Raw genomic sequence first — 56,432 nt, 5'->3', positions numbered from 1 at the left:
AACAGGAGCGTGGCGGTATGAATGCATTGGTTGTGGATGACGATGTTTACGTCGTCGCGGCTTTGGAGAAGAAAATCGAATGGACGTCGCTAGGGATCGAGAAGGTGTATACGGCCAACAACGTCGCCCAGGCTCGTGATATCCTGCAGCAGAACCCGGTGCAAATCCTGATATCCGACATTGAAATGCCTCAGGGAAGCGGACTCGATCTGCTGGCCTGGATCCGGGAAGAGAACTACCCCGTTCAAGCCATCTTCCTGACCAATTACGCCGACTTCAACTATGCGCAGAAAGCGATCGAGCTGCAGAGCTTCGAATATTTCCTTAAGCCCATCGAGTTCGATAAACTGATGCTGATCCTCCGTAAGGCGATCGCCCGGGCCCAGGAACAGCAGTATCGGGAGAAGGCGATTCAGGAAGGGGTGCTATGGCAGAAGAACCAGGCGAATCTCGTGGAGTATTTCTGGCGCAAACTCGTGAGTGCGAGCGCAACCGCGCCCGTTAAGCCGGCGGCGGTGGCTCAGGCTGTGGAAGATCAGCAGCTCGCCTACCTTTCGACCGACCTTATCCAACCGGTACTGATTCATATGTTCCCCTATAATGGCAGCCTAGGCCGGGAGGAGAAGGGGTTGTTCGATTTTGCCTTGGGTAATGTGTTGGGGGAACTGCTGCAACATCCGTGGTTTGCCGTCGAGACGCTCCTGGAGGTGAAGGAGTATCATTGGATCGCTATCCTCAAGTGGAACGCCCCGCCGGAGCCCGAAGTGCTCGCAGAGTTATGCTCCGAAGGGATTCGCAGAGCGAACGGGTATTTGAATTGTGATGCCTGTTGCTGCGTGGGCCTCTCCGGCCGCTTGGAGGACATCGGCCAAGTGATGCACCAGCTGCTGGCGATGAATGACAATTTAACCAAAACCCGCAACCGAACTTACTGGGCGGAGAGCGATTACCCGCAAAAGCAACCGGTATACCTCCCTCCGGACTTGAATCGCTTGGAAGAGCTGCTTCATCAGAATGATCCGGCTTCATTTCTAGCCGAGACGTCCCGGTACCTTCGCAGCCTCTTGGACCGCAATACACTGGACTCCTCTTGTCTCGCCTTGTTTCGGCTCGATATCGTACAGCTCGTATACGCCTTCCTGAAGGTCAAAGGTATCGAAGCGCACAAATTGTATGCCGCGCGGGCCAACGAGGAGCTATCAGCCGGATCCCTTCATTCGATCGAGGACATGCAGGAGTACGTGACCTATCTGGTCAACACCGCCGTGGCCTATCGAGACTTCGCGGCAGAACCGAAATCGGTTGCCGAGGAGATCAAACAGTATATTCACGCCCATTACGGGGATGATCTGACCCGGAACGGCCTAGCGGAGGTCGTCTATCTTAACCCGGATTATCTGGCTCGCTTGTTCAAGAAAGAGACGGGGATCTCGCTTGGCAGTTACGTCATCCAGGTCCGCATCTCCGTAGCCAAGCAATTGCTTGAGACGTCCAAACTTTCCGTTTACGCCGTGGCGAACCAAGTCGGCTACGCCAACTACTCCTACTTCTCCAAGCTGTTCAAGCAAGAAGTTGGGGTGACGCCCAACGAGTACAAGAAGAACCCGCGGAGTTCGGCGCTCCGGTTGGCAGAGCGGGCTTGAGGAGAGCATGAATAAAGGTCCTTTCCGATTTTATAATGGCGGATAGGACCTTTCTGCTTATGCTTATCTTTTTCTATTTTTGCACCTTAAACGTAAATTTCCACTCCGCAGTATTCCCGGAATACCTGCCTCGATTTTCTGTAACATCTACCTTTAATGATTTATCGATAGCCTTTGTCACGGAAGAAACCTTAATGGAAGCGTTTGATGAACCGCTATCAGGGACTTTATCCTGCTCCTCGGCGTACGCTTTAAGCTTTATGCTCTCCGATGATTTTAAGCTCAGACTGAGTGTCGATCCTTCCTCAATTTCTTCGCCATTCACATATGCAGCGGTATACCACTCGTTGCCGACATGGTTGTTCTCCACCAATTCAATACTAACGAGGGTCACCTTGAGCTTAATCGTTTTAGTCGCTGCCGATACGGGCTGGACCAAGCAAGCAAATATGATTGACAGCATCAGTGTAAACTTAAGTGCTTTTTTCATTGAGAGTGCCTCCCTCAAATCATGATCATGCGTTGCTTCCGCATCGTTTGGTATCGCCTCCATTTTACTCCTGAAATCCTACAAACAGCAAGAAGACCACCGTTACGCGGTGATCTTCTTGTTTAAGAACTTATTTTCCAACCAACTGCAAGAACTTCTCCAAAGCCCCCGTATCCGTAATGCTGTGGTTGCAGCTCTGGTTCTCTAGACAGACATAATGTCCGTACATGGAGAAGTTATCTGGTGAAGCATTGGCGGATTTGGTTTTCACCGAGAAAAAAGCAAGCTCCTGATGTCGATTGCAGAACAGGCAATACCCTTTCTTGTTTGTCGGGGTAATTCGGCCTTCGATACCGAGGAACCGACCTTCGTGCGGATAGACAAGGAATAGCTTGTTCGTCGCGATATCCACCCAACTCAGATATGTCACGTAACGAAAGTCGATGGAGGCGAGATCCGGTACTTTCAACTTTTTATTTTTAGGGAATAGCTTCTCAATCTGCTTCACCGTAATCGGTGGAAAAGGCTCCATATAGGCCTCGAACGCGCCAAGATACCTTTGGAAATCTTGATCCGTCTCGAGGGAAGCCAGTTGCCCAAGCATCTGCTTCTGATCCTCCGTCAGGATGGGAAAAGCCTCCGCGATTTTCGTAGCGGTACTAAATCTGACGGTCTCCAGAACGCTCCGATCCGAGACGGTACGCAGAGTTTTCTGAAGAAATTCCGCTTGTTTCTTAATCACGTTATACTGGTGGTTTCTAATAAATGGTGTACTCATCGCTTTCAGCCCCTTATTTGTGATGAACTAGACAAATCCAATAAGGTGCAAAGCCTGTTATTAGAAACGATAAAGTTAAGTTTGGGCGATCGAATTCATCTTCTCGCACCCCACGCAAAGTATCGCCCTAGATCAGGCTTTGCATGAGGAATTCCTAGCAAATGAGCAATTGCGAATTGCCATCTGTATAACCCCCAATCCATTTCATAGCCAAAAGTATAACAGCAAGCTCGGGAGGGTGCAATTCCATACGAGGAATCCTGCTAAATCCCTGCCGTGTTCTGCAAAACGATTCTCCAGCCATCCGGGTCGCATAGGGTTACACCCTGGTGCTTCCAATAGGGATTTTCGGGTTCGACTTCGGGGTAACCCATGGAGCTTAATCGCGCGACGATTTCATCTCTGGCGGTTCCATCCGGGATGTAGAAAACCAACAAGTTATCTCTGGAAGGGGGCAACACGGGCAGGGCATCGACATGCTGCGTAAACTCCAAGTGATAGTCGACACCCGGTAGTCCAAACATCACCCCATCATAGCCCTCATGCTTTGCAAATGAACCTACGATTTCCAGGCCAAGCCCTTTCGTGTAGAACTCGATGATCTTATCCAGTTGATGCGTCGGCCGAGCCACGCGAAATTGAACCGCCGGCATTTGCTCTGACCACGGTTGGTTCATAGGAATCCTCCTCTACCATTTTTGAATATAACCCGCTTGCTTTAAAATCATATAACTGTTTGAGTTCAAGTTATGGATCGGCTCATCAAGAGAAAAGTATCTTAAATCGAGACCCTCATCATCGTTGATGGTCGGTGTGCCCTGGACACGAACCGCCTCGTATACGGCTATGGCGTTATATACTTCATCCCCATGTGGGTACTTGTAGTAGAAATCCTCGCCGGACAAATTCGTGATGAAGTTCAATTCTTCCGCCTGAAGTCCTGCCTCCTCAAAAAGCTCTCGCCGTGCGGTTTCCTCAAAGGTCTCTCCGAGTTCCATCGAACCGCCAAGCGTTCCCCAGTCCAGGCTATCCGTCCGCTTCTGCAGCAGTATCTGTCCTTCCGAATTTCTGACGATGATGCTTACGCCGACCATAATGATTGGCCTGGTACCAACTAACTTCCGAAGCTCCATGATGTATCCCATGATATCATCCTCACTTCCCCTTGAAATATGGTATTATGGACAAAAAAACAAGATGATCGGAGGCACAGGATGAATAACGAAAATTGCGATTTGACTCATCCAAATGGAGTGAAGGAAAAGAAGTTGGAAGTGATTGACGGTTGGACGATCAAATATCATGCAAACGGTAAAACCATTTGGTCAAAAGGAAAAATGGTTGGTGACCTACCTGACGGGTATTGGGAATGGTATCGTGCCGATGGAACAATAAAACGGTCGGGATATTTTGAGATGGGCGAGCCTGTCGGAGAATGGATCACCTATGACAGCAAAGGCAAAAAGCACAAATCTACCAACCGTAATAAAGGCTAAGGCTCATTTATATTGTCTTTCTCATTGCCGTGTTTAAAATTCCTCGTAATTTTGGCCATTACTAATTGGGTTTCTTTATGATCCTTACCTTCAATCGAATTTAAGAATTTCTGACTTGCCTTACCGGAGAGTATCGTAACTCGCCTCCCCTTCCAATATATAAACACTTTATGATCCTTCGTTAACTGATAAGTGAAAACTTCCTCACTCAGTCTATTTCGCTTGTCGATGTTACCTATATAAATCCCTCCAAAACTTATAACTGGCTTTCGAGGTTATTTTCAATCCACCACGGGTCTCTTAAATACAACGATGACTTCTCTAGATGTCCCTTGACCATAACTTGTATCGAAACAGGACACCACTTCCCATCCGTATTGCCCAAATTGATTTAAATTCACGCTCAAACTCCGTCTCATCTACTTTCCCGCCCATAAATCCTCCGGTTTTCACCTTGATGGTTTTATACTCCCATTTGTTCATTGGGTAACCTCCTAATCTGAAATAGAACATGTTCACTTAAAGGACTATCTTTCTCGACTCTTGGGTGGTGGAATCTTTTCACATAATCCATCCCGATTTTTGTCATGACGTTCCTTGAAGGAGTATTGATAACCGCCGTGAAACTATAAATCTCTTGAAAACCCAAATGGGTAAATCCATACTGCAAACAGGCCGCGGCCCCTTCCGATGCATACCCCTTGCCCCAAGCTTCTTGTTTCAGTCGCCAACCGATTTCGATGCATGGCGTGAAGTCCGCCTCAAATGTGACTTTGCGAAATCCGATAAACCCTATAAACTCCTGGGTCTCCTTGACTTCGACAGCATAGAGTCCAAAACCGTATGCTTGAAATTCAGATAAAATGGATTGATAAAGCTCATTTGTTTCTTCAGACGATAAGGTTTTCGGAAAATACCTCATCACCTGTTCATCCGCATTAAGTTGACGAAAGGGGGCCAAGTCGCTCTCTTTCCAATCCCTCAATTGCAGTCGGGTCGTTTCTATGTATATCATTTTATACCCCCATTTTCGGTTACTAGCCAAGTCTTAGCCTCTTCTGGATCCTACAATAGCCAGTCTCTCTATATACAAGCTCATTCTACTTAGGTTATTGATAAATTCACTTATGACCCGGTCTGTAATAGATGTCTTATACCAATCCACCCAAATCTTTAAGTAGTAAGGAAACATTGACCCTCCCGGAGATTTTATGCTGATCATTATCGCACACCTCCCGTGATTCGTTATTTCATCCGTTTCATCATGGGATGATCTTCTTTAAGCTGCAGTAAGTCCCACAGGTTACCATATAGATCCTTAAATACTGCTACAATTCCGTATTCTTGCTCTTTCGGTTCTCTAACAAATTCAATCCCTTTTGAGATCATATCTTGATAATCTCTCCAGAAATCATCTGTATTCAGAAATAGAAAAACCCTTCCTCCGGCCTGATTCCCAATAAACGATTCTTGCTCCGGTGTCGAAGCCTTCGCGAGCAATATGGTCGTACCTACTGAGCCCGGCGGACTAACAACAACCCAGCGTTTGTCTTGTTCGGGCTGATAAGTATCCTCTACTAAGGTGAAATGCAATTTCTTCGTATAAAAATCTATAGCCTCATCATAATCCTTAACAATAAGTGCGATATGGACGATGGATTGAATCATGATCTTTATCCCTCAATTCAATTATTGATTATTGGAAATGCTCAATTGATTGATATCACTTTCCCGATTCATTGTATAGAAGTAAGGGCCACACATCTCCTCGTGCGTATGGACATAGGTCCAGGTATAATCTACATCGAAAATATAGATATCTTGTTCACGATCGAAATCCGAAGACTCTAGCCCATTCGCGTTTTTGCAGCGTAAGATCTCCGGCGAGTTTTGATACATGACGTACACTTCACTTTTTTCTATCGAATCAAAAGCTCTTCGGGCCTCCTCCATCTTCAAACAGTTCTGCTGCTCATAACTGAACATGTGCCACTTAAACTGACTATAATAAACAGCCTCTTTGATCTCGGCGCTAATATTTTGGGCAAAAGTGTTATCCCATCGTTCAACGATCTCTTGAGTTTCATCATAAATCTCGGTAATGCATACTCCCTTTGAAAGAAGGTGATGAACCAGCATATGGGCCTCCCTTGGAAATACGTAACTCCTTCTATGTATCAAACGCCATAGAATCCAAGTATAATTTTGAAGTTATTATTACTTTTGGTCTGAACCTTTACACCTTCTCTAAGATCAAGAATCAAAACTCTTCTTCTGATCCATAGTCTGAAATAAACTGATTTCAATTTGAACGGTCTTACGATTCCTTTAATTTCGGTCTCGGTTCCATCTTCGTGCTCTATCTCCGTTCTAATAAGCCACGTGTTACCGATCCCAATCTCAATATACTTTTTCAACGAGCCCTTGGTCCGAATTTGTTCTCGAATCACTTCTTCACGAAATCCAGTGGAACTATGCATCTTCAAATGTACTTTCAAAGTAAGGACCTTTAGTGCCGCGTATATAGTTCATAATAAGCTTTCTCATTGGTTCGGGAAGTAAATTGTGGCGATCCATCTCATCCACGGGGATCCAATAAAATACTAAGTAACTCTCTTTCGATTCGGGATTCGTTCTAGGATCTACATTTTCTAATTGAGTAACAAACACATGATTTATTTCTTGATGATACACGCCTTCGTCTTCGTAGCCAGCTTCGACTGCCCCTAGATAAGAGCCCACCTCACTAGTTAATCCAAGTTCTTCATTGATTTCTCTGTACAACGAACATCTAATACTCTCATGAAACTCAACATGTCCTCCAGGCAAAAATGTATTATCCATCCCTCTGCAATGAGCAACTAAGAGATGCTGATCCGTTAGGATCACTCCTCTAGCCAACACGTGATATTTCAAGGTTACTTTTTCCTGTATCACACTGAACCCTCCTAGTCCATTTGCGGCCTAATTATTGATGGACTTATCTATGACTGATTTCTCCTCATTCTTTCTTCAAGTCTCTTTATTTCATCGTTAGCCTCTTTTATCAAAACCTTCAGAGCTACTCCTGCAACTAACGAAGAAATCGAAACCCCAAAGCAAACGATCATCCAGACGGTTCCTCTCAGATCATTGGTGAAGTTATACGAGAGAACTTCCGTGAACTGGCTACTTGCGAAGAAGATGAGAGATAGAATGAGAAACAGCACAAATAGGGTAAGTAGGAAATTGGACAGCTTGTTTGTTTTCTCGAAAAATAACATCATCTTAGCTCCTCTTATTCCATTCGCTTTAATCAACTCATCCAACGATAGCGTGAGATCATTAGGGTTGCCAAACCTCCCATACGTTACCGTCGGGATCCGCGAACGTTACATTGGGTCCACTTGTCATACGCTCTCCCAAAATATTCACTCCGTTTTCTTTGAAGCGTTCTCGCAACACTTCGATCCGTGGAGTAATGAAACATGCTATCGCATGCGGCTTACCACTGTCCAATGTCCATGAGAAGCGTAAACGGCCGCCTTCTTCGTCCGATTGGTGTAAGAACAGAGCGGGCACAACTTGTCTTAAGCCAGGTGAAGGTAAGTTACCGTTCCGATCCGGCATATTCATCACAGCCATCGTCATCCCGGGTTCAACTCGATTGCTGTCTGCAGGTTGGTATCCCAAATTCTTTTGGTACCATTGAATGGACTCGTAAACATCATTCACCGGTACATAGATACAAGTGATCCCCGTAATGTCTTCATGTTTTTCCTGTTGCTTAATCTCCTTATTTTCTTCCATATTCGCTTCCTCCCTCATCATTCTCCTCTGTTAGGCTCCTTCAAGCCTACTAACAATTCCTATTTACTACACAAAATGCCCCAACCCAAGATAGCTCTTATCTTAGGTTAGGGCGTTTGTCGTCAGAGCTTCTTCCATGATTATACATCTGTTCACCAATACCAGCTACATTCATTTGACTATAAACTGAGCATACGATATGCTAGCGATAGTCTAATTAGACTATAAGAGTAACATAAAGGAGTTAGGCAGAGATGAAGTCATTTTTAATGTTGGGCCAGTCGAACATGGCGGGCCGTGGATTTTTGCATGAAGTCGATCCGATCTATAATGAAAAAATAAAAATGCTGCGCAACGGACAGTGGCAGATGATGACAGAGCCGATCAACTACGACCGTCCCGTTTCTGGAGTAAGTCCGGCAGCGTCATTTGCCGATGCCTGGTCGAAAGCTCATCCCGATGAGGAAATTGGGTTGATTCCTTGTGCGGAAGGAGGCAGCTCCTTGAATGACTGGCATCCGGAAGGCATCCTGTTTCAGCATGCTTTGTCCGAAGCCCGCTTCGCCCAGCGTTCCAGCCAAATCTGTGGAATCCTTTGGCACCAGGGGGAAAGCGACAGTTATGGTTCGCTGCATGAAACGTATAACGAGAAATTCGCCTTGATCATCGAAACCCTGAGAAACGAACTGAACTTGAAAGATGAGGTACCGCTGATGATTGGCGGGCTTGGTGATTTCCTGGGAAAAACCGGTTTTGGACAGCACGCGACAGAATATCGGCAGGTTAACGCGCAATTGCAGCGCTACGCCAAGGAACACCCGAATTGTTATTTTGTCACGGCGGCAGATTTGACCGCGAATGCAGATGGCATTCATATCGACGCGGTTTCGCAACGTAAATTCGGCTACCGTTATTTCGAGGCGTTCTCGAATGGGTGTCATGTTCTGGAACCCCTCCCTGGAGAAGAACAGTCGCTGAAGGCGAAGCGCAACTATTCGAAAACCGAACAGATTTACCTCCATAGCATGGATTTGGCCTTGGGTAAAATCACGTACGCGGAGTTCGAGGCACGGATGGCGAAGGTGATGCAGAATTGATCCCCTTACTCATTCTTGGCTTACTTCTCCAAAATCCCGGTGCCCACGGATACGAACTATTGGCCTTCATGGAACAACGCCATTACAAGTACATTGTCAACTTCACGAAAGGCTCGTTTTATTACAATTTGCAGCAATTAGAAGAGAAGGGGTGGATTAAACAGATTCAACAGGAGCCTTCAACCCGCGGACGCGAAACTCGGAACTTCAAAATTACCGAGTCCGGAAAGGCTGAATTCGAAAAATTGATGGTCAAATACGGCACCCAATCGGAGTATGTGAACCTGCAATTTTATGGAGCGCTGCTTTTTGCCGATGAATACGACAAGAACAAGCTGTTGGAGCTGATTCAATCGCAAATCGATCAGACGAAAACCCGAATTGCTCTCCTTGACGAGTACCTATCCAACACGCAGGAAGTTCCAGATCAAATTGATTACTATCGCCGAATGAATGAAAATTCCCGTTCCCATCACTTGGTCAATTTAGCGTGGTTTGAACAATTAAAAGCTGAAATTGAAGGAACCCCAGGGGCATAGATGCCATTGATCCGAACCTGAATATCGTCCGTTAACAAAACATCTTTGTTGAATTTGGTCATTCATATATCTCCATCTTCAATTCTTTGCTTATACCTCATCAAGAAAGGTAAAACAAGAATTAGGATTAGTAGATAAATTAGTACATGTCCGTATATCGGCCCTTTGTAGACATAAAAGGCCGGGAACATAGCTGCCGCAATAGTTACCGATACACGTAGTCTTGATCCTAAGGTCACATCATAGATCTGGTCACATCGATCACATTGAATGGGTTTATATCCGTGGAAACAAGATCTCAGCACCTGTTTAAAGGTAAATTTACGTTTGCATCGATTACAACTTTGCACCTTTATATCCCCTTAATAGAATATTAGCAAATCAAACGATCACCCTACTCTATTGGTCTACACCGATTCATAGAAGCTGCAATAAGCTATATCAACCTTCAATCAAAGGAGTGATATAGTTGGCAAACAGTGATGTACGTCTTGCACTATGGTCAGGTACCAATTTTTCTGGTCGTCGGATTCTCTTCAGACGCGGTGGGGTCGCCGTCCGCGATCTTGGAGCGTTTCGGTTTAACAACGCGCTATCAAGCTTTCGGCTCAGAAATGTTGTGCAAAGCTCCCAAGTCACACTGGTCTTGTTCTCGGGAACGAACTTCCAAGGTTCCTTCCGCGTATTCCGGGGCAGTCGAAATGTATCTAACTTGGGCAATTTCAACTTCAACAACGCCACATCTTCGTTCATTTTAGTTGGCCGCAATCTTACGAACTCGGAGATCTCTCAAATCCAAAGCACTGGAAGACCACCTAGAGACATTCTTATTATAAGACAATAGTTAGTCGTAAACCCCCAGCCTTAGATAGCTATTATTTAGGGCTGGGCATTCATGTCTGAAAGATGGCTTGCACTTCAATTTCAACGAGCAAGTCGGGATCAATTAAGGCTTTAACCTCAACCATTGTGGCAACCGGCCGAATATCTTTGAAATACTCTCCATGGGCTTTTCCGATCTCCTCCCACTTCGAAATATCCGTTACAAACATTCGAGTCCTCACCACGTTTTCCATCCCTGCTCCAAGCTTTATTAATGCTTCTTCAATTGTTTTTAAAGCTTGTTTCGTTTGTAGATATGCATCGCCTTTACCAATGATTCGGTTGTCCTTCATTGCCGTCGTCCCGGCTACTTCTATGACATTACCGATTCTTATTGCTCTACAATAACCCACTACGGGCTCCCATGGAGAGCCGGTGGATACGCTTATTCTTTCTGTCATGAGTTCCTCTCCCTTCAAAAAACACCCCAACCCTAGATAGCACTTATCTTGGGCTGGGGCGTTTGTGGACTGATCTTCTTCCATGATTATACATCTAAAAACCCATCGGTGATAGGTGCCGTTAGAATATTCTCGCCGATATTATCGCGGATTCTAGTGATTACTTATCCGTAGTTTATCTAGCAACTTATTACTAATGATTTCGAATCCTATAATGGTGAATATGATGAGTAGTAGTAAAATAATCTTGATCCTTAACTCACCATTATGAATCATAAAGATGTTTACACCAAAATAGATGGTAACAGGTATCGTGACGAACGGCTCTACCGTCCTCTTTACTGGTCTTCTAAACGTCCTTATGACTAAGCCGAAAAAAGCCGCAATATAAATAAGAAAATTCAGATGGACTCCGCCATAATGCATACATCCTAAGATGATTCCATATTCGAATAGGATTAAAATTGATTTTGAAAATCTATATTTGATTAGTGTGGCCTTCGGGAAGGCTTGGTTAGCTTCCATTTCTCCAGCCCTTTCCATATAGCGAATCCATCATTTGTCCCATTCTTTGAATATCACTCCCAATCGATCTGCTGCTGTGTCTACAAAAGTACTCACAATCTCATCGGTGAAATAATGGGGATTAATTTTAGGCTCTTTAAGTGGATCTTGAAAAAACGAAAATGTCCGATCTCTCCATAACAAGATCTCATTTGAGGATAATAAATCACTAAAATCAAAAGACCTAGCGGCTTTCAACAGTTCCCATACTTCGGTTCTCACGCCTTATGATTATATAGATGAAAGTCCGCTTGATCCGTTTCTCTGCAATATAGCGTTCTGATTTCCTCATTCGTTCAACCTAATTTCGTATTTTTCTCTACATTTTGTAACGACCATCCATTTGTTGAAACCTGATCTACTCATGGGCTTCGGGGCTCGTTGAACTTTCCCAACTTCGCACATCGTTTTCCAAGAACCCTAAGTCCCTTGGGCGGGCCGGAACGTGGTTAGGATCGCACTTTACAATCGGTTTTCAACCTATACTTCTCAACTGTTTTTTTAGCAGCATAATCTGTCCAATATGATAGGCATTATGAATACATAAATTTGATACGACTCCCCACCAAGGAGCATAAAAATAGGAAGGGATTTCTTTAGTTAGTTTCAGATCATCGCTCTCCTCAAGCGCTCTATTCCAACTATGAAAGACGGTTTCAAGTCTCTGTAGGGTATTCTTCCACTCAACATCATTTATTGCATCTCGATTCAAGTAAAAAGTATCCTCATTGTTGATTGAGCTATCTAATTCAACATGTTCGTCGTTATATCTCTCAAGCCACTTCTCATTCCAATAAATGAGATGATTCACGATCGACCAAATGGATTGTTCACTTTCATTCTCCCCTGCAGCTTGCGTAGCATCTAAGTCGATTAAGATTTCGTGAAGCGGAATAAACCAGCTCTTATCGTTATAACAAGCATTTAATTGGTCGATGAGAATAGATTTATAACTCATCCGAGTACCTCACTTTTCCTGTATTCCCGAAACGACCCAGCCCTAGATTGCTCTTATCTTAGGCTAGGAGCCAAACAGTTTCCAATGCCCTTCGGAGACAACTTCGACCGCTCCGTCGACCACTTTGATGGCGGTCTCGTCATCAATCGCATACGCCGGCCCCTTCATCCCGGCTGCCCATCTCTCTGCTGCAGCCATCGTGTTATCAGGCAGCATCTCGTGGTCCAGGTGCGGAAAGATTGAAAAATCGACCAGTCTCAGCGTGTCATCGCCACCACCGGGTGGAATCCAGCCAACGAAATATTCACCAATGTTCGGTGCCATCACCATGCTCCCGGCACTCAGCCCCACATAAACTGCACGCAGCGACGGCAATAGGTCTGCCAACCCGGATTGCCGCATCCAGTAACAGAGATACAAGGGGTCACCGCCATTCACTAGTAGAACGTCAGTCTCCTGGACCATAGGAACCCAACGCTCTTTATCGATGCTAGGCAACGCGGTGAGCTCAAGCACGCCCATTGACTTCCAGCCCAGTTCGCACATTGGTGTGGTAGATTGTCCGCTGAAGAACTGCCATGCTTTCTCTGCACCTCCGGGTATGGCGTACAACCCAGTAGTAATGCAGAGGGCGCTAGATTCAGAAATCGGTTTGCCCAACAAGTTAATCAACGTATCGTGTATACGCTTGTTTTTAATACCTGCAGATGTGAGCAGAAATTTCATAACTTCATCTCCTTGTCACCGTGTGCGTCTGACGTCAAATCATTGTCTTAACTGGAATTGTATCCCATATCCCGTTTTGTTGCACTATCTAATTCACCTTATCAGAATAAAATAGTATTGCTTCACGAACTCTCACGGCTTTAAACGATCAACGGCCGCGACCGCGAAGCTTTTAGGTCATGAAGGGTTTTAATATTCATTATTATCGATAAAATGCAATTGAGCGCAGCAAGTCCCATCCAAATCAATATGGAATGTGACATCCACACCCCTATCACGAAATAATCATGGTTTATTAGATAAGGCCAGATCATGACCAATACCAAAAGCATAAATTTTAAGATTAGTGCGATACTGCATGTTGTTTTTATTCTGAACCTTGTCTTTTCATCATGAAGATCTAGCTTGATTCCTCTAGAGAGTTTAATGACTTGAAGACATAAGATAACGACTGCGATTATGGCTAAGAATGAAAATACCAAATCAATTAATAAATACTCGTCATCATACATAAATTTTCTCATCGGATTTCCATTCATATTTTCATATATATTATTAGCAATAAGCGAGGGTGCCGTTGAATTCAGATTTGCCAAAACAAATATGGCCTGCTGCTTATCTAAATCTATAATAACCTTTGAGGAATAATTCGGATTAGCTCCAATATGACTAACAACTCTATTTTTCGTATCAACGCTCCATCCGAATGAATAGTATTGATTTTCATCTATGTATCCAGCAGTTTTGATGTCGACTTGATGAGATTGTTGTATCGCATTCAATAGATGATTTGGGATATCGCCGATCCCCATTTGGGCATTCAACCAGCGTTCCAAATCTTTTGAATTCGTGACCAAATATCCTGCAGCGATATTCCCATAATATCTAGGAGCATCATATTCTAAGCTTCTTCCAAAAAACACGCGATATCCTTTGGTAAGTTGATCAGATTCCTTTTCCTGCCCTGTTGAATAATAACTATCCGTCATCCCTAAAGGAACCAATATGCTTTCAGTGATGTAATCCTGATAACGTTTGCCTGTAACTTTTTCAATAATCATCGCTAAAATATCATAATTCACGGTAGCATAATGATAGGCTGTCCCAGGATATGTAACTAATGCAATGTCTGAAATAGTATGTATGGTCTTTTCAAGCAAATCCCCTGTAGTGCCTTCTGGAATTAACCGAATACTCCACGGCGGAATTCCACTGGTATGGGCGAGCAACTGAGAAATCGTAATATTCACTTTCTCCCCTTTAAGGGTTGGTTCAAACCAAGGAATATAATCTGTAATAGGGTCGGAGAAAGAGAGATAGCCCTCATTTTCTAATAAAATAATGGCCAAAGCCGTAAATGCCTTTGTCGTTGATCCCAATTCAAATAATGACTCTTCAGTTACCCTCTTCTTATGATTAACATCTGCATAGCCGAAATTTTGAAATTCGGTCTTGCCCCGCTCTGATACGACCATAGCCACTCCTGGAGTCGCTGATTTGGCCATTATGGTTTCCACCATATGATCCGGATTGTCATAGTTTCCTGTCCTTACCAAACTCCCGAGTTCATCCCAACACACGATAGTAGTAATGATTGCGATAAGTAGGATGACATATCCCGTTGATCTGCCTGTTTTACTTCGTATTTTCTTCATTGTAGTCTCCCTCGTCTGGGCTTCTTCCACGCCCCCACACTGCCTTAAGGGGTCCGAACCCCTTTCTATCGAGTATTCTTAAGAATTCTTGATCCAATATCTTCTTATTACAATGCCATCTTCTTCAATGTAGTCGACATCCGCTCTTCCCCCGTTCTTAAGAATGGTTCGTTCTGATGCGATATTCCAGGCATCACAAACAACTAAAACATCCTCTATCCCAAGTTTCTTCGCTTCAACTAGTGAAAGCCTCAATAAAACCGTGGCATATCCTTTACCTCGTTCTGATGGCCGAATTCCATATCCGATATGGCCACCCGCGTTAAACAAAAACTCAGACAACTCGTGTCTTATATTTACAGCACCCAACACCCGACTTTTATCATCAATCAACCAAAACGTTGAGTCTGAAACCCATCCCTCCGGTAACCCGTCGCCCTTCTCATGATCCTCCAGAAATTCAAGCATTGCCTCAAAACTACTGGGATCTCTACTTATGACCCAAGGTACCATCTCTTCGCCAGACTCTTTCCATTCTTGATAAAAAGACAGGTACTCATCCTTAAGATTTTGATGGGGTTTTACAAGTTTTAAATCACTCATGTCGTTTTTCCTTTTGGAAATTTATTTTAGGCGCCTATTGGTTTACATGGGCATCAGGGGCTTTATCCATGACTAGATTAAGTACGATTTTATGCTCTAAGAAAGCTTTTAGTCCACACAGCACTATCGTAAATCCTCCCATTGAGTCAATACATTGGTTCAAAACCTCATCAGCATTTCCTGCGAATCCGTAGTTTTCAATAGAAACCAATGTCTCATCATTATTTCTTGGGGTAAAGTGCCATTCGATATGAGTTCCATCCAACGATTCCACATGAATACGTTTGTTTTTCTCGATATCTATCACGTGGATTTCATCTGAGACCCCATACATTTCCCATTCCCAAAGTATTCGCTTTCCAATTTCTAACCGATCACTACTTTTAGTGAACCAAAATTTCGTTGTGATCTCTGGGTTAATAAAGGCTTCAAATACCTCATCGACTGGTTTTCGAATAAGCATTTCAGTTCTTACAATTGGTTCTTGGTTTATGGATGCCATGTGATTCTTCCTTTCTCGTAGTTTGTTCGGGCCTTTTTATTTAGTTTTTCCAAGATCTTTATAACGTACTTGTATTTGCAAAACGACCCAGCCTTAGATAGCTCTATCCTAGGCTGGGTCATTTGTTGTCTAAGCTTCTTCCATGATTATACATCTGAACAACCAATGGGGCGAATGCGGCAGCACGATGTGTGAATATGGTGATCTAGGATGTATCCGCCTTCTTCGAATAACTCACTTCGACTCATTTATTATTTCTTCTATTTGTCTAATATGTCTTTGTTCATGCAGGTACAGCGATCTTACCCAATCAATTAATAACATATCTTTAAAGACTGGATGTACAAAATGTCTTCTGCTTAGCTCGGTTTGATCTTCCATAGTATTCAATGTTTCCTCTAACTTCCGTCTTGATTGATTTAGTTTTTCAATAAGTTCATCAGCTTCAAAAATATCATCAGTTGGATTAACAATATCAGGGGCTACCCATTTTTTGCTTCTATTAAGTAGAAAATCTAATGGTTTACTTTCTGTGATAGAACTTTCATTATTCTTTAATCCTCGCTTAATAGCCGCCACATAAACTTCTTCTGTCTTAAATAAGTGTTGACCGATCTGACCTATACTCCAGCTCAATGAATCTTTCCGTTGGTTTAATTCATCTTTAGTCAACCTCTTAAGTATTCCCAGTAATTCGTTTCTTGTTTCTCTTAGATTTTGATTGATTTCAAGAAGTTCCATGAAAGTCTCCTTTCATTCCCTGCTACTGTAAATTCATCCCCAAAAGGGCTGAACGCCTGAAGCGTGATGAACTGGTATCCTACAAACCCGACCGTTTGAGTTCATCGATTGCTTCAGGGTGAAGTGAAACTACTGATTTTAAACTTGTACTTATCCGTTCGATAATGTCTGTTCGCGGTCCATTTCTCCACGCCTCACTTTTGTAGAATGAATCTAGGGTTGAATTCAGTTGTTCCAGGCTTTCAAAAGACCGTATCAAAAAGTACGCATCTGGATCGTGAAGAGAGTTGCCGTACGCAACAATGTCTATCCCCATTTTATTATGCAACGGAACACTTATCTCTTTCATGATTCTATGAAATTCGGCACCAGATCCCGGCTTCAATGTATATAGAAGAATCTCAATTATTCTTTTCATATTAGGTTCCTTTCATCTTTATATCTGGCTATATCTGAGTTTCAATGCCTTTAGTTTTACCCGCTAGGATAAGCCAAGTTATTATTCGATTTCTCCGACTGCCAACCTCCAGTCATTACATCGCACAATATATGAGAAGCCAAGCTTACGACTCACCCATTCTACCATATATACCCAGTCACTAACAGAATATTCGTTCGTGTTTTATGCTTGTATATAGTTCGATGGAATTTCCTACAACGTTTTTGCATTCACGAAACGCCCCAGCCTCAGATAGCTCTATCTTAGGCGGGGGCGTTTGTTGTCTGAGCTTCTTCCACGATTATACATCTGACAACCGGGGGGCGATAGACCCGATGCATGAACACGGTGTTATGTAGGGTATTGGGTTCTATGCATAGGACTTATAAGAACATCCCAGAAGAAGGATCCCTAAATGGGTTTTCTATTAGAATACTTAAAATAGTTTGAATTGCTACACTTATTAATATAGTAAAAATAATAGCTTTTCTTAGAGTTTTATATTCCTTGCTTTCTATCAGCCCTTCACAGTAAATTAGAAGCATATTAAGAATGATTGTTGAGTTAAGTAGCATCATAAACCCACAAACCATTAGTTGCCCTAATCCTGTTAAAAATCCCTTATTATAAAAACCAGAGAATATAACAAAGAACAATAGCACAATAATTATGGGCAAAATTAATGAACCAAGAATACCGAAAACTAGAAATATTGTTTTCATGTCTCTCTATACTCTCCTGTTTTATTTATGTTCTTATCAACAATTTCATTCTTCGAGTTGATTTCTTAATTAATTTGAGATCTTTATCAAGTAAATAATTCCACCCAGAATACATAATGCTCCTATCCAATAATTTAGTGTTAAATTTACATGATAATTCTCGGGAGAAAATGAACCAGCAGCAGCAGATTGATATGCTGCCGCGGTCGCGACGTCTGCGCTCGCGCAGTTAATCGGTGCAGATGTGCCCCGGCAACCTCTTCCTTGATTTATCTTCCGGGACCGAGGCGGCTTGTCCGCTGATGCGTGAACACATTGTTAGCTGAAGTCATTGACCTCAATATGATACATACTAAAACTCTTTGGTCGCTTCAATCCATTTATTTACTACTTGTTTTAGACGTTCTTTATTGGTTTCTATTTGTTCCATTGAACTGAATCGAATTGTCGATCTATCCCCAGCCAACCATTCTAATAGATTTGAGGAGTCCTCAAAGATTGGTTTACCGTTAGCGTATTCTGTAGCTTTCGAACCACAATGAAAAATCAACCTAAAGCCGTTTTTACCATGTAAATTAAAAGTTATTCGATCGTCATGAATATAAAAGCTTGGAGCATTCCATTTGATGTGTTCGGATAACTGATCATTAGATTCCAAAATGATTCTTCTTACATACTCGATTTCAGGCTTTAATGGATGTTCGAGGTTCTCAAGAAATTTCATCACCTGTTCATGACCGGTTAGTTTTTGAGAAAGATTTTTGTCCTTCTTGATTGACATTTTGTCCTCCCTAAAAGAATGGAATGTTATGTTCTTACTCCCAATGATTTCACCTAACGTTCTCGTATTTACGAAACGACCCAGCCTTAGATAGCTCCTATCTTAGGCTGGGTCGTTTGTTGTCGGAGCTTCTTCCATGATTATACATCTGGAAAACCGAGGGGCGATAGCACCAAAGCGTGAATACTGTATTAGGCAATGCTCAAGCACTTCCTCAAGTTATCCCAATAAAAGTTTTATATGCATTTATTGATTTCAATACCAGTTCTTCATCCTTTACACCATTATGAACAAAAAGCTTAAGTGGAAAAAAGATCCCTTCCATTATTGATATTCTTATATCCTCCAAGAATTGATCGTAAGTATATTCACAGGAAATCTTAGTGCAAATTGAACGGTAATAAATCTGAAAAATATGTAAGGTCTCTTCCCCACCATGAAATAAATCATGAATAAATAACATAACCAAGTCTTCTGTACAAAGCCCAACCCTTACTGCTTCAAGGTCAATTATGTACGGCCTTGCATTACCTATTAACGGATACAACATATTGCATACATTCAGGTCACCATGGATAAATGAAGTATGTTGATTATTAGTTATACGTTCAATGTGTTTTTGAGCGTTCTCGCGTAACCTCTGTAGACTTTCCTCATATATTTCAAATTGATCATCTCCAAGGTTATAGATTTGAGTTTTTCTAAAATGAATATAATCTCTTTCCAAATAACCAATATGTATTAAATATTCCTCTACACTCTGCAAATGCTTGGGGACAGCTAGTTCTCCCCTTCCCCAAGAGACCGCATGAAATTGTGAGATTACATCAATAATGGTTTTTATTTTATTAGTATCAATAGGGGGCTCCCAATCAGCAATATTACGATGTGTCGGTGTTAAATCTTCCATCAACAATATACCTTCATGTCCAACTTGATCATATTCATTGTAAAAAACCTTTGGAATAGAAACATTCTTGCTGGAGTAGTACTTGTAAATAATATTCTCATATGGAACAGACATAGATATCGTATTTTTCTCTAATAATGGAACAATCCTATTGTCTCTTGTGTGTACATCGATTTTACTCAGTGATGCCCGATCTCGAGTAATATTTTCTGTCCTTCTTACATCAAGAACTTCAAAATCATTTTGATTCCTTAATATCTCTAATAATTGATTGTCGTTTAGTGGCATTAAATCTCTCCAATCTTGCTTGAATTTCGACTAAAACGGTTCCGTGTTCACGACGTCCCACCGACTTAAGCCCGTTGGCCGGCTGCGCTTGCGCAGTTAGTCGGTGCGGATGTATCCGGCTGATTCCGCTTCATCGTATACTGAAATGCCTCATCGAAATGCATCGAGCTCCGGTCCGGACCGAGGGCCGAATGGCCCTATACGTGAATATAGTGTTATCCGAAGGAACCACATCTGCAAATAACTTAAGAAATTTATTTAACTCGAATTAGTTTCTTTAATAACATGATTTGTCCAATATGATATGCATTATGAATACTCAAATTAGAAACAACTCCCCACCATTGAGCATTATAATATTCTGGAATTTGTCTTGTAAGTTTTGATTCATCCGTTTCTTCTAAAACAGTTCTCCAATTACTAAATACTTTCTCAAGTCTAATTAATGTTTCATTCCAACCTAAATCTTCAAATTGATCTGGAGTTAAAGAAAATGTTTCATCATTATTAATAGTATTATTTGATACAAATTCTCCAGCCTTAAATCGCTCAAGCCATCTCTCATTCCAGTAAATAATATGATTCACTATTGAACATATGGATTGTTTATTCTCATTCTCAGTAACTGCTTCGCTCACTGTCAAATCTGCCAGTATATCTGCAAGTGGAATAAACCAACTCTTATCGTTATAACATGCAGTTATTTGATCTATTAAAATTGATTTGTAGGTCATCAAACGATCCTCATCTCTAAATTGATTTAGGGTTCTTTCGTCTAACGTTTTTGTATTCGCGATGCCCAATCCCCTTAGATAGCTGTTATCTTAGGGGATTGGTTGTGTCCGCTGATTCACTACCCCCGAAAATCATCTGACGGACCGAGGGCCGAATGGCCCGAAGCGTGACTACTGTGTTATCTGCTGTTCGTACCTTCTTCGATTAAACTATTCGATTAACTTAGACTTAAGATAATAATACATGTTTCTTTCAATTGTTGAAGTCAGTTTTCCTCAGTTCTGCTTTGGTTTCTGGTGTTCTTTAATCATAATTATAACCCAACGCGACAATCAGACTTGTAATAACCATTACAATAGCAACTGGAGCCCATATGGCTCTCTCTCCTTTACTTCTACTGATCAGATTCATAATAGAAGATAATACGGAGAAAGCAACCACAAACCAAACCGCTGAAAGAGAGAATTCATACCATTGATTTACGGCAAGTTCCGATTTACTTAGAACAATAAGTCCGAGGAATGCAAGCACGACAGCTTGAAATAATGCAATTACTCGCATAGAGATAGGGAACCTCCCAGGGTACTTTCCTCCCATCGCAAACCTCCCCCAAGGCGCCCCTAACGCTAAAGCAATTTGAAAAAGAATTACAATTGAAGTTAAGGAACTAAAGATAATTCCTGATACATTAATGGACATGGTTTAATGTCTCCTTAAAAAAGTTATTAATGGGACTTAGGTCTGTGAGGCCGTGCTCGAATTGCAGATAACGTTCATGTGTTCACGACGCCTTATCACCTTAAGGTCCATAGAACCGGCCGCGACGCGGTTAGGCGCAGGGTTGTCCGTCTGGCTCCACTTCCCCGAAAATCCTCGGTGCGGACCAAGGGGCACGACAGCGATCCGCAGCGTGAATGCGGTGTTAGGCGATGTTCCTGCCATCTCTGAGTTAGCTACATCACTGCATTTCTTAGTCTTATCATGGAGTAGTTTAAAGAAGATTTTAATACTAAGTCTTTAAGAGGTTTTAGTGAAGGGGTTACTCTAAACTCTATTCCAAGATCTGTGATTGATCCTATTAAGTCATCAATTCGTTCAACATTACTAGGTACAACTGAAACTGAACTTATGTAGTATCCTGCATTAGGCTCATGTAACACGAAATCATCAGGGTTAAAACTATATCGGTATATATGTCCATTACTGACTTGATCATACCACGCAGACTCTATAGCAATTATTCTTTGTGTTGTTGACATACAAAAAAAGAGGTTTAGATCCGCTTCTGTTGTATACTCTTCAGGCCAGACACATACCCTCGGACACTCCCGAGGAAAGAAATAATGTGGAGCATGAAACTCATCTATTGCCCAGACCTTTGCTTCCGTCTCCTCATAAATCATTCTTGGTTCAAATCTTTGTATATCGGGATTATCACTGAAGTGGTATAACTTCACGGTTCCCCTCCTCTCACTTGCAGGAATTTCGCCTAACGTTTCCGTGTTGACGACCCACCACCTTAAGCGAACGATAGTGAGCGGCCGCGACGCAGTTAGGTGATGCGGATGTGTCCCGACAATCACTACCTCGACTTATCTTCCGGGACCGAGGCGGCTTGTCCGCCGATGCGTGAACACATTGTTATGCGAAGTTACTGTCATCTTTGAAATACCCACAATATCTCTGTTTACCACGCTTTTCTAATAATTAATGATTCAATCTGAGATATGTGGTGGTGATTGTGCCAAATAAATCTTTGTAGAGCAGTGTCCAAATTAATTAACCCTAATGCTTGAGTTCTGAGTGTCCTCGAGAACTGACCTGAGTCTAACTTGTGAAGTAGTATGTAAAAACGTTTGTGGAGTGATTCTAGAAGCAATAAAGAGATTTCTATATCAGTTTCAAAATAATCATGAAGATCTCCCCATAGATCTTCTCGATATGATGAAGCCGCAGGTTCTATTTCTGTTAATGCCCTTTTAAATCTTAAATAAGCATTCATATCATTATCGGCCATATGGTGGATAATTTGCTGAATTGACCAACCACCATCCCGATATGGCGTTTGGAGTTGGTCGATCGTTAAGTGTGATATTAGGCTTCGAAGCTTAGGTATAATTAATAGGATTTGATTAATGAACTTATCCCTGTCCTCTTCAAAGAATATGAGTGCCGGGTCAAATTGACCAATAGGGTATCGTGTTTTATCAATCATCTATGAATCACCTACTTTCAAATCTATACAGTAATTTCGCATAACGTTTTTGTATTCACGAAACGACCCAGCCTTAGATAGCTCTTATCTTAGGCTGGGTCGTATGTTGTCTAAGCTTCTTCCACGATTATACATCTGACGACCAAGGGGCGATAGCCCCGCTGCGTGAATACGGTGTTAGCTGAAGTTTGGTTCTAATTCGAATCACTTACATAAATGTGTTTTTAAGAAATCTACAACTTCTATAAACGCTCCTTGAACCTTGGGATCTTCAAAATCATGATCGAAAACATGATCTGCGCCTTCAATTGTTATTAATTTTGTCTCGATTCCTATTCCTTTGAGCTTCTCATACATTTTTACAGATTGTTCATATGGAACATCTGTATCTTGGTCACCGTGTAGAAATAATGTAGGTGGGTAATCATTTGAAATATTATTTATTGGATTATATTGCATTAATTTATTCAAATCGTAGTTAGGATCCATTTTAGTTACTTCTTGAACCCAAACACCTTGTTGTCGACAATAATAATAAAAGTCAATCCTATCCCATTTACCATCTGTTGTTTCCTCAAAACCTATGTTCTCTATTGCCTTACTTCTACTTATCATCGGTTTCTTGCAGTAATACTCACTTGGTTCTGTGTACCATGTGCCTAGAATATCACCGTATCCATAAAATGAAATAATAGCTTTTGGTTTATAGTCCATTGTACCAGTCAATAAACTCAGGTACCCACCTGCTGAACTCCCCATAACTGCAATATTATCAATGTCAAAATCATACCATTCAATAGCTTTAGTTCTTACCCATTCAATTGCATCTCTAATATCTTCAATAATTATTTCAAATTTAGTTTCAGGTGCTAGGCGATAATCAATATTAACCAAACTAAACCCTGCATTTGTTAAATACTCAATTTGTGCAGTCGGTAACCATTCTCTTGTCCCAAAAATTAAAGCGCCGCTATGAATATATAATATTACAGGAGTATCAGTGCCTTGGTAATAGATATCTGCACTAATAGAGCAGTTATCTATTTGCTTATAAATCCTTGTTTCTTTCATTTTCTCCCCCCAAAAAATGGTTAACCGAATTACAGCTAACGTTTTTGTATTCACGAACCCTCACTGGCTTAAGCGGGCAAGCGCGGGTCCGACGGACTTAGCCAATGCAGGGCTGTCTGCTGAGTTCGCTTCCTCGAAAATCCTCTTGCAGACCAAGGGACCGTCAGGTCTCGCCGTGTGAATACGATGTTATAGGATGTTTCGGCCCTCTTCGATATCTCATTCAATTTACTTCACACAGGTTTTTATACAAAGTTTTTATACATTCCATTTTCTTGGTTTTCAGTCAATTCAGTATATGTTATGATCGTTATAAGAAAACCGAGTGCGTCAACACTCGGCTATACAATTGGCTTGGATGGTTTATTCCCCTCTAAGTCATTTAAGGAACAAAACCCACCTTCGGCCGTCAACCTTGGGGTGGGTTTTTATTTTCTCTTGTTGTTGGAATTAATGTATGTTATGAGGGCAAGGATAAACGTTCCGAATAGGAACATTATTGTCAATGCATCTTTAACCTCCATGGCTTCACCTCCTTTCGAAGGGAAACCATGCCCACCCAAGATTCAATTGTACTTCCTTATTCTACCACAAATAACAACTCGTTAATAGAATGTTTGTTCGTGTTTTGTGTTTGAATATGTTTTGCGGGAATTTCCTATAACGTTCCTCTTCAAAAAGTTCCCGTTTTGCAACTTCTTTCATTTCTTCCCCAGGTTCCATTGAACCTCCCGGTAATCCCCACAAACCATTATCTGTTCTTTGTTGTAATAATAATCGACCTTCACCGTCTATAAGAATCACACATGCTCCTGCCATAATTATAGGATGTGTTCCTACTAACTCTCTTATTTGTCTTATGTAATTCAAAATCTTCACGTCCCTTTTGAATCTTCATTTGTCTTACATGTTTTTATTAATACATATCCCCGATTTCACTTAACGTTTCCGTATTCGCGACGTCCATTCCCCTTAGATAGCTCTTATCTTAGGGGAATGGATGTGTCCGCAGATTCAACTACTTGAAAATGCATCTGCGGACCGAGGGGCGAATGCCCCGATGCGTGAATACTGTGTTAGACGAAGTTAACGCTTCTTCGAATTACTCACAAAATTCCTTTGATTCCTTTAACAGGTCCTTATTTTTTTTAAAATGTTTTACTTATCTCTATTTGTTCACTTCTTTTTCCAATTGTGTTATCATATTTTTAAAGAAGCCGAGTGCGGCAAACACTCGGCAAAACAATTGGCTTGGATGGGATTATCCCTTCTACAGTCGAAAAGGAATAAGAACCCACCTTTGGCGCTAACCTTGGGGTGGGTTCTTACTTTCTCTTGTTGTTATTACTGATGTATGTTAAAAGAGCAAGGATAAACATTCCGAAAAGGAACATAATCGTTATTGCATCTTTTACTTCCATAGTATCACCTCCTCTCGAAGGGATACTATGCCCACCCAAGATTCAATTGTCTTTTACTATTCTACCATGATATACCAGTAAAATGAAGAACGATTGTTCGGGTTTATATAAGTCTTTCTAATGTTTAAATCTCGTTAATTTCGTCTAACGTTCTCGTATTCACGAACCCGAGAGGCTTAAAGGAGCAAATGCGACTGGGTCCGTCAGGACTTAGCCTCGCAGTGGTTGATTGCCTGAGTCCTCTTCCTTGCTTCCTACTATCTGGCAATCCAAGGAGCCTTCAGGCTACGTAGCGTGAATACATTGTTAGACGAAATTCACTTCTTCAATGAATAAGCTTACAAAATAGGAATTGTCTCTAAATTCTCGTACCTATTAAATAACGTATAGAAAACGCCTTCTATATAATTGTATACTTCATTAAATTGTTGTTTTAGTGCTATGTAATCAATCCCATAATTATGTTCTTCGTCACCTATTAATTGCGCTTCTTTGTACTCTTTATCAAAAGGATATCTAAACATCATTGAAGTTGAATCTATCTCATGCAATTCCATAACAGCTGCTTTCATTAATTGTAATGGGCTTTTGTCCTTTTTAATTGCTTCTTTCAAATACTCAGGAATAATATTTTCAACTTTATTCCACAAAGTAAATAAGCTATGCCCTTGAAGTTTATCTTGTATCTTCTCTCTAGACATACTTCTATCCATTAAATAATGTGTTAACAAGATAGCTTTTAGAATCAATTCAGTTGCATGGCGATATAAAAAGATACTCGGAATAATTACTTCATCAGCTCTATTATTGTAATTATCCGCAATAGTATCTATGAGCAGATCCCCGCTCTTCTTGTACATCTCCGAGTAAGTTTTAAATTCCCAACTTGAATAGTTGCTTCTTCTCCAATTCGGATATGCGTTTTTCTTAATGTCCGGGTTACGTTTAAATAATACTTCCACGATATGACCCTCCAAATAAAAGTTTTAAGTGAATTTCGTCTAACGTTGTTGTATTCACGAAACAACCCAGCCTTAGATAGCTCTTATTTTAGGCTGGGTCGTTTGTTGTCTGAGCTTCTTCCATGACTATACATCTGACAACCGAGGGGCGGTAGCCCCGATGCGTGAATATGGTGTTATCTGCAGTTGCTTCTACCTGATGAAACACAAGAGTATTATAATTTTGAATTTGAGTATTTAATAATTTGTTCCATCTGACTTACCATTGATGAATTAGTCTCTTCAACAATTTTATTAAAGAATTTATTACAATCCCTTAGATCTTTTTCAGAAATAATAACCTTATCCCCATTATGATAGCTTGATGAGATTCTACTACTGTTAAGGTTTTGAATATAGATGTTATTTACAATACCGTTATTATGAATCAATAGATTTCTTGTATTTGAAGCAACAATTAAATAATCTAAATTTTCTTTAGCGATTTTTATTTCAACTCCAAATAAATCTTTAAATTTTTTGATCAATTGGGAAATATTGTTTGTTTGAATAGTATCCTTTACTTTTTGATCAATTAATTTATTTCTAACAGTCAATATGCTATCCGAATTAAATATATCTTTAATGTCAATATTACTTTTATCATTAAAAAATTCAGGAAAAAACCAAAATACTATTTTCATTAAGTTACTGACATATACTTCATATGCTTGATAATAGCTAATGTAACATCTTTCTATAGAATTTTTAAAAAACATTTCACTTTCAGCGAAAAAAATATCATGTAAATTGTTTAAAGTAATTAATGCCTCCTCAGTTAACTTGGTCTCTTTGCTATTATTTGAATCAGAGTTAAAATATTCGCTTGTGATAATCAGCATGCCTAAAGTCAATGTAATATAACCGGTGATTTCCTTTATATTATTTAGTGATAAAGAATATACTTCTAATATAGATAACTTGAATAATCTCTCTTTTTCATCTCTTTCTAAATCATTTATATTTACTTCCGTGAATTTCATCCATTTTCTCCTTTTAATTATTTTTTAAGCAATTGCAGATAACGTTCCTGTATTCACGACGTCCGACGAAGTCGGATGTGTCCGGCTTTGCCGGACCCAGGACGCATGTCCGCAGCATGAATATTATGTTATCTGAAGTTACTTCTGCTGTGATTAACTTACTCGCTGACTTTATCTTTGATTACGTTTTTCACTATACGATCTAGATCTCTCCAGCATTCATTAATTTCCTTTATAACAACTGTTATCTCGCTATCTTGTTGAGTATGTCCTAATTGATTTCGGAGCCAAGTAAATCTTGTTTCTAATTCATCACTTCTTGTTTCAATTCCATCTCTCTTCACCATTCTTGTAGATTGTCTCTGATTAAATTCTTCATCAGGGTGATTTGAGATAATATAAGAATCTACATCCTTCTGTTTCTTTGCATCTATCATCACTATTAACAAGCTATACAAAAACATGAATTTACCCAAATTATCATTATGGTTCATTGATTGTTTATACAGGGTGTAATAGATATGATTCGTTTTTTCGTTTTTAGTCAGTTCAACAAACTCATCAATCTCTTCCTGTCCAAAATCAGATTGTATACTAAACCTTCCTTGCATCCTAGCAACAATAGTTGAATTGGGTTTAATATTTTCTTTAAAAATGTAAGGATCGTTAATTTGACTTCCTTTCACAAAAACTAAGCTATTGATAATCTGCTTCACCTTATGGTTACCTAGCTCTTCGGCTTGATCGAATTCAATAGTTTCTTTGAAATAAACTGTTATTCTAACAAGACCACTTTTAGGTTGATCTCCTTCAGTTGAAAGTTTCGTTTTAACCGCAGTGATTTCTCCCTGATCAAAATTAACAACTATTTCTTTATCAACAAAAGCTGTAGTTGAAGTACAAAGATATTCAATATATTTGGCCATACAAATCACTCTCTTTCTTTATATCCTTTAAGTAATTTCAGATAACGTTGTTGTATTCACGAACCCTCACTAGCTTAAGGGGCATAAGCCCCGGGTCCGAAGGACTTAGCCAGTGCAGGGTTGTCTGCTGATTCCGCTTCCTCGAAATGCCTCTGCAGACCAAGGGACCATCAGGTCCCGCTGCGTGAATACTGTGTTATCTGATGCATCAGCCCTCATTGAATCTTCTAATAAATATCTAAATGCTTTGAAATACAAGAGTAAAACACCTGACATCTATGCGTATATAGCAATTGGAACTATTAATAACACAGGACCATGAACTTTAGCTGTAAAATCGTCTTCCATTGTTAATTGTGAAGACATTTCATGAAAGCCACTAGTTACTTGAGTTAAAACTTCTTCAGGAAGATAGGCTAGGGGCGTCCCTCTAAGTAAATTCACAAAATCATTTGATTCTTCCGGTATAAATCTTACTATTTTACCTAGAACAAAAAATTGACCATCAATAATATCTGCAGGACTCTCATTAGAAAAATACTCTAATTGCACGGGTATCACAGCTTTCATATCGGGAACATTCACTATTTCAGATATAAGATCAAGTGAACCTGCTTGCTTTAGCATTCCTGTGAACTTCTTCATCTGAGTAATAGTTTCTTGTTCGGTGTTTGGCTTTTGTTTTTTAGGTTGAGAAGTGAATAGCATTGCCATTTCCATCATTTGAATCATGCCTTCCATATACGCAATCATAGGATTTCTTTTTAAAATTCCTGAGAACTCTACAAAAGCGCCTGGCATTAATTTGTCAGGGGTGAATTTATTATCTAATACGTTTAATGTTTTTCTCTCTATCAAACTATCTCTTAGTTTCGAAAAAAGAGATGCTGGAGTAAATACTCGCTCCTCTTGAACTTCTTTCTCCGCTAACTTTGAGTCCTTACGACCAATAGCTGATTTTAATCCAAGATTTAAAAATGCAAATACATTTTTTGTGCCTATTTCTCCTGAAACATCAGCGTTCGTACCTTTTTCGTTTTTCTCAGAAGTTTTTATACTTTGTAGTTGCGAAAAGCCTTCTTCTACTATTGCCAACAAATCGAATACGATTCTTTGATTTAAGTAAATAGGTATAGCCAATTTTCTTTCTTCCATGTTCTACTCCTCCAATAATCTAAGTTGGTAAAACAATTCAGTAAGTTTTTCTAAAAGTCTTTGCTGATGTTTCAGATAACGGATCCGTGTTCACGACGTCCCACCACCTTAAGTGACCGAAGGGAACGGCCGCGATGCGGTTAGGTGGTGCGGATGTGTCCCGGCAATCGCTGCCTCAACTTATCTCCCGGGACCGAGGTGGCTTGTCCGCCGAAGCGTGAACACATTGTTATGTGATGCCAGTGCCTCCTTGAAATACATACATGCTATGAGTACCTTCTCTTCAATGTTTCCTTGAAAACTTTAATAGGTTCTTCATATTCAATCGGTTTATAGATCATCTTGTTTAGCCATGCACTTAGATCAAACGTGTGACCAAATTCAACACCGTCACAATAAAGAGACATTTCTTTTAGAGTTCCTAGTACACTTCTATCATTTGTCTTTCCAATTCTTACTTCCCCTGCCTCAAAGAAATATTGTTCAATTTGGCTTTTCTTAAGTCCTTCTAACTGTAAATATTCTTTGAGTTCAATCATAAATTTTTCTTGTAGTTTACTCAGTTGAGAGCTCCTTATCCCATCAATGATTAGACATAATCGGCTCGTATCATTTACAAATATTATATGTTTCTTCCTTAGTTGGAGTATATTCACATGCCAACTAAATAAAGAATTAACCTCACTTAATTCAATAGGAGCTACCTTCATATCAGTCAGAAGTTTTTGAGTGAATCTAAACGCTAGCATACTACATTCGCTCCTTTAAATTATTGCACTGGTTTCACATAACGGTTCCGTGTTCACGACGTCCCACCACTTAAGGTCCGTAGGACCGGCCGCGATGCGGTTAGGTGGTGCGGATGTGTCGCCTGAATCCACTTCCCCGACTTATCTCCTGGCGACCGAGGCAGCTTGTCTGCTGATGCGTGAACAATGAACACATTGTTATAAGATGTCAGGGGCTTCCCTGAAATACCCAAGAAAAATTCTTTACTCAATGTATTATTTATCATAATTATGATAAAATTAATCGTAACAATATTCTTGAGGTGATGACCATGCCTACGATTCGTCCTATCTCTGACTTAAGAAACAATTTTAATCTTATCTCCGAAATTGCTCATCATGACGGTGAACCCGTTTTTATTACCAAGAATGGTCAGAGTGATCTTGTCGTGATGAGCCATGCTTTATATGAAAAACAACAAGCTTTAATTGAACTGTACCAAAAACTCGCTGTAGCTGAAAAACAAAGTAGCGAAGGTGTCCAGAAGAAGAGTCACTCTGAGGTGATGAAAAATCTAAGGAGTCAAATCCGTGGACAAGAAATATAAAATCGAGTACTTGCCCATCGCTGAAGAGGATTTATCCAATATCATCCATTACATCATGTTAGATAATCCTGATGCGGCTTTATCAATGGCGGATAAACTTGATCAATCCATATCTATTCTCGAGTTATTCCCGAATAGCGGTACGATTCCGAACGATATTCGGCTTCAAGTACTGAATTATAGAATGTTAGTTGTTGAATCTTATCTTGTCTTTTATGTGGTTTTAAAAGATACTGTCGAGATCCGGAGAATCCTTCACGGAAAACGAAAATACAACTTCCTGCTCTAACCCTCACATACGTGTCTTTCCCCTGATTTCTTATAACGTTCCCGTATCCACGACGTCCCACCACCTTAAGGTCCGTAGGACCAGCCGCGATGCGGTTAGGTGGTGCGGATGTGTCCCGGCAATCACTTCTCCGACTTATCTCCCGGGACCGAGGCGGCTTGTCCGCCGATGCGTGAACACATTGTTATACGACGGAACTTTGAATCCGCCCGCAAAAATCTTGTTACTCTATTATTTCTTCTAATAGTAGCTCTTCAGGACTTAATTGGTCTGACTCAATTACAATTGCACTCATTCCTTTTATAGTCATGACTTCGTGCCATTCCCCAGTTTCCCAGAAAGCCATTTGTCCTGATTGTATTGGTATTCGCAAGTTTTCTCTCCCGGTAATAAATCCTTCGCCAGCTACAACAATAAATAGCTGTGGACCATGTGCTTCATGTCCTCCAATAAGTCCTCCAGGGTTCATATTCATTGATGATATTTGAACTACATCAATATGACGTTCAAGTATTCTTAAGATAGGGGTTATAACAAGATTCTTACTCCCAAATTTATCAATACTTCTTCCAACTGACTGATCAAATCGAAACAATTTCATTCTGGATCTCCTAGGATTGAAGTGATTTGTTGGTTTTAATAACCAATCTTCGTTCTGTCGTATAACGTTCTTGTATTCACGAAACGACCCAGCCTTAGATAGCTCTTATCTTAGGCTGGGTCGTTTGTTGTCTGGGCTTCTTCCATGATTATACATCTGACAACCAAGGGGCGATAGCCCAGCTGCGTGAATACGTGTTATACGAAGACCTCAACATCGTTGAAATACTAAATTTATTCCTTAATCCCTTTTACTATTTCTCATTTTCATATATTCCTTAATCCTTATTGCTGTTAATCCGCGTCTTTTTCTATCATTGTTGGACCAATTATCCTCCCCATAAACCTCATAAGCTAATAGCCTTATTAGTTCTCCTACTTCTTTTTTATAGTAGTAATAAAAGTGTTTTAGATCTGTATTTCTTTGTCCGAAGTGTATTATTCCTTTGTATTTTGATTTAACTAAAAGTTCTGCATTGTCGTATTCTTTGATAAAACAATAATAGTCACCATATGAGTAGATCCATCTGTAGTGATATCTACTAACATCTATATTGATATCTCCTTCCTTTAAAGAGGGATGCACACTACCATCTCCTGAAAATAAATTTGAGGTTTTCGTATAACGTTTCTGCATTCCCGACGCCTCACCACCTTAAGGACCTTTAGGTCCGGCCGCGATGCGGTTAGGTGGTGCAGGTGTGTCGCCTGATTCTGCTTCACTGTTTTAACTTCTGGCGACCAAGGGGCCGTATGGCCCCGCAGTGGGAATGCGTTGTTATACGCTGTTACAGCCTTCTTCGAATTGGCTATCTTCTATATCTTTCTATTAATGATTTAATCTTTTCTCCATCAATAAACACAAGATTATTTCTAAGAGCGTGACTTTCTATTCCTTCCACAATCTTTTCTATTGCGTTTTCTTTATATCTACCTGAAATAGCAATTACAAATTTCGATATTCTTTGTTTAGATCTTGTATAAACATCATAAAAAGGCATTCTGAATGCATCGTTAGCTTGGCCTATTAACTCATCAATATCAGATCTAACACCACCTGAAACATCGCCAAACTTGACTTGCACTCCCCAATATTCATACTCATCAAATTCTGTCCTACGAGTAAAAACTATATCTTTACCATATTCTTTCTTTCCATGGTTATAGCGAACATTCGAAAATCCCATCCTTCTTATAAGAGGGATTAATAAGGATACCGTAAAGTCGGCCTCATTCCTTGCTTGAGTAATTTCTTTAAAAGGCGAATTAAGTGTAATATCTGCCGCACCTTCAATTTCCTTAATTACCTGTTCAGCTTGTTGAATAACCGTCTCAAGTAATTCACTTTCAAGTTTCATTGAATATCTAAGAAAGATGTAATCACCATCATCTTCGTAAGAATCTAGGGCAATATCTGATACTTCCTTCTGTCTTTCAGAAATAATATCTCTTTTGGTTTCCATATAGAGTTTAAAACCAATTGGTCCATCCCAAATCTTACGCCTTCCTGAATCTTCAAACTCAACGACAACAGTATTTCTACTCTCCACTTCTCTAGTAATTGTATAAGGTATTGTATCAAGAAAGATAATTTCATCCTGTATTTTTTCACATATTTCCATCCTATATAGTGGATGGAGTTCATCAATTCTTACTCCGGAAACTACTGATCTGGGTATAACAAATTTATATTCATCATCTTCCACATCAAATTCGATTCCATTTATCACAATAGATGAGTAATCCTTTTCTTCTCCAATATATTCAAGCATCATTGAAACCTCCCAAGAAAAATTTTTAATGAATTGCGGTAATTGCGTATAACGTTCAGGCATTCACGAACCCTCACTGCCTTAAGTGACCAACTGGAACGGCCGCGATGCGGTTAGGCAGTGCAGGGTTGTCCGCATGAAACTACTACTTTAGAAAATGCCTCTCGCGGACCGAGGGGCGAATGCCCCGATGCGTGAATGCGGTGTTAGGTGAAGTTACCCTGAGTTACTTACAAAATCCTTTAATCCTTTCCTTAAAGTGTTTATCCCATCCATGACCTCTAGCATGTTTGATTTTGTATTCATATTATTTCTTGCATGTAGTAAAACTGGTCTTAACGACTCTACCGAGTGACCAAAATCATACATCCATTCATATCTAGGAACCATCCAAAGATGAAAATGATGTGTTGTGTCCTCATTATAAAAATAGTAAACCTTATCTATTACCAAGCTCTTCCGCTGTTCACTTCTTATTTTATGGATTATAGAAATGTACTCTAGCTGTTCCTCCGGAGTTAATTCATCCATGCAGTAAATATGTCTTTTCGAGGCAATAATAACCAAGCCTTTTATCGGATAGGCAACATCTTGATGCACATGGAAATTTCTTGATTCATATATAACTCCTCCAGTGGGTTCAATAAGACCACTAGTAAGAGCACAACTTAGGCACTCTACTTCTACTGTCCTACCATCAGCCAATGTTACCTGTCTAGGCATTGCGCACCTCTTCTTTGTGTTTTTGGTGTTTCTATTAGATCGCATCGTAATTTCACCTAACGGTTCCGTGTTCACGACGTCCCACCGACTTAAGCCAGTAGGGCGGCTGCGCTTGCGCAGTTAGTCGGTGCGGATGTGTCCCGGAAATCGCTTCCCCGACTTATCTCCCGGGACCGAGGCGGCTTGTCCGCCGATGCGTGAACACATTGTTAGGTGATGTTAATGCCCTCTTCGATTTAGTTAAAAAATGCTTTTGGGTATTTTAATTCCCCTTTTATTTCCTTTAGTTTTCCTTCTTCTACTTCATATACCATGAAGACTTCATCAGGTACTTCAAATTGCTTCAGGTCCAATCCATGCTTTCTAGCTGGTTGAAATCCGAGTCTAGGGTAGTAACTAGGATGACCTATTAATAAAATGATGCCATACCCTAGGGTTCTACATCGTCTTATACCTTCCTCGATCAATCTACTGCCAATACCTTGCTTTTGACGATTAGGTTTAACTGCTATTGGAGCCAGAACAATAACTGTATATGCATTTTCGTGATCTTCTACTTTTGCTTTGCTTAATAACAAATGACCGACGATTTCGTTCTCCATCTCTGCGATGATTGATAACTCTGGTATATACTCATTAGATTTTCTTATTCTTTCGACTAATTTTGACTCATCTTCTCTGTTACCAAAGGCAAGGTAATTCAATTTATATACTTCGTTGAAATCTCTCTCAGTCTCAGTTCGAATGATCACGATAAAAACTCCATTCAAGAATTTATGGTTTTATTCGCATTGCATTAATTTCACCTAACGTTCTTGTATTCACGAAACGCCCCAGCCTTAGATAGCTCTTATCTTAGGCTGGGGCGTTTGTTGTCTGAGCTTCTTCCATGATTATACATCTGACAATCGAGGGGCGTAAGCCCCGCAGCGTGAATACGGTGTTATAAGATGTCCCCGACCACGAAGCATTGACTAGTTCACTTGTCTTTTGACATTGTTTCTTTATTAGGTATTTGTGAAGATATGTATTTTAGTCTATGTTTATCAAATAGTTTTTTTTCGTACGAAATTATATATTTTTTATCCTCCTCTAGCAGTTTAGAAATATCGATAGATAATAATACTGTTCTTACTCGGCTACTTAAATTTACTACAGTTATTTCATTCTTACTTACATTCTGTATGGTAACTGCTTCAATAGTTGAAATACTGTATGAATTCCAAAACACGAATAATACTACAATTATAAATATTACAATTCCACTTCTTTTATATGCTTTTATTGCTTATCGCTCCTTTCAGTTTTTTCATTAAGTATTATCGGGGATTTCTTATAACTCCTCAATCTCTGCCCGTCGCAAACCTCACCTCATTCAGGTGATTTGCGCCCCCCGTTATCACTCCCTTAATTATACCTCCATTTCTTGATTTTGTATTTTCAATTCTGCATCCCTATTGAATAGGCTACTCCCCTCTCGGATCACGATCACGTAAAATACGATCCAGCGGACTCTGGATTCGTTTCAGATTCTTGGTGCTGACGTGGGTGTAGCGTTCGGTGGTGGAAGGGTTGGCGTGGCCCAGCAGCTCCTGGATATAACGGAGATCGGTGCCGTTTTCGAGCAAATGGGTAGCAAAAGAATGACGCAGGACATGAATGCCGACCTGCTTCATGACGCCCGAAGTTTGCAGGGCTTCCTTAAATACTTTTTGCAAGGAACGCTCATGCAAATGGCTCCCCGGATGCTGCCCCGGAAATAACCACAACGAGGTGGAGAGTCGCTCGGCTTTCACATATTTTTTGATCATGTCCCATGCCGTTTGCGACAGTAACGTGTGTCTGTCTTTTTTGCCTTTTCCTTGCCGGACTCGAAGGATGCCGCGTTCCGGGTCGATATCCGTGATCTTCAAACGGACGACCTCGCTCACTCGCAGCCCTGAGGCGTAGGCCAGATACAGCATCGTGCGGTGCTTCAGATTCGTCGGCGCTTGGATAACGCGCAGTACTTCCTGCTCTGATAGGACATAGGGCAGTTTTTTCTCCTTTTTCGGTCGGATATATTTCGTCTGTTCGGAAGGTTGCTTGAACACCTCGACGGCCAGAAAACGCAAAGCACTGATCGCTTGGTTGACATAGGCTGGAGAATGTCCTTGCTCAAGGAGCTGCAGCGTATACTGTTTTGCACGGGACGAATCGATGATCGCAGATTCAAGTTCCTCTTCTTTGAGGGTTCCTGGACCTTTCAACTCCAAATAACCAGCCAAGTTCTGCAAATATCGCCGGACATGGCCGCGGTATGCTTTACTCGTTTTGAGGCTATATCCTTTTAACTTGAGTGCAGAGGTCAGCATCCGTTCCAATGTGGGCATGAGTTGCTCATCCTCCGTTACTTTGGGGGATACGGTGAGTCCATCGAAAGTAATCTCCGTTTCCGGAAAGCATTCGGCCAATTGTCGAAGTTTCTCCTCCGTGCAAGGAAACCGCCAGAACTTCCCGTTAGGATCCCACTTCCCACCCCCAATCGCACGCAGCTTATCTACACCCTCTCTTGAGAACTCCGCCAGTTTCACGGAAACCTGATCATATTCGATTCGATGAATATGAATGTACATCCCTGATTCCCTCCTATTTTCTGTCTAACACGAAAAAAAAAGAGACAGCCCTCTCTCGAGGTCTGTCTCCGATTCTTTCAGATGAAATGCGGATCCTTTTTCGGTATCTATCAATCCGGGTCCGACTTTATTACTGAGTGAACCACGTTTTAAACATATGTTTCGTGGTCGCTTTGTTCATTTCAGCGATGGAGGTGGTCAGCGGGATGCCTTTCGGGCAGGCACGGACGCAGTTTTGCGAGTTGCCGCAGCCTTCGATACCGCCCTCCTCCATCAGCGCTTCCAGGCGCTCATCGGCGTTCATCTCGCCGGTCGGATGCGCGTTGAACAGGCGCACTTGGGAAATGGCCGCCGGTCCCATAAAGTCCGTCTTCTCGTTAACGTTCGGGCAAGCTTCCAGGCAAACGCCACAGGTCATGCACTTGGACAGCTCATACGCCCATTGGCGCTTCTTCTCCGGCATCCGTGGGCCTGGTCCGAGATCGTACGTGCCGTCGATCGGAATCCACGCTTTCACCTTCTTCAGCGCGTTGAACATCCGGCTGCGGTCGATGACCAGGTCGCGCACGACCGGGAATGTCCGCATCGGCTCAACGCGAATCGGCTGCTCCAGGTTATCGATCAAGGCTGCGCAAGCCTGGCGTGGTTTGCCGTTGATCACCATCGAGCAGGCGCCGCACACTTCCTCCAGGCAGTTAGACTCCCAGCAGACCGGCGCGGTATTCTCGCCTTTCTCGTTCACCGGGTTCCGCTGGATTTCCATCAAGGCGCTGATCACGTTCATGCCGGGACGATAGTCGAGCTCGAACTCTTCCGTATAGGATTTCGAGTTCGGATCATCCTGGCGCGTAATGATGAATTTGACTTTTTTGGCCGTAAATTTTTTGGCCGATACATCCGTTTCCGCCATTGCCATGGGGTTCCCCTCCTATTTGTCCTTCGAGTAGTCGCGAATCCGCGGCGGGATCAAAGAGACGTCGACCGGTTCATACGAAATCTGCGGGCCGTCCGGCGTCCAAGATGCTTTGGTGGTCTTGAGGAATTCCTCGTCGTTCCGATCCGGGAATTCCGGTTTGTAATGTGCGCCCCGGCTCTCGTTACGCAGCAGTGCACCCAGCGTCATGGCCTCGGCCAGCTCCAGCATGTTCCACAACTGACGGGTAAACGCCGCTCCCGTATTGTTCCAGCGAGACGTATCGTTGATGTTGATGTTCTTATAACGTTGCTTCAATTCTTTGATTTTGCCGATGGTCGCTTCCAGTCTATCGTTATGACGTACGACCGTCATGTTCGCCGTCATCCATTCGCCGAGCTCTTTATGGATCACATAAGCGTTTTCCGTGCCGTTCATCGCCAGGATGCCTTCGTATTTCGTCTCTTGCGCCTTGCGAGAGCTTTCGAATACGGCTGGGCTGAGGTCTTCCGTCGATTTCTTCAAGCCGCGGAGATATTCCACCGCTTTCGGTCCTGCCACCATCCCGCCGTAAATCGCCGAGACAAGCGAGTTGGCGCCAAGCCGGTTCGCCCCATGGTATTGGTATTCGCATTCGCCCGCTGCGAACAAGCCGGGAATATTCGTCATTTGATTGAAATCGACCCACATGCCGCCCATCGAATAATGGACCGCCGGGAAGATTTTCATCGGAATTTTGCGCGGGTCGTCGCCCATGAATTTCTCATAAATCTCAATAATGCCGCCGAGCTTCACATCAAGCTCTTTCGGATCCTTGTGGGACAGGTCGAGATAGACCATGTTTTCGCCGTTAATGCCCAGCTTCTGATCCACGCACACATGGAAAATCTCCCGTGTCGCGATATCCCTCGGTACGAGATTGCCGTAAGCCGGGTATTTCTCCTCGAGGAAGTACCAAGGTTTACCGTCCTTGTAGGTCCAGATCCGTCCGCCTTCGCCGCGCGCCGATTCCGACATCAGCCGTAGCTTGTCATCGCCGGGAATGGCCGTCGGGTGAATTTGGATAAACTCGCCGTTCGCATACGTCACGCCTTGCTGATACACCGCACTGGCCGCCGTCCCTGTGTTAATGACCGAGTTCGTCGTTTTGCCGAAAATAATCCCTGGCCCCCCCGACGCCAAAATCACGGCATCCGAAGGGAACGTCGTGATTTCCATCGAGCGCAGGTTCTGTGCCGTAATCCCGCGGCAGACGCCTTCATCGTCCAGCACAACGGAGAGGAACTCCCAGTTTTCGTATTTGGTGACCAGCCCGGCTGCTTCATGGCGGCGTACCTGCTCATCCAATGCATACAGCAGCTGTTGTCCGGTCGTCGCTCCGGCAAACGCCGTACGATGGTGCTTCGTCCCGCCAAACCGGCGGAAATCAAGCAAGCCCTCCGGCGTGCGGTTGAACATCACGCCCATCCGGTCCATCAGGTGAATAATGCCGGGCGCTGCCTCACACATCGCCTTAACGGGCGGCTGGTTAGCCAGGAAGTCCCCGCCGTATACCGTGTCGTCAAAATGCTCCCAGGGCGAGTCGCCTTCCCCTTTCGTATTGACGGCTCCGTTAATGCCGCCTTGCGCGCACACCGAGTGGGAACGTTTCACCGGCACGAGCGAAAAGAGCTGCACCGGCACGCCCGCTTCGGCCGATTTGATCGTAGCCATCAGGCCGGCCAGGCCGCCGCCAACGACGATTAAGCTTTGTTTAGCCATTCTATTTCAACTCCTAAAAGTTTTGTGAGCGTTACATCAACGAGTTCACTACGAACAAAACTTGCTTCGTAAGCATCCGCTTCGTTTTGTGAGCGTTACATCAACGAGTTCGACCTTCAGATATTAACCTAAGCCAACCAAGCCTTCGCCGTCTCAAGCAATGCCGTACCTTCCGCCTGGAACTCGGCCCCGCGGAAAGCGAACAGCGACCAAACGAACATGACGGCGACGATAACGAACAAGCCCATGCAAATATTAGAGGATACGCGCTGTGCTCGCGGCCCCACCGTCACGCCCCAACTGACGAGAAACGACCATAAGCCATTCGTCAAGTGGAATGCCGCAGACACAACCCCGATCACATACAACGTGAAGAAAATCGGATTGTTGACGATATCATGCATCACACCGCCCAATTCTTCATGCGTGACATTACCTAGCGCCACCTGAACACGCGTTTCCACTACATGCCAAATGACGAAGACAAACGCGATGACGCCGGTAATCCGCTGCAGTAAATAACGCAGGTTGCGTTCGGTCGGGAACCGTCCGTTGTTTGGCTTCGCCTGAAATGCGATATACAGTCCATAGACTCCGTGATACAGGAGCGGCAGCCATATCCCGAAGATCTCCAAAAAGAGTACGAGCGGGAGGCTGTTTAAGAATGCCACGGCCTCCTTGAATCCTTCGCTCCCGCCTTCGACCGCCGAAAAGTTGGTGATCATGTGCTCCAGCAGGAAGAATCCCAGCGGAATGACGCCCAGCAGTGAGTGCAGTTTTCTGGAATAAAACCCTTTCATAAGTGCGTGTACCCCTTTCTCATTCCATCATCCGTTTCAACTTACACTTCTTCATTCAAGAATCGACCTTACGGGGCGCAGATATTGTATATGATAATTACCACACCGCGGTCGGTAAAACCCCTTTGTACCAAAAGTAACATGTGAACAACTTGTGTCACTTTTCATGTTACTCCTTTTTATCTTATAATGGAATTGCAATATATTTATTAATCATTATAACGAATTCACATATGCGTGCCTGTCGAATCATGTCATTCGCCCAGAAAAAGGAGGTCACCCCCATGCTGGAAGAACTGCTGGTGTTCACCACCGTTGTGGAGCAATCCAGTTTAAACAAAGCATCCAAGCTGCTGAACCTGTCCCAGCCGGCCCTCTCACGGAAAATTGTCAAATTGGAAGAGGAGTGGGGGGTCTCCCTGTTTCATCGCAAAGGAAAGAGGCTCGAGCTCACCCGGGTTGGCCAGGAGGCTTACCAATACGCGCTGGAGCAACGCCAACGCCATCAGAATTTTCTGCAGTCGGTATCCCGCTTCAAAGCGGCCGAGCGCCGTATCGTGACATTGGGCGCCAGTTTGACAACGATCCAAACGACGCTCCCGCCCCTCGTGACCGCGCTGATGGAGAAGTTCCCGGACATCGAGTTGAAGCTCGTCACCGGCAAAACTCACGAAATCGTCTCTTACGTCCGCGACAAAAAGGTAGATATCGGCGTCGTCGCCTCTATGGTGAACGAGACCGGCTTGAAATGCCTGCCTTTATTTAAGGACCACCTCGAGCTGGTCGTGCCCAAAGGGCATGCGCTGGCCGCTGCCGGGCAGAAACGCCGCCTCGTGATGGACGATTTGAACGGTCGGCCGATGATCGTCTTTTCCAAAGGGACTTGGTACCGCAGGCTGATCGACGACCTGTTTGGCCGCTACAGCATCCTGCCCGACATCCGTATGGAGATCGATTCATTTGAAGCGATCGTGCGCCTTCTGCCGATTTGCAAAGCGGCTGCCCTGCTGCCTAAATCGTACCTGCGCATGCCACTGCTGAGGGATAACGGTTTGCTCACCGTGCCGATTCCCGAGCTGGCTCAGACGCGCCGCGAAACCTGCCTTGTCTACGGCGACAAATCGGAGCTGACGAGCGAAACGAAGGAATGGATCTCGCAAATCCGCGAAACCCTCGTCAAGGAACTGCCGCTCTGATAACAGAAAAAACGCTGCGCTCCCGACTCAAGGCTTCGGGAGTTCAGCGTTTTTGATTTCCAAACCCAGCTTGCGGGCGACCCACCCGGTGGTGCTCGCCTGAATGAGAATCGTCAGCACGATCGCCATAAATGCGATCGCCGTAATGACGTTGGCATGCGCGATGCCCATGCCTGCGATCATACCGGACAACGCCGCGGGGATCACCCCCGTCTCACGTACCCAGCACATGAAGAGCAGCTCGCGCCAAGTCCATTTCACCTTACGGTCAGGCCAGGCACATAGCAGAATCGACAACGGTCTTGCCACGAACATCAGAATCAGGACGGCGCCAAGGCTTGGCCAGAAATAATGGCCGAGCGTGCCAAAATTCACTTGGCTGCCCAACAGCACGAAGATCAGCATCCGCATCATGACCGTGATATTTTCCGCGAAGGAACTCATTTCCGAATGATTTTCCTTCAAGGATAAACCAAAGGTCTCTGCGTTCCCCCAGATGACGCCGGCGACGAAGGTGGCCATAAACCCACTGACGTGAAGCAAATCACCTATTAAATAGGAAGATAAGGCACCTACGATCATCACGATGGTCGCGTAGCTTCTCAGAAATCCATGCCGGGCATGGCCGGCCAGGTATGTTAAGATACCCGAGACCACGAGGCCAACCAATATACCGCCCAACGCCGTTTTGACAAACTCCCAAGACATTGCGCCAAAGTGGAGTGACCCCCCGCCGGCTACCGCAGCCAGCAGCGAGAAAGTCAGAATGGAGCCGGTCGCGTCATTAAAGGCAGATTCGCTTTCGACCGTTTCCCGGACCCTCTCCTTAATCTTGACTTGCTTGAATACCGGAATGATAGAGGCCGGATCGGTCGAGGCGATCACCGCTGCCCCCAAGAAGGCAAAGATCCAATCGACCCCAAATAGGAAATGAATGCCCGCTCCGACCACGAGCGTCGATATCAACACGCCCGGCACGCTGAGCAGGGACAACGTGATCCAGACTTGGCGCAGACCGCTAAGCCGCAAATTTCTCCCGCCGTCAAACAGGATCAACGCGGATCCAACCGTTAGGATTAACTGGTTGACCAAGGAGCCACTGGATTCGTGGATCAGCTTAAGTCCGGGACCCAGCAGCATCCCGACGGCGATAAACACCGCAACATCAGGCAGTTTAAGCCAGGCGGCGATCTTTCCGGAGATCATCCCCACGCTAATCACGAATAAGATTAAGATCAAAAAATGATGAATCGCTTCAGTTGCCGACGATTCCATGACATGTCACGCTCCAACTAGAGAAAGATGAATTACTTATTATTGCGTTAGGATCGTCTCAAATTGCTCGATATTCTTCTTCGCTCCGATAATTACCATGATATCGCCTTCGGTCAACTGGTCCATGGCAGTTGGCGCCACAAGGATACCGCCATCGCGGTGGATGGCCACGATACTGCAGCCAAAACGGGCCCGCGGATTGAGGTCGCCGAGACTTTTTTGGTTTAGGCAAGCGGGGACGTTCATTTCTACGATACTGTACTCCTTCGACAGCTCGATATAATCCAGCAGATTGGGAGTGACCAGCTGATGCGCAACGCGAATCCCCATGTCCCGTTCGGGATAGATGACCCGGTCAACGCCCAGCTTCTCCAAGGCCCGGCCGTGCAGAACGGATATCGCCTTGGCCACCACGGTATTAATGCCTAAATCCTTGAGCAGGATCGCCGCCAGGATACTCATTTGGATATCGTTGCCGATCGCCACGATCCCGCAATCGAAATTGCGCACCCCAAGCGACTTCAGTACCTCTTCGTCCGTTGCATCGGCGACGACGGCATGCGTTAGGTGGTCACTCATTTCCTCGACGAGCTCTTCATTCCGGTCAATGCCCAGAACCTCGTAGCCCAAGTCCATCAGCTCCAAGGCCAAGTTGGATCCGAAACGTCCGAGGCCGATCACTACAAACTGCTGTTTTTTCATAAACGATAATTTCCCCTTATCCAATAATGATTTTGCCTTCTGGGTGGCGATACAACTCTTTCCCTTTCTTCGGACCAATCGCATAAGCAAGTGTCAGCGGCCCTAGTCGGCCGGCAAACATCGTGAAGCTGATAATAATTTTACCGATCACCGTTAGTTTCCCCGTCAATCCCATCGTCAACCCGACTGTGCCGAAAGCGGAAGTCGTTTCAAATAAGATCGATAAGAAGCTTGCGTCTTCTGTGGTAGACAACACCATCGCCACCGCCACAACAAGGAACAACGCAAGCAACGTAATCGTCAAGGCTTTGAAAATCCGTTCCTCGGCCATCCGGTACCGGAACAGAACCAGGTCCGTACGTCCGCGAATCATCGAACCAACCGCGCCGACCAGAATCGTAAACGTGGTCGTTTTGATCCCGCCGCCCGTTGAGCTCGGGGAAGCCCCGATAAACATCAAGATGATCATAAAAAATTGCGTCGCTTGTCGCAGCGCTCCGATGTCCAGCGTATTCGCTCCCGCCGTACGCGGCGTAACCGATTGGAAGAACGATCCCCAAATCTTCCCGCTCCAGCTGAGAGGTGCAAGCGTCTTAGAGTTCGTGAATTCGAAAATGAATACAACGATCGCCCCGATCACAATCAATGCTGACGTCATCGATAAGACCACTTTCGAATGCAGCGAAAGCTTCCGCCGCTTCCGAAACTCGAATACGTCGGACAGCACAATAAATCCAAGCCCGCCGGAGACGATCAGAAACATGGCCACAAAGTTAACGATCGGGTCAGCGACGTATTTCGTGAAGCTTTGATAATCACCAAACAAGTCAAAGCCCGCATTATTAAACATCGAGACCGCATGCCAAATCCCAAAGTACAAAGCTCTGCCAAACGGCATATCAAACGCCCAGCGAATCGTGAACAGAAGGGCCGCGCCGGATTCGATCATAAGCGAATACAACAGAACCTTGCGGATCAGCCTTACGATCCCCTCTACCGAATTTTGATTCATCGCCTCCTGGAGGAGGAGACGGTCCCTCAGCGAGATTTTTCGTTTGAGGACTAAGGAGAACAACGTGGCCATGGTCATAAAGCCGAGCCCTCCGACCTGGATGAGCAAAACAATGACGACTTGCCCAAAGGTGGAAAAATAGGTGCCGGTATCGACCACAACCAATCCCGTCACACAGGTTGCCGAAGTTGCCGTGAACAACGCGTCGATGAACGGCAACGTTTCCCCGGTCGTACTGGAGATCGGCAGCATTAGCAAGAACGCACCCAGCAAAATGATTAGTGCGAACCCGATCGTCAAGATTTGTGGCGGAGAAAGGCTGATTTTCTTAAAATGCAACTTGTTCACCTCATCGTTGTTATGAAAAAAGCACAAAAGAAAAAAGCACTGGAAATCCAATGCCTTTCGGTGTTTGGTTCCTGCTGCACAGGCCTACGAGGTTAGCTGACGGATTCGGACATGCACAGTTGCCCTATTCGCTGACACTTCCGCCGCTTCCTAGCCGGCTGCGCGAAGTTCTGCGAAATTCACCCCAAAAGATACGGTTCCCCCGTTTTCATTACGAAATTCGGCCGAGTTTCTTTTCAATTGTTTTCATTCATTTTTTCGTCAAATGGATTATATCCCTTATTTCCTTCCGCTACAAAGCCCTATTTTCATGAAAAAGAACAAAAAAGGGCGAAATGGAGGGGTAAAGGGATAAACTTCGCCCCGTATCTGAGCGATGCGAAAGCTTGCCGGAGTTATTGCCGTTTCTCGTCAATTTTGCCTCGCGTCTGGCGTAGGGGGGGCAGCTGTGTTATCTTTACTTTGACGTACTTGGGGGAAAATCATACCTCATCTATTTAAAGAGTACGTGTTTAAAAAGTGAATTTTACCAAATAAAAAAGGAGTTTTGCGAGTGAGTTCCTCTTTGAAACCAACTGGCCGCAGGATGAAAACGAAGAATCTGTGGTTGCTGGCCGCTCTCGGATTCATTGTGTTTATCGCCGTTCAGTTGTTCCCAAGCACCGATTCGGAATCGCTGCAGCTGCAGCAAGCGGATGAGGTCATCAGTAAAACGAAAGTAGCGGCCAGCGCAGCTGAGTTTGCCGGGTCTGTCTTAAACTTGAATCTGTCTGAACCTATGAAAGATAAAGCCTTAATTACATACGAAACACGTTCCGATTTGTTTGGTTATTTGACCAAAGCCGATCTGCTGGCCCCTTACTTAAAAACATATGAAAAGCAGTTTCCTTATGACGTGTTCCGCGTCCGTTATAACGATCCCACCGAAGCGCTAAGCGCTGTGACCGTCGATGTCCACATGACGACCGGCCAAGTCGTCGGCTTTGAGGAGATCGCTTCCTCCAGCAACGCGAACAAGCAGATGATGCTTGATTTGGGATCGGAAACCACCGATTCCATGAAGGCTTGGGAAGGCGATTTGACGTTAGCGGAGAAAGAACAGCTGGCGTTGCCTTTCCTGAACGCCTTTGGCTTTAAAGCCGGCGATCTGGAGCTAGCCTCCGGCGAAGGGGATATCGGCCTTCAATATCTGATCAAAGGCTTCGCGTTAGGCGATTCGCAAGCGCAAATCAAGCTGAGTTACGAATACGGCGCCGTGTCCTCGATGGAGAGTTATTTTACCGTACCGCAGGCGCACACGGACTACGTAGTCGGGCAAACGAAAATCGCCAATTGGCTCACGTATGCCGGTTACGCCCTGTTGACCTTCGTGCTGGCGATCCTGGCCATCGTATACAGCGCGATGACGCGGGCCCATACCTCGTTTAAACGCGGGATCTTCCTGGCAGCGGTCTACTTCGTGTTATCCACGTTGGGTACGATCAACATGATGCCGGTCTTTCAAAAAGACGGCCTCGAATCCGGCGTGCTCATATTCGGCTTCTTCTTCCAGGGGCTGGTCACGTTGTTCCTCGCCGCTTCCGTGTATTTCTCGCTGGTTGGCGGCGACGGACTGTGGCGGAAGAACGGGATCAACCTGTGGCCGCGGTCGCGGGAGGAAGGGTACGGCCGTTATGTGCTGACCTCGATGGCTGACGGCTACGCCTGGGCGTTGATCCTGCTGGGAGCCCAATCCGTCGTCTTCTTCATTCTGGAGCGTACGATTCATACGTGGTCGACAACGGATGCCACACAATCGCCGTACAATATGGTGTATCCGTTGCTGCTGCCGCTGCTCGCATGGGTAGCAGGGATCGGAGAAGAAGCGGTCTATCGCTTGTTCGGGATCCCGATGCTGAAGAAAATGTTCCGCAGCACCTTCATCGCCAGCCTGTTGTCGACCTTGATCTGGGCGTTCGGTCACACGTTGTATCCGATTTATCCGGTGATTTCTCGCCCAATCGAGTTGACCTTTATTGGACTGTTGTTCAGCTTCGTGTTCCTGCGTTATGGCTTCGCCGCCGTCGTCTTCTCGCACGTCGTCTTTGACAGCATTCTAATGTCGTTGAGTCTGATGTTTATGGGCGGAGCGCTGAACATCAGCGCCGGAATATTCTATATCGCCCTGCCGGCGATCGTAGCTTATGTCATTTACCTGTTCAACCCGCCGAGTAAGGAACGGAAGACCCCGCCGCAGCAGCAGCAAAAAGAGGAGCCGTTTTTCACGACTCCTCTGGCGGATCCTCGTCCCGAAGGGCATTTATAATCTCGTGGGCTAATTTTTCCCCGATAGAGAGAGGCCGAAAGTCTTCGACGGAGGCCTCTTTTATTTTTTTCAACGAACCAAAATGCTTCAACAGCGCCTTCCGGCGTTTCTCCCCGATCCCCGGGATCGCATCCAGTCGCGAAGTAACCATCGACTTGGCCCGCTGTTCGCGGTGGAACGAAATGGCGAAGCGGTGCACCTCGTCCTGAATCCGCTGCAGCAAGTAGAACTCCTGGCTGTCGCGCGGCAGATAAACCGGCTCCGGCGGATCAAACGCCATGAGCTGCGCCGTTTTGTGCTTGGCGTCTTTGACGAGACCGCACACGGGGATGAAGAGCCCCAGCTCGTTCTCCAGCACGTCAGTCGCGGCGGAAATCTGCCCTTTGCCTCCGTCGACCACGATCAGGTCGGGACGCGGGAGGTTCTCCTTCAGCACTCGCTCGTAACGGCGGCGGATGACTTCGCGCATCGTCTCGTAATCGTCCGGTCCTTGCACGGTTTTTACTTTATATTTCCGATATTCCTTCTTGGCCGGTTTTCCGTCAATGAACACTACCATTGCCGAGACCGGGTTCGTCCCCTGGATGTTGGAGTTATCAAACGCTTCGATGCGCGACACCGACTCCAGTCCGATCGCCTTGCCGAGGTTCTCGGCGGCCTTCGACGTCCGTTCCTCGTCCCGTTCAATCAGACGGAACTTCTCGTCCAACGAGACGCGTGCATTCTCCTCGGCCATCTTGGTCATCTGCCGCTTCAAACCGCGTTGCGGCACCAACGTCTTGACGCCAAGCCACTCCTGCAGGGCGGTTGGGGCATCAATCGCAGTCGGATCGTCTTGATCCTCCGGCTGCTCCGGCAGCAGGATCTCTTGGGGCAGTGCCGGATTATCGCTGTAATACTGGGTCACGTAGGACATGAAATCGCCGTAGGCATCCCCGTAGAACGGAAAGACCGACGCATGCCGCTCGATCATTTTCCCCTGGCGCATGTATAGAATCTGCACGCACATCCAGCCCTTATCCACAGCGTAACCAAATACGTCGCGATCCTTCGCGTCGTTCACCGTAATCTTCTGCTTCTCCATCAGCGCATCGATATTGATGATTTGGTCGCGTAATTCCTTCGCCCGCTCGAATTGCAACTCTTCGGCCGCCTCGTGCATTTTACGTTGCAGCTCTTTTTTGATCTCCTCATGCCCTCCGCTAAGGAACGAGGTGATTTCCTGAATCATCGTCTCGTACGTTTCCTTCGCCACCTCCTGCACGCAAGGCGCCAGGCACTGGCCGATGTGATAATACAGGCACACTTCCTTAGGCATCACGTTGCATTTGCGCAGCGGATACATGCGATCGAGCAGCTTCTTCGTCTGCTGAGCCGCGTACGCGTTGGGATACGGTCCGAAATATTTCGCTTTATCTTTAAGCACCCGCCGGGTAACTTCCAGCCGGGGATGCGGTTCATTCGTTATTTTAATATAAGGAAAAGTTTTGTCGTCCTTCAGCAGGATATTAAACCGCGGATGATATTCCTTGATCAGGTTACACTCCAGAATGAGCGCTTCCATGTTACTTCCGGTCACGATGTACTCGAAATCCCGGATCTCGGACACGAGCAGTTGGGTTTTTCCGTTATGACTGCCCGTAAAATAGGAACGAACCCGGTTCTTCAGCACTTTGGCTTTCCCGACGTAAATGATCGTACCTTCCTTGTTCTTCATCAGGTAACAACCCGGGGAATCGGGTAGCAGCGCCAGCTTGTGTTGGATTCGCTCCATCGCTTTCTCATAACTAGGCGTTTCGTTAGTGGGTGCGTCCAAGCTTCCTCCTCCTTTCTCCTCTCCATGTTAACGCAGAAAACGCCCCCGGCCCAAACCGGAGGCGTCATCCAAGGCGTCAAGCGACGCGCCTGATCGTCTGGATTATTGATGTTTAGAGATCAGGTTCTTCAACGTGTCCTTCGAGTTCAACCCGACGATTTTGTCGACAGGTTGACCGTCTTTGAACAAGATGAGTGTAGGAATGCTCATTACGCCGAAACGGGATGCCGTTTCCGGATTGTCATCCACGTTCAGCTTGGCGATCTTCACCGAGTCGCCTACTTCCGAAGAGAGCTCCTCCAGAATCGGAGCGATCATTTTACAAGGACCGCACCATGGAGCCCAAAAATCAACAAGAACCGGACCTTGCCCTTCGATTTCCGCGTTGAAGGACTGATCGGATACATTCACGATAGCCATGATAACTTCCTCCTTATTGGGGTTGCCCGTCCCGTACAAAAAAACGAGTTCCCGAGCAACTGGATAGTTGGACAAAAATGATGCAGACAGCCTGGAAAACAGCTGCCGAACCAATTATACCATACACCACTGAAAAAAAGAAAGTGCATGATAACGCCTTCTTTACAAAGTGAAAAGGGTTTGGTTATACTAAGAATAACCTGAAAACGGATTGTCTATGACATCTTTCATTGACGAGACGATTATTTCCTGAGGAGGCCCGTCGCCATGGATGCTAACACGCATGCGAACGATCCGCGGCAGCACATCAACGAAGAACCCCGCAACGATTTGTTTGATTTGATGAACGGCTTTTTTGGCATGTTGACATTGATGGCCGTGATTTTCTTCGGTATGGTCATCATTAAATTTATCGCCAGCTAAGCTGATTTGGCGGTAACAAGACCGCGAAACGGACGAAAGAGCCGGGCGTTTCCCTTCCAAGGGAAGCCCGGCTCTTTTTTCTCTGCCGTGAATGACACCTCTACGCCCGTCCTCGTTTATTCGTCCCGTTCACCTGCACGACGTCGACGAATGGGGCAATCCGGTCCATTAACCGTTGGCCTTTATGCCGCTCTTCCCCATCCTTGCTCGTAAAGCTCAAATGCTTCTCCAGCGCGTTCAAGGAATAATTCGAGGTATAGAACGTCGGCTTACGGTTCATCCGGTAATTCAGGATCGCGCCCATCACATGGTCGCGCGCCCACGGATTTAAGTTCTCTGCGCCGATATCGTCAAAGATCAGCAGGTCGACCTGCTTCATCATTTCCACGGTATCCCGCAGCTTATCGCTGTCTTGCAGCATGCTTTTCAGATCTTCCACGAATTCCGGCATATAGACGATAGCTCCAGAATACCCTTCCTTCGCCAGCTCGTGCAGTAAATAACACATCAAGAATGTTTTGCCTGTGCCAAATGGACCTTCCAGATACAGTCCTTTCGTTTGAAGGCCAGACTCCTTCGTAACTTCAATGTAGCGAAATAATTGTCCGACGGCTGGAGCCCTCAGGCTATCCTTGGCCATAATTTCGACCGCATTGTACCCTTCCTCCAGCGCACGCTCATCCACATAGAAACTGTGAATCCGCTTCTTGACGGACAACTCGCGCTCATACTGAAGTTGCTTCTGGCAAGGGACCTGCCGATCCACCAGCTGCGGGCTGCCGCCCACCTGTTCGACCGTCAATTTCGTGAAGTGGCCGGGGAAGTCGTTGGGGCAGTTCGCAAGTCCCGGGCAATTGGCACAGTGCTTGCTGTCGTTTACATATTGATAAAGCTTAGCCATTCCGCGCGTCAATTGTTCCTGTCCGAGCTCCGGATAACGATTTCGAAGTTCCAATACCAGAGGGTCATTAAATAGACGCGCAGTCAGCTCCTCCGAGCGTTGTTTTAATTGCGTATTTTTCATCTGCGTAAGTATTTCCCCAAGGGATTCCATCGCGGTGTTTCACCTTCCCCCAAGCCCGAACGGATTCAGACTTCTTTTTTATGCTTTCCGGACTGCATGCGTTCCGCCATCTTGATCAATTCGGCAAATTCCTCTTCGGACACGGCGGTTTCCGCGCCGGTTCGCTCCACAATCGGAATTTCCGGCTTCGGCTTGGCCCCGCGGCCCCCATAGGTCCGCGCACGCCCTCCACTGGAAGTGCTGCCAGCCGCTTTCTCCTTCACCTTCTCCTTCACCTTCGACTGGTCACGGATATATTGCACCGCCTGCTCATACGTACTGATCTGCTTCAGCAGCATGTTGGCGGCGATCGCGTCGATGAAGTTACGGTTAATCCGTTGCTCTCCGCCCGAGGTAAGCAGCGACATCAAATAATGAATAAGTACGTTGATCACTTCACCGGGCAGCTTATAGTTCAAGTCGATCTTCTCAAAGATATCCAGCAGATTGTCCGGAATCGTCCCCGGGAAGAACGTCTTGAGCAGCCGGGTATACGGCTCATTTCGAAGCATCATATTATATTGGTGAATATCGCACTTGCTTTGGAACTGCGGCGGTACCTCCACATAATACTCCATTTGCACCGCAACTTCTTCCGTTACATTCCCAGAGGAAGAAGCAACTGCTTTCGGCTCTTCCCCGCGCAGCGCGACGATTTTGCCGTAGGCGACCTCGCGCTCCTCCTGCCGCCGCTTCCCCTGCCGGAACTGCAGATTGGCGATGTGCTGGAGGGCATCCAGCAGAATAGCGCCGCCTGGATCGAAGACACCATCTTCATCCAATAGCCTGCATAGATCCTGGATGCTCAGCTCATATTTGCGAGCGACAAAATTGACCACGCCCATCCCTTCCGGATCAAACCGAAGCGCCTCAACGAATGCCCGATTCTTCGATTCTCGAGGGAACCGTAGGATGATATCGGCGTAATTGATCGCTTCCTCCTCCTCTAAGGCCAACTTGAGACCCGGCTGTCTGGCCATCGACGTCTCGGCGATGGCCTGCTCCAGCTCATAATCGATGGAATGCGTATTCAGCTCGAATATCTCATAGAACGGTACCGTGATATTTTCCTTGTTCAAGGCAAGTCCTGACCACGCCACCGGTTCCTCACGGAACAACTGCTCCCGCAGAGACAATACGGCGAATTTGCCTATCTTGTCCCGCAGCAGCAGGGTCAGATGTTGGGTCCGGAAAAATTCGGCCGGCGCCAGCGGGGCTTGAAGCTCATATTCGTACATATAATCGTCGCTGTCCGGGACATACAGCCGGTTCGTCTGAAGAAGGCCAACCGCCTCGAGACGCGATGTTTGCTCGATCAGGAATTTCCGCCCTTTCTCGCTAGGATCTAGACCCAGGGTCAGAAACAGCTTCCGCTGCTGCTCCACGTCCGAATATCCGACCTGCTCCAGAGGAACCTGGTCCGCCAGCAGACGATAAAGCGAAATGGCAAACGCTCCTACCATCGGTTGATAGACCAACCCTAGCATCTTGCCATCGACGGGACTGAGACCGAAGTCACGGTATACGCAGTAACGGTGATTTTCGGTAAAATGCAGCATGTTGTTCATGCGCACGGCTTCATCGCTCCTTCCCTATCACGCACAAATAGACTTCCTCTATTTTAGCATAAAAGACGAAGTCCTGAATCGCCCCCACCTTACAAAAATCGCCCTTTTTCCGCTTGCTCCGCACCGGGACAACGATTTACGCCAGAATAGACAAAAAAAGAACCGCCCCTCTTCCGACCTGGGACGATCCCTTACTCCCTCTTCCTGCGCAATCTATTCGTTATGTACATGCCATTCTGCTAAATGCGATCGATCTCCGGCCAAAAAGCGCCGAACCTCATCAATGGAAATTCCCGCCTCCTTGGCCGTGGCGAGCAAAACCACCCACTCCGGATCGACGTTACCGGGGTACCGATCATAAACAATAACCTGGGCGGACTTCTTCAACAACAATCTCCTCCTAAGATCATTATTTTGGTTTTGTCCCCAGGCAGTCCAGCCATCCTAGTATCACTACCTTAGATCTGAGACTTTGTGCCCCTGCTTTTCAACAGGTTTACCCTTAACTGGTGCTTTTGTTTTGGCCGTTGGATCACGGGCTCTTAAGTCAGCAAGCTTTCCTGGTACCTATTATAATGGCCTGGTTTTGAAAAGTATGTCACTCTGCGTAGTCCATCTAACCCGTTTTCGTCGAAAAGGTTAGCTTATTTTGTTTGATCGCTAACGATCTTGTCATTTACGGCAAAAAACAGCCGTCAGCTTGGAAACCAAGACTTTGTTCCTTATAGTGAACGGTTTCCTGTGAAATTTCACGCAAAATGGAGTAATTTAAAGAGAAATTGAGATAATCGTTCTTTATTGAGAACAATTCGTCGGATTTGCGATTTTCCTTTTTTCGATCCTATCAGGTATATTCGAATCACGGAATTCGTTCTCTATAACGAACGTGTTAACGAACAAATAGTGACTTACCTAGAAAGGAGCGACTATTCTGCGAAGATCTCGTGCTGAAGTAATCCGCAAATTACGCAAAAAGCGGAAGAAACAAAATATGGTCAAATCGCTGCAATCCGGATTAATTCTCTCAACCCTGCTCTTGTGGACTTCTCAGCAGGTCGGAACGACCTTTGGCGAATTCACCAGCGTGCGCGAGGACAACTCGGAAATCAAGGCTTGCCGCGTATTTCCGAGCCAAATCGAAAGCCAGCTTGCATTGTTGGCCGAGCACCTGGAACGGGCCGCTTCCTTAAAAGGAAAATTAATCGGCGCGACCCTGACCCGCGCTGCGATAGATACAACGACTCCGATCTCGGCTCCGGTACTCCCGGACACGGTCGCCCCCGCTCCACCGGCGGATCCATCCTCCACCGACGCGGTATTCTCTGGCGGCGACGAATCTGGCAGCTCGGAGGTTATCGCAGATTTCTCTGCGAGTCTGCAGATGGAGGCGGCCGCCGACGGGTTGTCGACGCGAATTAGCGAACTCAATGCCACGATTCAACAGCTGCAGCAGCAGTTGGCGTTAAATCAGTCTATTTGGCAGGAACTGGTGCAGGAACTCGCCGCCGCGACAGCCGTTATTCACGGGCTAATGACCTCGCTGAATGATTTGGAGCCCAATTGCGCGGAGATCACGCAAACGACGCTGCTTGATCGCATTGCCGACCTCCTGAAGGGCAGTGGTTTACTGTCCGGCCCCCTTCGCGGCACGTTGCAAGAGATCCTGAGCTACTTGCGTTCCATCCAGCCTTCCGATTTGTCGATCTCGAGCGATGGATTCGCTGCCGTTACTATCGCCAGTCCGTTTGCCGGGATGTCAACTTATGACGATTCGACCTTTAGCAATCCGGTTGGCGGGGAAGATCTCGCCTATTTTGAGAGCGTGCAAGCCTCTCTGGAGTCCGCCATCGCCGGTTTAACTTCCGAAATCTCCGGTCTCGAAGCACAGCGAGCCCAATTGTTGGCAGAGGCAGAAGCGCAGCGACTGGCCGAAATTGAACGGGTGAAGCAGTTGGAGGAACAGAAAGCCAAAGAAGAAGCGGAACAAGCCGATAAAGACCCAGCCAACCCGGATGAAAACGTCGACCCAAGCGGCGACGACAATCAATCTGGGGAGGGACAGCCGGCGGAAGAAACACCTGAAGGTGAAGCCCCCCCTACGGTGGGCGAAGCTGGTGACGGTGCGGTTCAACCTCCTGCAGACGACGAGTCATCGGAGGACGCAGAGGGTGATGCTGCAGACGACGAAGTTACGGACGACAACGCTACGGAGGATGGCGCAGTAGACGAGGCAGATGACGAAGGTTCCTCCGACGAACAACCGCCGGCTTCCGACGATTCGGTGGGACACGAACCTACTCCAGATCATCCGAACCCACCGGCAGGCGGTGACCCCGTTGCTCTTCCGCCTGACGTACCTGGAAGCAACGACACGCCGGTGCTGGAATCTCCGCTGCCGCCCGCGCAGCCGGATCCGTTGGACGATTTGGTCCTGACGAAACCGGAGGATGAACTCCCGGTCAACGACGATGACGTGACGGACGACGAGGATGAGGAAGACGAGATGGACGATGAGACTGTCGAAGACTCCACCCCGTCTGCGGTCCCTACTCCCGCAACTCTATCGAAAGCAGGTGAATAAGCATGCGGATTCGTAAGTGGCTAGGGAACGCGCTGACGTTCCTGATGGCGGTGGCCTTTTTTACCGTGGCTGGCTCGGTCGTGCTCTCGAAAGCGTCCGGCGGCGAACCGAATTTCTATGGATATCAATTGAAAACGGTTCTGTCCGGCTCGATGGAGCCCTCCATCCCTACCGGTTCCGTTGCGGCCATTAAACCTGGCGGCGATATGACCCGATTCACCGTAGGCGATGTCATCACCTTCCGGTCGAATGATGACAAACTGATCACTCACCGCATCGTCGAGGTGACGCACGACGAGCAAAGCGGGCAGGTGCTATACCGGACTAAAGGCGATAACAATGGGGCCGCTGACTCGGATCCGGTGAATCCAGCCAATGTCACCGGCGTTTATACCGGCTTTAATGTTCCTTACATTGGCTATGTATTAAGCTTCGCCGGGACGAAGACGGGAAATGTCGCTCTGCTGATTATCCCTGGGCTCCTCTTGTTCCTGTACGCGCTTGTTTCCCTATGGAAGGCGATCGCCGGGTTGGAGGATAAGAAACCAGACCCGAACAAAACACAGCCTGACGCCAAGGCATCCTAAACGAGATTGACGCTATAGCCCAATTGAAGCAAGTATGATTCGGTTGTTCTCCTTATGTATTCATAAGGATGCAATATATAAAAAAATCTTTTTAAAATCAGGGAGGAATTCAGGAATGGGTATCAAAAAGACATTAGGTTTCGGAGTAGCAACTGCAGCACTAGGTTTGACATTGATCGGCGGAGGCACGTTCGCGTACTTTAGCGATACGGTAGAAACGACCGGGACGTTCGCCGCTGGTACATTGGATATCAACGCGGATCCAACGGCGATTGTGAATATCGGTAACTTGAAACCAGGCGACCATATTCCTCGTACGTTCAAACTCAAAAACGACGGCACACTCGATATCAAAGAAGTGCTGCTGAAAACGAGCTATACGATTACGAATCGAGCCGGCGCTCCAGCGAACACGGACGACTTCGGCAAACATATTAAAGTGAAATTCTTGTACAATTCCGACAAGTTGAATGACGTTATCTACGAAACTACGCTGTATGATCTGCAAAATCAAACTCCGGATGCCGTTGAAAGAGGCTTTTTCCTCGGTGAACGCAGCGGCTTGAGAGCTGGCTCCATCGATACCATGATCGTTGATTTTGAATTCGTGGACAACGGCCAAGACCAAAACCAATTCCAAGGCGACGCCTTGAATCTGAAATGGACGTTTGAAGCGAAACAAGGCGCTGGCGACGTCAAATAAGATCGGACCATCCGAAGCAGAACACCTTGCCCCGCTCCTGGGACTAAGGTGTTCTTTGCTTAGGTTAAATTCCGACTTAACGCCTTTGTCCGATCTCGTTTATTCTGATATAA

Annotated in this window: 66 protein-coding genes and 2 riboswitches (1 of these 68 running past the window's edge); of the genes, 14 read left to right on the top strand and 52 right to left on the bottom strand. The window is 44.9% G+C overall.

Annotation, left to right across the window (positions count from 1 at the left end):
- Window positions 1-21, top strand: the 3' end of a protein-coding gene (locus tag IM700_RS10260) for a cache domain-containing sensor histidine kinase (protein WP_193417436.1). Its footprint begins 1,728 nt before the window's first position; only the last 21 of its 1,749 coding nucleotides appear in the window; the start codon falls outside the window, past its left edge; it ends in the stop codon at window positions 19-21.
- On the top strand, window positions 18-1,643 hold the full coding sequence (locus IM700_RS10255; protein WP_193417435.1) for a response regulator transcription factor: 1,626 nt from the start codon (window positions 18-20) through the stop codon (window positions 1,641-1,643). The genes IM700_RS10260 and IM700_RS10255 overlap by 4 nt, the downstream gene beginning before the upstream one ends.
- A 73-nt stretch (window positions 1,644-1,716) precedes the next feature.
- On the opposite strand, the gene IM700_RS10250 is transcribed toward IM700_RS10255, so the two are convergent.
- From IM700_RS10250 to IM700_RS10235, 4 genes are all read right to left on the bottom strand, one after another.
- Window positions 1,717-2,133 carry a hypothetical protein gene (locus IM700_RS10250; protein WP_193417434.1) on the bottom strand — a complete coding sequence of 139 codons (417 nt, stop codon included), beginning with the start codon at window positions 2,131-2,133 and terminating at the stop codon, window positions 1,717-1,719.
- Between the two features lie 130 nt (window positions 2,134-2,263).
- Window positions 2,264-2,911: a FusB/FusC family EF-G-binding protein gene (locus tag IM700_RS10245; protein WP_193417433.1), complete on the bottom strand. Its 648-nt coding sequence runs from the start codon at window positions 2,909-2,911 to the stop codon at window positions 2,264-2,266.
- A gap of 263 nt (window positions 2,912-3,174) precedes the next feature.
- Complete coding sequence (locus IM700_RS10240) at window positions 3,175-3,588, bottom strand: VOC family protein (protein ID WP_193417432.1); 414 nt, start codon at window positions 3,586-3,588, stop codon at window positions 3,175-3,177.
- Window positions 3,589-3,600: 12 nt separating this feature from the next.
- Window positions 3,601-4,056, bottom strand: a complete 456-nt coding sequence (locus IM700_RS10235) for an NUDIX hydrolase (RefSeq protein ID WP_193417431.1) — start codon at window positions 4,054-4,056, stop codon at window positions 3,601-3,603.
- Window positions 4,057-4,125: 69 nt separating this feature from the next.
- Between IM700_RS10235 and IM700_RS10230 the strand changes: the two genes are divergently transcribed.
- The gene (locus IM700_RS10230) at window positions 4,126-4,407 is read left to right on the top strand and encodes a toxin-antitoxin system YwqK family antitoxin (protein ID WP_193417430.1); all 282 of its coding nucleotides are present in this window, start codon (window positions 4,126-4,128) and stop codon (window positions 4,405-4,407) included.
- Between the two features lie 281 nt (window positions 4,408-4,688).
- On the opposite strand, the gene IM700_RS10225 is transcribed toward IM700_RS10230, so the two are convergent.
- From IM700_RS10225 to IM700_RS10195, 7 genes are all read right to left on the bottom strand, one after another.
- The gene (locus IM700_RS10225) at window positions 4,689-4,826 is read right to left on the bottom strand and encodes a DUF4177 domain-containing protein (RefSeq protein ID WP_239483767.1); all 138 of its coding nucleotides are present in this window, start codon (window positions 4,824-4,826) and stop codon (window positions 4,689-4,691) included.
- Window positions 4,827-4,870: 44 nt separating this feature from the next.
- Window positions 4,871-5,422: a GNAT family N-acetyltransferase gene (locus tag IM700_RS10220; RefSeq protein WP_193417487.1), complete on the bottom strand. Its 552-nt coding sequence runs from the start codon at window positions 5,420-5,422 to the stop codon at window positions 4,871-4,873.
- Between the two features lie 230 nt (window positions 5,423-5,652).
- A complete protein-coding gene (locus IM700_RS10215) occupies window positions 5,653-6,075 on the bottom strand; it encodes a VOC family protein (RefSeq protein ID WP_193417429.1) in 423 nt (140 codons plus the stop codon).
- 21 nt (window positions 6,076-6,096) lie between these two features.
- A complete protein-coding gene (locus IM700_RS10210; RefSeq protein ID WP_193417428.1) occupies window positions 6,097-6,546 on the bottom strand; it encodes a DUF4275 family protein in 450 nt (149 codons plus the stop codon).
- 38 nt (window positions 6,547-6,584) lie between these two features.
- Entirely contained in the window at window positions 6,585-6,887 is a 303-nt protein-coding gene (locus tag IM700_RS10205) for a DUF3977 family protein (RefSeq protein WP_193417486.1), read from the bottom strand.
- Window positions 6,880-7,344 carry an NUDIX domain-containing protein gene (locus IM700_RS10200; protein WP_193417427.1) on the bottom strand — a complete coding sequence of 155 codons (465 nt, stop codon included), beginning with the start codon at window positions 7,342-7,344 and terminating at the stop codon, window positions 6,880-6,882. Before IM700_RS10200 ends, IM700_RS10205 begins: the two co-directional genes overlap by 8 nt.
- 387 nt (window positions 7,345-7,731) lie before the next feature.
- The gene (locus IM700_RS10195) at window positions 7,732-8,196 is read right to left on the bottom strand and encodes a VOC family protein (RefSeq protein ID WP_193417426.1); all 465 of its coding nucleotides are present in this window, start codon (window positions 8,194-8,196) and stop codon (window positions 7,732-7,734) included.
- Between the two features lie 254 nt (window positions 8,197-8,450).
- Between IM700_RS10195 and IM700_RS10190 the strand changes: the two genes are divergently transcribed.
- Entirely contained in the window at window positions 8,451-9,293 is an 843-nt protein-coding gene (locus IM700_RS10190; RefSeq protein WP_193417425.1) for a sialate O-acetylesterase, read from the top strand.
- Window positions 9,290-9,832: a PadR family transcriptional regulator gene (locus IM700_RS10185; RefSeq protein WP_193417424.1), complete on the top strand. Its 543-nt coding sequence runs from the start codon at window positions 9,290-9,292 to the stop codon at window positions 9,830-9,832. Before IM700_RS10190 ends, IM700_RS10185 begins: the two co-directional genes overlap by 4 nt.
- Before the next feature lie 62 nt (window positions 9,833-9,894).
- On the opposite strand, the gene IM700_RS23490 is transcribed toward IM700_RS10185, so the two are convergent.
- The gene (locus IM700_RS23490) at window positions 9,895-10,182 is read right to left on the bottom strand and encodes a TIGR04104 family putative zinc finger protein (protein ID WP_193417423.1); all 288 of its coding nucleotides are present in this window, start codon (window positions 10,180-10,182) and stop codon (window positions 9,895-9,897) included.
- A gap of 119 nt (window positions 10,183-10,301) precedes the next feature.
- Here IM700_RS23490 and IM700_RS23440 point away from each other — a divergent pair, with 119 nt between their 5' ends.
- Complete coding sequence (locus tag IM700_RS23440; protein WP_155606226.1) at window positions 10,302-10,676, top strand: hypothetical protein; 375 nt, start codon at window positions 10,302-10,304, stop codon at window positions 10,674-10,676.
- Between the two features lie 49 nt (window positions 10,677-10,725).
- Here IM700_RS23440 and IM700_RS10175 read toward each other — a convergent pair whose 3' ends face one another.
- The 23 genes from IM700_RS10175 to IM700_RS10070 all read right to left on the bottom strand — a co-directional run bounded on the left by IM700_RS10175 (window position 10,726) and on the right by IM700_RS10070 (window position 30,260).
- Entirely contained in the window at window positions 10,726-11,115 is a 390-nt protein-coding gene (locus IM700_RS10175; protein ID WP_193417422.1) for a RidA family protein, read from the bottom strand.
- A 1,039-nt stretch (window positions 11,116-12,154) separates the two neighbouring features.
- Window positions 12,155-12,637 (bottom strand): DinB family protein, encoded by a 483-nt coding sequence (locus IM700_RS10170; protein WP_193417421.1) that lies wholly within the window; start codon window positions 12,635-12,637, stop codon window positions 12,155-12,157.
- Window positions 12,638-12,700: 63 nt separating this feature from the next.
- Window positions 12,701-13,363, bottom strand: coding sequence for a Type 1 glutamine amidotransferase-like domain-containing protein (locus IM700_RS10165; protein ID WP_193417420.1), 663 nt, complete (start codon window positions 13,361-13,363; stop codon window positions 12,701-12,703).
- A gap of 140 nt (window positions 13,364-13,503) precedes the next feature.
- Window positions 13,504-15,018, bottom strand: coding sequence for a serine hydrolase domain-containing protein (locus IM700_RS10160; RefSeq protein WP_193417419.1), 1,515 nt, complete (start codon window positions 15,016-15,018; stop codon window positions 13,504-13,506).
- A 78-nt stretch (window positions 15,019-15,096) separates the two neighbouring features.
- Window positions 15,097-15,621: a GNAT family N-acetyltransferase gene (locus tag IM700_RS10155; RefSeq protein WP_193417418.1), complete on the bottom strand. Its 525-nt coding sequence runs from the start codon at window positions 15,619-15,621 to the stop codon at window positions 15,097-15,099.
- A gap of 34 nt (window positions 15,622-15,655) precedes the next feature.
- Window positions 15,656-16,123: an SRPBCC family protein gene (locus tag IM700_RS10150; protein WP_193417417.1), complete on the bottom strand. Its 468-nt coding sequence runs from the start codon at window positions 16,121-16,123 to the stop codon at window positions 15,656-15,658.
- Between the two features lie 234 nt (window positions 16,124-16,357).
- A complete protein-coding gene (locus IM700_RS10145) occupies window positions 16,358-16,864 on the bottom strand; it encodes a DinB family protein (RefSeq protein ID WP_193417416.1) in 507 nt (168 codons plus the stop codon).
- 822 nt (window positions 16,865-17,686) lie between these two features.
- Window positions 17,687-18,025, bottom strand: coding sequence for a hypothetical protein (locus tag IM700_RS10135; protein ID WP_155606220.1), 339 nt, complete (start codon window positions 18,023-18,025; stop codon window positions 17,687-17,689).
- Between the two features lie 352 nt (window positions 18,026-18,377).
- Window positions 18,378-18,806, bottom strand: a complete 429-nt coding sequence (locus IM700_RS10130) for a DUF1801 domain-containing protein (protein WP_193417414.1) — start codon at window positions 18,804-18,806, stop codon at window positions 18,378-18,380.
- Window positions 18,807-19,020: 214 nt separating this feature from the next.
- Window positions 19,021-20,004, bottom strand: coding sequence for a phosphotransferase (locus IM700_RS10125; protein ID WP_193417413.1), 984 nt, complete (start codon window positions 20,002-20,004; stop codon window positions 19,021-19,023).
- 254 nt (window positions 20,005-20,258) lie between these two features.
- On the bottom strand, window positions 20,259-20,738 hold the full coding sequence (locus IM700_RS10120; RefSeq protein ID WP_193417412.1) for a DinB family protein: 480 nt from the start codon (window positions 20,736-20,738) through the stop codon (window positions 20,259-20,261).
- Between the two features lie 304 nt (window positions 20,739-21,042).
- The gene (locus IM700_RS10115; RefSeq protein ID WP_193417411.1) at window positions 21,043-21,438 is read right to left on the bottom strand and encodes a hypothetical protein; all 396 of its coding nucleotides are present in this window, start codon (window positions 21,436-21,438) and stop codon (window positions 21,043-21,045) included.
- Between the two features lie 254 nt (window positions 21,439-21,692).
- On the bottom strand, window positions 21,693-22,196 hold the full coding sequence (locus IM700_RS10110) for a DUF6886 family protein (RefSeq protein ID WP_193417410.1): 504 nt from the start codon (window positions 22,194-22,196) through the stop codon (window positions 21,693-21,695).
- A 230-nt stretch (window positions 22,197-22,426) separates the two neighbouring features.
- On the bottom strand, window positions 22,427-22,954 hold the full coding sequence (locus tag IM700_RS10105; protein ID WP_193417409.1) for a YfiT family bacillithiol transferase: 528 nt from the start codon (window positions 22,952-22,954) through the stop codon (window positions 22,427-22,429).
- A 204-nt stretch (window positions 22,955-23,158) separates the two neighbouring features.
- Entirely contained in the window at window positions 23,159-24,025 is an 867-nt protein-coding gene (locus tag IM700_RS10100; RefSeq protein WP_193417408.1) for an alpha/beta hydrolase, read from the bottom strand.
- Window positions 24,026-24,453: 428 nt separating this feature from the next.
- Window positions 24,454-24,522, bottom strand: a complete 69-nt coding sequence (locus IM700_RS23155; RefSeq protein ID WP_418888777.1) for a putative holin-like toxin — start codon at window positions 24,520-24,522, stop codon at window positions 24,454-24,456.
- Between the two features lie 88 nt (window positions 24,523-24,610).
- On the bottom strand, window positions 24,611-24,895 hold the full coding sequence (locus IM700_RS10095) for an NUDIX domain-containing protein (protein ID WP_418888773.1): 285 nt from the start codon (window positions 24,893-24,895) through the stop codon (window positions 24,611-24,613).
- A gap of 455 nt (window positions 24,896-25,350) precedes the next feature.
- A complete protein-coding gene (gene comI, locus IM700_RS23150; protein WP_239483764.1) occupies window positions 25,351-25,446 on the bottom strand; it encodes a competence inhibitor ComI in 96 nt (31 codons plus the stop codon).
- A 338-nt stretch (window positions 25,447-25,784) separates the two neighbouring features.
- Window positions 25,785-26,408, bottom strand: a complete 624-nt coding sequence (locus IM700_RS10090) for a hypothetical protein (RefSeq protein ID WP_193417407.1) — start codon at window positions 26,406-26,408, stop codon at window positions 25,785-25,787.
- Between the two features lie 215 nt (window positions 26,409-26,623).
- Window positions 26,624-27,430, bottom strand: a complete 807-nt coding sequence (locus IM700_RS10085) for a hypothetical protein (protein WP_193417406.1) — start codon at window positions 27,428-27,430, stop codon at window positions 26,624-26,626.
- A gap of 158 nt (window positions 27,431-27,588) precedes the next feature.
- Window positions 27,589-28,356: a hypothetical protein gene (locus tag IM700_RS10080; protein ID WP_193417405.1), complete on the bottom strand. Its 768-nt coding sequence runs from the start codon at window positions 28,354-28,356 to the stop codon at window positions 27,589-27,591.
- 276 nt (window positions 28,357-28,632) lie between these two features.
- Window positions 28,633-29,511 carry a DUF6414 family protein gene (locus tag IM700_RS10075; protein WP_193417404.1) on the bottom strand — a complete coding sequence of 293 codons (879 nt, stop codon included), beginning with the start codon at window positions 29,509-29,511 and terminating at the stop codon, window positions 28,633-28,635.
- A gap of 266 nt (window positions 29,512-29,777) precedes the next feature.
- A complete protein-coding gene (locus tag IM700_RS10070) occupies window positions 29,778-30,260 on the bottom strand; it encodes a DUF6933 domain-containing protein (RefSeq protein WP_193417403.1) in 483 nt (160 codons plus the stop codon).
- Window positions 30,261-30,571: 311 nt separating this feature from the next.
- On the opposite strand from IM700_RS10070, the gene IM700_RS10065 reads away from it, so the two are divergent.
- Window positions 30,572-30,847, top strand: a complete 276-nt coding sequence (locus tag IM700_RS10065; RefSeq protein ID WP_193417402.1) for a type II toxin-antitoxin system prevent-host-death family antitoxin — start codon at window positions 30,572-30,574, stop codon at window positions 30,845-30,847.
- On the top strand, window positions 30,831-31,136 hold the full coding sequence (locus tag IM700_RS10060) for a type II toxin-antitoxin system RelE/ParE family toxin (protein ID WP_193417401.1): 306 nt from the start codon (window positions 30,831-30,833) through the stop codon (window positions 31,134-31,136). Before IM700_RS10065 ends, IM700_RS10060 begins: the two co-directional genes overlap by 17 nt.
- Window positions 31,137-31,359: 223 nt before the next feature.
- Here IM700_RS10060 and IM700_RS10055 read toward each other — a convergent pair whose 3' ends face one another.
- The 9 genes from IM700_RS10055 to IM700_RS10015 all read right to left on the bottom strand — a co-directional run bounded on the left by IM700_RS10055 (window position 31,360) and on the right by IM700_RS10015 (window position 40,320).
- Window positions 31,360-31,737, bottom strand: coding sequence for a cupin domain-containing protein (locus tag IM700_RS10055; protein WP_193417400.1), 378 nt, complete (start codon window positions 31,735-31,737; stop codon window positions 31,360-31,362).
- A 240-nt stretch (window positions 31,738-31,977) separates the two neighbouring features.
- Window positions 31,978-32,373 carry a hypothetical protein gene (locus IM700_RS10050; protein ID WP_193417399.1) on the bottom strand — a complete coding sequence of 132 codons (396 nt, stop codon included), beginning with the start codon at window positions 32,371-32,373 and terminating at the stop codon, window positions 31,978-31,980.
- Between the two features lie 172 nt (window positions 32,374-32,545).
- Window positions 32,546-33,571 (bottom strand): restriction endonuclease, encoded by a 1,026-nt coding sequence (locus IM700_RS10045; RefSeq protein WP_193417398.1) that lies wholly within the window; start codon window positions 33,569-33,571, stop codon window positions 32,546-32,548.
- A gap of 153 nt (window positions 33,572-33,724) precedes the next feature.
- Window positions 33,725-34,231 carry an HIT family protein gene (locus IM700_RS10040; RefSeq protein ID WP_193417397.1) on the bottom strand — a complete coding sequence of 169 codons (507 nt, stop codon included), beginning with the start codon at window positions 34,229-34,231 and terminating at the stop codon, window positions 33,725-33,727.
- A 236-nt stretch (window positions 34,232-34,467) separates the two neighbouring features.
- Window positions 34,468-34,983, bottom strand: a complete 516-nt coding sequence (locus tag IM700_RS10035) for a GNAT family N-acetyltransferase (protein ID WP_193417396.1) — start codon at window positions 34,981-34,983, stop codon at window positions 34,468-34,470.
- Between the two features lie 714 nt (window positions 34,984-35,697).
- Window positions 35,698-36,846, bottom strand: a complete 1,149-nt coding sequence (locus IM700_RS10030) for a tyrosine-type recombinase/integrase (protein WP_239483763.1) — start codon at window positions 36,844-36,846, stop codon at window positions 35,698-35,700.
- 130 nt (window positions 36,847-36,976) lie between these two features.
- Complete coding sequence (gene sdhB, locus IM700_RS10025) at window positions 36,977-37,762, bottom strand: succinate dehydrogenase iron-sulfur subunit (protein ID WP_193417395.1); 786 nt, start codon at window positions 37,760-37,762, stop codon at window positions 36,977-36,979.
- Window positions 37,763-37,774: 12 nt separating this feature from the next.
- Entirely contained in the window at window positions 37,775-39,520 is a 1,746-nt protein-coding gene (gene sdhA, locus IM700_RS10020; protein ID WP_193417394.1) for a succinate dehydrogenase flavoprotein subunit, read from the bottom strand.
- Between the two features lie 128 nt (window positions 39,521-39,648).
- Window positions 39,649-40,320, bottom strand: a complete 672-nt coding sequence (locus tag IM700_RS10015; RefSeq protein WP_193417393.1) for a succinate dehydrogenase cytochrome b558 subunit — start codon at window positions 40,318-40,320, stop codon at window positions 39,649-39,651.
- 284 nt (window positions 40,321-40,604) lie between these two features.
- Here IM700_RS10015 and IM700_RS10010 point away from each other — a divergent pair, with 284 nt between their 5' ends.
- Window positions 40,605-41,516 carry a LysR family transcriptional regulator gene (locus tag IM700_RS10010; RefSeq protein ID WP_155606205.1) on the top strand — a complete coding sequence of 304 codons (912 nt, stop codon included), beginning with the start codon at window positions 40,605-40,607 and terminating at the stop codon, window positions 41,514-41,516.
- A 27-nt stretch (window positions 41,517-41,543) separates the two neighbouring features.
- Here IM700_RS10010 and IM700_RS10005 read toward each other — a convergent pair whose 3' ends face one another.
- Genes IM700_RS10005 through IM700_RS09995 form a run of 3 tightly spaced genes read right to left on the bottom strand, consistent with a single transcriptional unit; the run spans window position 41,544 to window position 44,853 of the window.
- Window positions 41,544-42,791 (bottom strand): cation:proton antiporter, encoded by a 1,248-nt coding sequence (locus IM700_RS10005; RefSeq protein ID WP_193417392.1) that lies wholly within the window; start codon window positions 42,789-42,791, stop codon window positions 41,544-41,546.
- Between the two features lie 39 nt (window positions 42,792-42,830).
- Entirely contained in the window at window positions 42,831-43,493 is a 663-nt protein-coding gene (locus IM700_RS10000) for a potassium channel family protein (protein WP_193417391.1), read from the bottom strand.
- Window positions 43,494-43,509: 16 nt separating this feature from the next.
- On the bottom strand, window positions 43,510-44,853 hold the full coding sequence (locus tag IM700_RS09995; protein ID WP_193417390.1) for a TrkH family potassium uptake protein: 1,344 nt from the start codon (window positions 44,851-44,853) through the stop codon (window positions 43,510-43,512).
- 66 nt (window positions 44,854-44,919) lie between these two features.
- Window positions 44,920-45,089: riboswitch (cyclic di-AMP (ydaO/yuaA leader) on the bottom strand.
- 350 nt (window positions 45,090-45,439) lie between these two features.
- On the opposite strand from IM700_RS09995, the gene IM700_RS09990 reads away from it, so the two are divergent.
- Complete coding sequence (locus tag IM700_RS09990; protein ID WP_193417484.1) at window positions 45,440-47,158, top strand: CPBP family intramembrane glutamic endopeptidase; 1,719 nt, start codon at window positions 45,440-45,442, stop codon at window positions 47,156-47,158.
- Here the strand turns inward: IM700_RS09990 and uvrC are convergent.
- Window positions 47,115-48,932: an excinuclease ABC subunit UvrC gene (gene uvrC, locus IM700_RS09985; RefSeq protein ID WP_239483780.1), complete on the bottom strand. Its 1,818-nt coding sequence runs from the start codon at window positions 48,930-48,932 to the stop codon at window positions 47,115-47,117. The two genes, IM700_RS09990 and uvrC, sit on opposite strands and share 44 nt — an antisense overlap.
- A 144-nt stretch (window positions 48,933-49,076) precedes the next feature.
- Window positions 49,077-49,394 (bottom strand): thioredoxin, encoded by a 318-nt coding sequence (trxA, locus tag IM700_RS09980; RefSeq protein ID WP_193417388.1) that lies wholly within the window; start codon window positions 49,392-49,394, stop codon window positions 49,077-49,079.
- A gap of 267 nt (window positions 49,395-49,661) precedes the next feature.
- Here trxA and IM700_RS09975 point away from each other — a divergent pair, with 267 nt between their 5' ends.
- The gene (locus IM700_RS09975; RefSeq protein WP_155606199.1) at window positions 49,662-49,817 is read left to right on the top strand and encodes a YqzM family protein; all 156 of its coding nucleotides are present in this window, start codon (window positions 49,662-49,664) and stop codon (window positions 49,815-49,817) included.
- 100 nt (window positions 49,818-49,917) lie between these two features.
- On the opposite strand, the gene dnaI is transcribed toward IM700_RS09975, so the two are convergent.
- The 3 genes from dnaI to IM700_RS09960 all read right to left on the bottom strand — a co-directional run bounded on the left by dnaI (window position 49,918) and on the right by IM700_RS09960 (window position 52,835).
- Complete coding sequence (dnaI, locus tag IM700_RS09970) at window positions 49,918-50,871, bottom strand: primosomal protein DnaI (RefSeq protein ID WP_193417387.1); 954 nt, start codon at window positions 50,869-50,871, stop codon at window positions 49,918-49,920.
- A gap of 35 nt (window positions 50,872-50,906) precedes the next feature.
- Window positions 50,907-52,454 (bottom strand): DnaD domain protein, encoded by a 1,548-nt coding sequence (locus IM700_RS09965; RefSeq protein WP_193417386.1) that lies wholly within the window; start codon window positions 52,452-52,454, stop codon window positions 50,907-50,909.
- A 207-nt stretch (window positions 52,455-52,661) separates the two neighbouring features.
- Window positions 52,662-52,835 (bottom strand): anti-repressor SinI family protein, encoded by a 174-nt coding sequence (locus tag IM700_RS09960; protein ID WP_155606197.1) that lies wholly within the window; start codon window positions 52,833-52,835, stop codon window positions 52,662-52,664.
- A 39-nt stretch (window positions 52,836-52,874) separates the two neighbouring features.
- A riboswitch (cyclic di-GMP riboswitch) is annotated at window positions 52,875-52,959 on the bottom strand.
- Window positions 52,960-53,439: 480 nt separating this feature from the next.
- Between IM700_RS09960 and IM700_RS09955 the strand changes: the two genes are divergently transcribed.
- The 3 genes from IM700_RS09955 to IM700_RS09945 all read left to right on the top strand — a co-directional run bounded on the left by IM700_RS09955 (window position 53,440) and on the right by IM700_RS09945 (window position 56,319).
- Window positions 53,440-55,029, top strand: a complete 1,590-nt coding sequence (locus IM700_RS09955) for an ICP22 family protein (RefSeq protein ID WP_193417385.1) — start codon at window positions 53,440-53,442, stop codon at window positions 55,027-55,029.
- A gap of 2 nt (window positions 55,030-55,031) precedes the next feature.
- Window positions 55,032-55,616 carry a signal peptidase I SipW gene (gene sipW, locus IM700_RS09950; protein WP_155606196.1) on the top strand — a complete coding sequence of 195 codons (585 nt, stop codon included), beginning with the start codon at window positions 55,032-55,034 and terminating at the stop codon, window positions 55,614-55,616.
- A 115-nt stretch (window positions 55,617-55,731) separates the two neighbouring features.
- Complete coding sequence (locus IM700_RS09945) at window positions 55,732-56,319, top strand: TasA family protein (protein ID WP_193417384.1); 588 nt, start codon at window positions 55,732-55,734, stop codon at window positions 56,317-56,319.
- Window positions 56,320-56,432 lie beyond the last annotated feature (113 nt).

The sequence above is a fragment of the Paenibacillus rhizolycopersici genome (assembly GCF_014947195.2).
GTDB lineage: Bacteria > Bacillota > Bacilli > Paenibacillales > Paenibacillaceae > Fontibacillus > Fontibacillus rhizolycopersici.
The sequence above is the reverse complement of the archived record's forward strand: the minus strand, read 5'-3'. Positions and strand labels throughout refer to the sequence as shown.

What these genes read in the sequence shown, in the direction of transcription:
- IM700_RS10250 (WP_193417434.1), bottom strand. Translation starts at nt 2,133, where the DNA reads ATGAAAAAAGCACTTAAGTTTACACTGATGCTGTCAATCATATTTGCT.
- sdhA (WP_193417394.1), bottom strand. Translation starts at nt 39,520, where the DNA reads ATGGCTAAACAAAGCTTAATCGTCGTTGGCGGCGGCCTGGCCGGCCTG.
- IM700_RS10160 (WP_193417419.1), bottom strand. Translation starts at nt 15,018, where the DNA reads ATGAAGAAAATACGAAGTAAAACAGGCAGATCAACGGGATATGTCATC.
- IM700_RS10195 (WP_193417426.1), bottom strand. Translation starts at nt 8,196, where the DNA reads ATGGAAGAAAATAAGGAGATTAAGCAACAGGAAAAACATGAAGACATT.
- IM700_RS10230 (WP_193417430.1), top strand. Translation starts at nt 4,126, where the DNA reads ATGAATAACGAAAATTGCGATTTGACTCATCCAAATGGAGTGAAGGAA.
- sdhB (WP_193417395.1), bottom strand. Translation starts at nt 37,762, where the DNA reads ATGGCAATGGCGGAAACGGATGTATCGGCCAAAAAATTTACGGCCAAA.
- comI (WP_239483764.1), bottom strand. Translation starts at nt 25,446, where the DNA reads ATGGAAGTAAAAGATGCAATAACGATTATGTTCCTTTTCGGAATGTTT.
- IM700_RS10120 (WP_193417412.1), bottom strand. Translation starts at nt 20,738, where the DNA reads ATGACCTACAAATCAATTTTAATAGATCAAATAACTGCATGTTATAAC.
- IM700_RS10190 (WP_193417425.1), top strand. Translation starts at nt 8,451, where the DNA reads ATGAAGTCATTTTTAATGTTGGGCCAGTCGAACATGGCGGGCCGTGGA.
- dnaI (WP_193417387.1), bottom strand. Translation starts at nt 50,871, where the DNA reads ATGGAATCCCTTGGGGAAATACTTACGCAGATGAAAAATACGCAATTA.
- IM700_RS10050 (WP_193417399.1), bottom strand. Translation starts at nt 32,373, where the DNA reads ATGCAGAAACGTTATACGAAAACCTCAAATTTATTTTCAGGAGATGGT.
- IM700_RS10040 (WP_193417397.1), bottom strand. Translation starts at nt 34,231, where the DNA reads ATGCCTAGACAGGTAACATTGGCTGATGGTAGGACAGTAGAAGTAGAG.
- IM700_RS10210 (WP_193417428.1), bottom strand. Translation starts at nt 6,546, where the DNA reads ATGCTGGTTCATCACCTTCTTTCAAAGGGAGTATGCATTACCGAGATT.
- IM700_RS09955 (WP_193417385.1), top strand. Translation starts at nt 53,440, where the DNA reads ATGGTCAAATCGCTGCAATCCGGATTAATTCTCTCAACCCTGCTCTTG.
- IM700_RS10005 (WP_193417392.1), bottom strand. Translation starts at nt 42,791, where the DNA reads ATGGAATCGTCGGCAACTGAAGCGATTCATCATTTTTTGATCTTAATC.
- IM700_RS10135 (WP_155606220.1), bottom strand. Translation starts at nt 18,025, where the DNA reads ATGAAAACAATATTTCTAGTTTTCGGTATTCTTGGTTCATTAATTTTG.
- IM700_RS10225 (WP_239483767.1), bottom strand. Translation starts at nt 4,826, where the DNA reads ATGAGACGGAGTTTGAGCGTGAATTTAAATCAATTTGGGCAATACGGA.
- IM700_RS10130 (WP_193417414.1), bottom strand. Translation starts at nt 18,806, where the DNA reads ATGTCAATCAAGAAGGACAAAAATCTTTCTCAAAAACTAACCGGTCAT.
- trxA (WP_193417388.1), bottom strand. Translation starts at nt 49,394, where the DNA reads ATGGCTATCGTGAATGTATCCGATCAGTCCTTCAACGCGGAAATCGAA.
- IM700_RS10155 (WP_193417418.1), bottom strand. Translation starts at nt 15,621, where the DNA reads ATGAGTGATTTAAAACTTGTAAAACCCCATCAAAATCTTAAGGATGAG.
- IM700_RS10030 (WP_239483763.1), bottom strand. Translation starts at nt 36,846, where the DNA reads ATGTACATTCATATTCATCGAATCGAATATGATCAGGTTTCCGTGAAA.
- IM700_RS10150 (WP_193417417.1), bottom strand. Translation starts at nt 16,123, where the DNA reads ATGGCATCCATAAACCAAGAACCAATTGTAAGAACTGAAATGCTTATT.
- IM700_RS10125 (WP_193417413.1), bottom strand. Translation starts at nt 20,004, where the DNA reads ATGCCACTAAACGACAATCAATTATTAGAGATATTAAGGAATCAAAAT.
- IM700_RS10105 (WP_193417409.1), bottom strand. Translation starts at nt 22,954, where the DNA reads ATGATTGATAAAACACGATACCCTATTGGTCAATTTGACCCGGCACTC.
- IM700_RS10065 (WP_193417402.1), top strand. Translation starts at nt 30,572, where the DNA reads ATGCCTACGATTCGTCCTATCTCTGACTTAAGAAACAATTTTAATCTT.
- IM700_RS10255 (WP_193417435.1), top strand. Translation starts at nt 18, where the DNA reads ATGAATGCATTGGTTGTGGATGACGATGTTTACGTCGTCGCGGCTTTG.
- IM700_RS10055 (WP_193417400.1), bottom strand. Translation starts at nt 31,737, where the DNA reads ATGAAATTGTTTCGATTTGATCAGTCAGTTGGAAGAAGTATTGATAAA.
- IM700_RS10075 (WP_193417404.1), bottom strand. Translation starts at nt 29,511, where the DNA reads ATGGAAGAAAGAAAATTGGCTATACCTATTTACTTAAATCAAAGAATC.
- sipW (WP_155606196.1), top strand. Translation starts at nt 55,032, where the DNA reads ATGCGGATTCGTAAGTGGCTAGGGAACGCGCTGACGTTCCTGATGGCG.
- IM700_RS10245 (WP_193417433.1), bottom strand. Translation starts at nt 2,911, where the DNA reads ATGAGTACACCATTTATTAGAAACCACCAGTATAACGTGATTAAGAAA.
- IM700_RS10100 (WP_193417408.1), bottom strand. Translation starts at nt 24,025, where the DNA reads ATGAAAGAAACAAGGATTTATAAGCAAATAGATAACTGCTCTATTAGT.
- IM700_RS10085 (WP_193417406.1), bottom strand. Translation starts at nt 27,430, where the DNA reads ATGAAATTCACGGAAGTAAATATAAATGATTTAGAAAGAGATGAAAAA.
- IM700_RS10205 (WP_193417486.1), bottom strand. Translation starts at nt 6,887, where the DNA reads ATGCATAGTTCCACTGGATTTCGTGAAGAAGTGATTCGAGAACAAATT.
- IM700_RS10235 (WP_193417431.1), bottom strand. Translation starts at nt 4,056, where the DNA reads ATGGGATACATCATGGAGCTTCGGAAGTTAGTTGGTACCAGGCCAATC.
- uvrC (WP_239483780.1), bottom strand. Translation starts at nt 48,932, where the DNA reads ATGGAGCGAATCCAACACAAGCTGGCGCTGCTACCCGATTCCCCGGGT.
- IM700_RS10015 (WP_193417393.1), bottom strand. Translation starts at nt 40,320, where the DNA reads ATGAAAGGGTTTTATTCCAGAAAACTGCACTCACTGCTGGGCGTCATT.
- IM700_RS09945 (WP_193417384.1), top strand. Translation starts at nt 55,732, where the DNA reads ATGGGTATCAAAAAGACATTAGGTTTCGGAGTAGCAACTGCAGCACTA.
- IM700_RS10000 (WP_193417391.1), bottom strand. Translation starts at nt 43,493, where the DNA reads ATGAAAAAACAGCAGTTTGTAGTGATCGGCCTCGGACGTTTCGGATCC.
- IM700_RS10010 (WP_155606205.1), top strand. Translation starts at nt 40,605, where the DNA reads ATGCTGGAAGAACTGCTGGTGTTCACCACCGTTGTGGAGCAATCCAGT.
- IM700_RS10070 (WP_193417403.1), bottom strand. Translation starts at nt 30,260, where the DNA reads ATGCTAGCGTTTAGATTCACTCAAAAACTTCTGACTGATATGAAGGTA.
- IM700_RS10215 (WP_193417429.1), bottom strand. Translation starts at nt 6,075, where the DNA reads ATGATTCAATCCATCGTCCATATCGCACTTATTGTTAAGGATTATGAT.
- IM700_RS10045 (WP_193417398.1), bottom strand. Translation starts at nt 33,571, where the DNA reads ATGCCTGAACGTTATACGCAATTACCGCAATTCATTAAAAATTTTTCT.
- IM700_RS10115 (WP_193417411.1), bottom strand. Translation starts at nt 21,438, where the DNA reads ATGTCCATTAATGTATCAGGAATTATCTTTAGTTCCTTAACTTCAATT.
- IM700_RS10145 (WP_193417416.1), bottom strand. Translation starts at nt 16,864, where the DNA reads ATGGAACTTCTTGAAATCAATCAAAATCTAAGAGAAACAAGAAACGAA.
- IM700_RS09975 (WP_155606199.1), top strand. Translation starts at nt 49,662, where the DNA reads ATGGATGCTAACACGCATGCGAACGATCCGCGGCAGCACATCAACGAA.
- IM700_RS09990 (WP_193417484.1), top strand. Translation starts at nt 45,440, where the DNA reads ATGAAAACGAAGAATCTGTGGTTGCTGGCCGCTCTCGGATTCATTGTG.
- IM700_RS10240 (WP_193417432.1), bottom strand. Translation starts at nt 3,588, where the DNA reads ATGAACCAACCGTGGTCAGAGCAAATGCCGGCGGTTCAATTTCGCGTG.
- IM700_RS10165 (WP_193417420.1), bottom strand. Translation starts at nt 13,363, where the DNA reads ATGAAATTTCTGCTCACATCTGCAGGTATTAAAAACAAGCGTATACAC.
- IM700_RS10175 (WP_193417422.1), bottom strand. Translation starts at nt 11,115, where the DNA reads ATGACAGAAAGAATAAGCGTATCCACCGGCTCTCCATGGGAGCCCGTA.
- IM700_RS10170 (WP_193417421.1), bottom strand. Translation starts at nt 12,637, where the DNA reads ATGAGTTATAAATCTATTCTCATCGACCAATTAAATGCTTGTTATAAC.
- IM700_RS10080 (WP_193417405.1), bottom strand. Translation starts at nt 28,356, where the DNA reads ATGGCCAAATATATTGAATATCTTTGTACTTCAACTACAGCTTTTGTT.
- IM700_RS10220 (WP_193417487.1), bottom strand. Translation starts at nt 5,422, where the DNA reads ATGATATACATAGAAACGACCCGACTGCAATTGAGGGATTGGAAAGAG.